This is a genomic window from Bradyrhizobium sp. WSM1253 (assembly GCF_000244935.1).
Taxonomy (GTDB): Bacteria; Pseudomonadota; Alphaproteobacteria; order Rhizobiales; family Xanthobacteraceae; genus Bradyrhizobium; species Bradyrhizobium canariense.
The window spans coordinates 6,968,987-7,026,657 of the sequence record NZ_JH600073.1 but is presented as its reverse complement, the minus strand read 5'-3'; the positions used below and the strand labels follow the sequence as shown (position 1 = coordinate 7,026,657).

Here is a 57,671-nt window from a genome sequence, read left to right as displayed (position 1 = left end):
AAGCTGGCAAAGTCGGGCCTGAAAGAAGCACTCTTTCGTTTCGTCAACGATCTTCAATGCTTCCCCGACCGCCTTCAGACCTTCGAGCGGCTGCTCGTTGATCCGGTAGGCATCGGCCAAGGTCGCGAGCCATCGTGGGCGATCCATGCGCGCTCCTGTCTCCAAGAAATCCGCCATCCCCTCGCGCAGGACGACGAGTCCCTCCTTGCCTTCATCCTGCATAGCCATGGCCCATCCCACCATCATGCTTGCTTCCGCCCGCCAGAACGGAAATCCGTGCTCGACGGCGAGTGACCTGGCCTCTTCAGCCAGCTTCCTGATGACATGCACTTCCCCGCTGCATTGATGGATGAAAGTGGAATAGACGAGCGCCTGGACGAGACTGAACGGATGACCCAGGTGACGTGCCAGCGTTACTGCACCGCGGCTTGTGGCGAGCGCCCGGTCTGAATACCCCAACACCCAGAGCGCGAATGCCTCATGAACCATGCAAGCGACACCGGGATCGTTTCCATACCGGACTGCGTGGATCCGGTGCTGTTCCGGATCGTAGAGGCGGCGGCCGTCCTCCAAGTGTTCGCGCGCCGGGCCAAACTTTCCGCACCACAGCAAGGTCATTCCAAGCGCCCGGTGCGATTCCAGCTCATATCCGACGTCGTGCTGGCTGAGGGCGAGCGCGAGCATTTCCTTGGCGAGATCCCCGGCGGCCTGCCAATCGGCGCGCACGAGGTCGTACACCCATAAACCGCGCATGACTGAGAAGCGCTGCCCGGGAGCTTGCGATCCCTGGCTCAGGACTCGGGCGCGCTCATATGCGGCTGCGACCTCTGGAGCTGCGAAGCCCTTGATGGTCGTCAACGTCGCTCCAAGCCTCGTTTGCAGCTCCAGCTCCCGTTCGTCGCGCGCCTGGCGCGGCGGCAGGCCATCGAGGACGGACAGCGCCCTTACGAAGTGGTTGGCTGCCTCGACGTTGGCGGATCGTGCAAGCGCTTTTTCTGCAGCTGTCTGCCAACATCGGCTTGCGGGCTCGGCGAGTCCGGCTCCCGCGTAGTGCAGTGCCAGCAACTCCGGTTCGGCTTCGGCCGTTTCGGGAAATCTCTTCTCCAGCGTTTGGGCAATGCGCCGGTGAATGGTGCGCCTATCCGCGTGAAGCAAACATGCGACCGCCGCTTCCTGAAGCAAGGCATGCGTAAAGGTGTATGAGGCTTCCGGCGGCTTGCCGTCCTCGATAATCAAATTTGCCTTTATCAGTCCCTGCAATGCCTGCTCGAGCCCCACCTTGTCTTGAGGCAACAGCGCGGAAAGCAGCTTGAATGTGAAGCTCCGACCGATGACGGCGCCCACCTGCGCGACCTGCTTCTGCGCTCCGAGCCGGTCCAGGCGCGCCAAAAGAGAATCATGCAGCGTCCGCGGGACACGTATGTTGGATACCGGTGCCGTCGTCGGAATATCCCTGCGCTGATCCTCCTCGTGTCTGGCCTCCAGCGCCGCCTTGGTCAACTCCTCCAGGAACAACGGCAAACCATCGGAATATTCCAGGATCTGATCTAGAGTCTTTGGAGGCAGGCTAGAGGTGGGATCCAGCGCCTTCACGATCTGCTCACTCTCGCGTCGAGGCAGGCGATCCAGGACCCGCGTCGTCACCCTGACGTAACTTTCCCACGTCGGCTTGAATTCCGGCCGGCAAGTGATCACGAGAAGAATCGGAAGTTCCAGAGCCCGCTTCATCAGGCGATCGAGAAATTCCCGGGTACTCGGATCGACCCAGTGCACGTCCTCGAACGTGACCAGCAACGGCGCTTGTTCTGTCAGCTTGGTGAGCCTCGTCTCCAGCGCATTCAAAATGAGCCGCTTCTGCTGCCGCGGACTGAAGCTCAACGGCAGGTAACTTGATTTGGTCGGGATCGAGAGTAACGAGGCGAACAGCGGCACTGCGTAGGAGGTGTCGAACCCGGCTTCAGCTAGCAATTTCTCAAGCTTGTCGAGCCTTGCTTCCGGGGTTTCGCCGCAGGAAAATTGCGCATCGTGTTCAATTTGTTTGATGACCGGATACAGCGCGCTGTTCTGGTGATAAGGTGAGCAATGGTGATGCATGCTGCCGAATGAGTCCACGGCCAGCATTCGCCGCAGCGCTGTGATGAGGCGCGATTTCCCGACGCCGGCTTCACCGGTCAACAGGATAGTCTGTCCCGCACCAGCCTTTGCTTGGAGCCAGTGATTGCGCAGCAGCGCCAGCTCTTCGTTGCGGCCCATCAGCGGCGTGAGGCTCAACTCGGTACGTACCGCCTCAAAATGACTAGCATTTCCTTCGGTCAGCACGCACCAGGCCTGCACAGGCTCCGCAAAACCCTTCAGCGCGTTGCGGCCCAGATCCCCATACTCGAATAGGCGTCCAATCAGACGTTTCGTGGTGTCAGCGATGACGACACAGTCGGGTTCTCCCAGCTGCTGAAGGCGCGCCGCCAGGTTCGGCGTTTCGCCCGCCACGGTGCGCTCCTGCGCCTCACCCACCCCGATGACGTCGCCGACAACGACATCCCCGGTGGCAACGCCGACACGCGTCGACAGCACGAGACTCGACGGAAGCTCCAGGCACTTGGCAGCTGATACGATGGCCAACCCGGCACGTACCGCACGTTCTGGATCGTACTCGCTCGCTTGGGGATAACCGAAATAGGCCTTCAGGCCGTCCCCCGTAAAGCGCGCCACATAGCCCTCGTACTGCCGCACCACGCCTTCACAACAGGATTGATAATCGGCGATAATTTCGGCGAGATCTTCCGGATCAAAGCGCGCCGAAAGCGAGACAGAGTTCACCAGGTCACACGTCAGTACCGTGATCTGACGACGCTCGCCGCGCACCTGGGGTACAAAAGCCTCCGGTCCAATCCCGGAAGATGCGCCGAGCACATCCTGGCGCAGCACCTTGATCGCTCTCAGCAGCTGTTTGCGATGACCGAGGGCTGACACGCCCAGCTCACGCAAGTCCTGATCCGTGAGCTCCGACACCAGCTTCCACGTGATCGCGTTTTGCGCGAATGCCGGCTTGTATTGCGGTAAGCCATGGCCGTCCAGCCACTCGCTGACTTCGTTGCCAGTATCAGCAATCTCTGTCATCGACCCACCATCGGCTGAATCGGCGAATTGTGAAAAACGGCCAGTAATCGTTAGATTCCTGCCTCGGCTTTCCGCCGAATCGACGCTAGTAGGGCGATCAAATCCAATGAACGATCGTCACTAGTCAGGAACCGTCAGGACGGGAAGAATATCAACCTTACGGCAGACGACCTGTGAAGCAGTTCACAGGTGTTACAGTCTGTGATGTGAAACGATCTCATTCACTTGACTGCGCGAATCCTTCGCCGATCCGCTCAGCGGACTTAGGGGAAGCCGTGATCCACTCAGGTCCCACGATCCAGGCCATCTACCGCTATCCCGTGAAAGGGCTTTCGCCTGAAAGCCGGGCGAGGACTGTGCTCTCCGCTGGAGAACCCCTTCCGGGCGATCGCTCTTACGCGATCGAGAACGGGCCATCGGGTTTCGATTCGGCCGCCCCGGCGCATTTGCCGAAGTCGCGGTTTCTCATGTTGATGCAGAGCGATCGCCTCGGTGCGCTGCAGACGCGCTTCGACGAGACAACGCATGTCCTGACGGTTTACGTCGAGGGCAGCAAGGCGGTCAGCGAGAGCCTGAGGACGGCGGAGGGTCGCGCCGCGATCGAAAACTTCATTGCAGGCCACTGCGGTGACGAGCTCCGCGGGCAGCCAAAGCTGCTGCATGCGCGCGGCCACAGCTTTTCCGATACAGCCGACAAAGTTATCTCATTCATCAACGTGGCCTCGGTCGCGGCCCTCGAGCAGGCAGTTGGGGCAAGGGTCAATCCACTTCGGTTTCGCGGTAATATTCATGTCGCAGGCTGGCCCGCCTGGCTTGAGTTCGACCTCCTTGGCCAAGAGATTGCCATCGGTGACTCGGCGCGGGTGAAGATCACCCGGCGAATAACACGGTGCGCCGCAACTGAGGTCGATCCCGACAGCGGAGTTCGCAACCTCGACATTCCAAGAGCTCTAATGCGCGCTTACGGAAACATCGACTTCGGCGCGTACGGCACCGTGATCGAAGGTGGTGAAATTACGGTTGGCGATTCGATAAAAGCGCTGGCGATGTCGTCACACCTTTAAATTGCCAGTAACGCGTCATCCTGCCCTGGCAAGCAGAGCATCGACCGCCTTTTCCGCGGATTCCAGGGCTCCCTCCATCCAACTGTGACTATGGGAGCAATGTTCCCCCGCAAAATAAACCCGGCCCTCCGGCCGGATGACGTGCTGGTGCATACGAGTGAACTGCCCCGGTTGGTAAAAGGCAAATGCACCGCCGCACCAAAGATAGGTATCCCAGGCCCAACTTGCTCGCTGAATGATCGTATCGCGGTACGCCAGCTCAGGATGAATTTGCGAGACTTGCTGGATCACCAGTTCCTCCCGTTCCGTCGCTGGCATCGCGCCGAGGCGGCGAGCGTTTTGTCCCCAGCAATAGGAGGCTATGAGGACGCCCGGCCGATCGGAAACGGCTGGATCGCGCGGCCTAGTTCCTTCTTTATTGCCCGCGTTATCCGAGGGATAGATCACCGACCCGCTGACGAGGTCCGTGGTCGTAGCGCCGCCGTAGATGCCGTTGTTCTTTTCCCAAAAGCGGTCTTTCGTCAGAAGCGCAACCTTGGTGCCGGAATCGTAACCCATCTCAAGGATCGCACGCCGTTTCTCATGCGAGAACGGTGGATCAGCTTCGACCCTTGCCAGGACGGGGAACGGGATAGTGCAGAGCAAGAAGTCTCCGTCTTCCTGATGGTCGCGACCGCCAAGTCGATAGACCGCACGCACCCGTCCCCGTGCTGCGTCCTGCTCAATGCGAACGACCTCGCAACCCATCTGCGGCTTGCTGCTGAGGCGGCTTAGAAATGCGTTCGGAAAGCGAGACGTGCCCCCCACGATCTCCGAGAATCCCGGATCCCACACGCCGATGTTTTCCTCACGCAGAAATTCGGTCGAGGCAAAGTGCTGGATGTCCAGGTTGCCATACGCAAACAAAAAGAATTCAATCGCTTCATCAGAGAGATGGACTTCCCCCACCTGCTTTGGCCTGGCGTCGTGAATGAGCTGCCGCAGCGACTGGCGATCCAATCTGATCAGATTCTCGGACGTGAACGTATTCGCGGTCCTCAGTTGTTCGAGTTCGTCACGGGAGAGGCCGTGCTTGCCCTGAGCGACATCTTTGACGGTAAGATTCCAGAGCTCGTCCGCTGTCAGTTTTTCTTCAGCTGCCTTTAATCTGAACTTTTTCTTGATTTCTGCTTCGTCAGTCGACTTTGTTCCACGCGCATACTTGAACGTCTTCGCGCTGTACATCACAAACGGTCGCAGCTCGAGTTCGCTGAACATGTCGATATATTTGCGTACAACCTTGTGCTCTACGGGAATGCGCATGGCGCCTGCTTCCCAGTGCAAGCCATCACCGATCGGCATGGTCCGGACGCGCCCCCCGACGTGATGTCGTTCGGCTTCCAGGATCGTGTACGTCCAATCCTTCCGCTGGAACAAGAAAGCTGCACACAGTCCGGCGAGGCCGGCGCCGACGATAATCACGTGCGGCGTCTTGCCAGGCTGCGCTTCGCTTGCGCCAACCAGGATGTCGATCCCGGCGATGGCTGCGGTGGCGCCAGCGGTTTTGATCACCTGCCTGCGCGTCACGTTCGCGCGGTCGTTCTGAGTACTCATTACTACTTTCCTCGCCTTTTTGCGCGAGGCGCGCCTTCGCGCCTATCCGAACTGACTCACCAGCGCTCGTGGGCGCTCTCGGGCACTCGATACGAGGTGGTGGATTCGTTTATTGCCTGATCTCTTGTATGTCGTAATCGGTCAAATTGCAGTCTAGTGCACGGAGCCCATTCCGATCATCGGTCGCTCGCGTGCAAAGTCCTGCCCTAACTTGAGCGCGGCTGCCTCCGATGGCGACAAGTCCTCAGTTTTCCTGGCCATGAGGCGACCCAGATCGCGCGGCATTTCAGCACCGGCCTGTATCCATTCCTCAACTGTTGCGATCTCATCAGCCGTGAGAACTCCATCCATTGGACCATCGTTTTGCAAAATTCGAGTCAGGAAAAAGCTGCGCGTCGGCTCCCGCGGGCAAACCCAGCCCGACACCACCAGCGCGCCCATCAGTTCGGCCGGTTGATCGAATAGCTCAGCAAGAGCCTTTTGTTCTCCGCTTTGTGTCGTCAGCGTGATTCCGGCGTGAGCAGTCTTCGCTTGACTGGCACGGTTGACGATCATTTCGGCCATTTTAGCGGCAGGATCATCTCTTGGCTCGTCAGGCAAGGGATCTGCACACTCATACGAGTTACACTTCAGGGATTCGATCCAATCCATAATCACCGATTGCTCATCTTCTGAGAAGACTCGATACATGGGCCCCTCAAATTGCATGAGCGCGAATAGTTTGCTATCGCGCGGGTGCTTGGGGTCAACCAACTTCTCTTCGATCAGAACTTCGAGCAGTTTCTCCGGCTTGTCGAATAGACCATTCAGAGCCGCCCCGCCAATCGCCACTCCGCCGTGCACTTGCCGGGCTACTGGCGCCTTTCTCTTCACCAGAGCAAGCATCTGTTCCTTGTAGTAAGCAGTAAGGTCTGGAATGCAATTTGGCGTCGCGGGAGTACCGATGTTGATCCTCTTCTTGTCGATGATCAGCCGGCGCATAAGAGCATCGACTCCAAAAAATCCAATGGTTTTCCAACCCACATAGCCGTTCCAGATTCGATTCCAATTCTCTTGCACCTCTTCTTCCCCACCCTGCTGTCGCTGCTGATTTAGGAACGTCTTGACAGCTTCGAGCACAATGGCTCCGTGGCCCTTGCTGATGTTATCGATGGCAACGTGCAGTTGATAGAAAAGCGGATCGATTCGACGTCCCCTCAGCATCCTAACGATTGGCGTCAATGTCGGCGTGGCTTCGTATTCGAGGTACAAAGTCATTCCGAGTAGCTCGGGAAAAAATTCTTGCGGGAAGAGTCCAACACAAAGTTGGAAAACCGCTGTACGCCAACAGCCCGGAGTAAATGGATATTCGATAAACTTCCGCGAACTGATTGGAGGCAGGTAAACGCCCTTGCTCCTTAGAAGACTATCGTAAACGTTGGGGTGGTTCTGGGCGGTTTCGCCATTTCCCGCTTCATCAGCCCAGATGTCAAACAGCTTGTTCACGACCTCATCGGAAGGTCTTGCTGTCATGATTCCTTGGAGCCAAACGCCGTCAATGAAATTGAAGGGCGCTTTCTGAATCAGATTATCAATGACGGCCTTGTCTGACGCCTTTCCAACACGAAATTTCTTGCCGCTATACTCAATAATCGGATTATCATACGGATGCACCTTGTACATGTCATTTTTGACATACGCATCGTAAATTGCTTTCATGCGCTCATCGAGGCGATCCTCCGAATAATCAAACTTACTGTGGTATGGCTGTGTGTAGTCGGCGTTCGCCAGATAAACACGCGCTAGTTGTCTAGCCGTCTCACGGAATTCGGGGAAGCTCTCTATACTGTTTAGCTTGTAATAGGCTTCACGTTCCTCATCAGTGGTCGGCATTCGGGGTGCGCCACCTGCGTCACCGGAATCTTTCCGATCAGCAGGAGGGAGCGGACACGCCGCGGCGATCCAGTCCCGGATAGTAATCGCATCCGAAGCCAGCGTGTTGCCCATAGGGCGCGATGGTTGAAGAAATTGCGTGACTAACGCACTCTGATCTGGCGCTCCCGGGACGACGAGGAGTTGATCGCCAGCCAAGGCCTGCATGAACTCTCGCGTCGAGGCGTTCTGGGTGTTAAACCACCAAGCAACCGGGTGAGCAGCTACTCGCCGATGTGAATGACTGGCAACGTTAATCGCGGCGGCGCGCCACCGATTGATCACATCAGCCATTTTATTGGCAATTGACTGGTCCGGCATCTTTCCCTCCTGCCCCAAGGGCTTCGTTCGTAAACCCACAAGCTGAAATCGAAAAAATACGCTCTCAATCGCAAGTAGGGCCTCAGGCTCCTGGCGATGTCACTGCAACGCACAGGGCAGTCAAGCCTGAACATACCTCGCGAATTACGTTTTCGGCTTCGGCCCAAGGCGGCTGGAAGGAGCGGCCGCACTCGATAGTAAAGCTCAGAATTTTGCTGTTGGATGCTTGAACAAAGTGCCGGCTGTAAGCGTAGTCGTCGCTCGCCCCCGATGTGGGGTAAAGAGTGAACGATTGCTCGAGGTCGTAAGCGCGTCCGCTCGCGGCTTCCACTGCACTATTCACCTTGCTCCCGAGGTCCTGGAGCCTCCGCAGGTCATCGGCCGGAATGAATTCGCCGTAGGCGTCACCGCCGCGTCCTCGCCGACCATCGAAGGTCGGATCCCGAAAGTTCATCGTCGGATCTGACGTCTGGTTCGTGTCGAAGCCCCAATTATAGAAGACCGCGGGGACGTAGCTGTGCACGTCGACAAACCAGCGGGCGCGTGGGTAACGGTCGAGCAGCCACACAACGTTGCGCGTCTCCGATTCCGATGTCGCGGCAGGCCCGACATACACTTGCAGGTCGCAAGGGTCGGCAGAGGCGCTAACGTGTGAATCCGGAGCGAAGTGGCGGCGGAAGTCCCACAAGGCATCGAAATTGCGGTTAATGTCGACGCCTACACAGTCCGGGTCGGAACCTGGCACCACACGCCGCCGATTCTTCCGCCACATCGCCTCAGCGGTCTGACTATGATGCCGTCCGTCCGGATTGACGCAGGGGAACAGCACGACTTGCAATCCCTCGATCACGCTGCGGATATCGTCTGCTGAGAAACGCTGCTGACCATAGCGCAGGCCCGTGCCGCGGGCATGCGCCTCAAGCAAGTCGGCGGCGAGATTAACGAGTGCATCGGGCGGAACCCACTCGCGTGCATGCAACCCACCAGTAAAGACGATGGTGTTGACCCCCTGCGTATCGAGCGGGCCGACCCGTAGCGCGTGAGACAGCCGGCCCTCCGAAGTTTGGTTGGGCAGAAGGATCAATTCGGTCACGCCAGGATGCGACGTCGCGAGCGCCTCGAGTGCGGGCTCGAATTCCTCGATATTCAAGTAGGCCATGTTGCTACTCCTTGATCCCGAGGCCACGCGGCGTAATCCGAGCGGCAAAGCGGTTGCCCGAGCCGACTTCTGCCTGTCTGGCACGGCCAACCTCCGACGCGTTCTCGACGACTTTTATTGTGATACCGGCAGCGCTTCGCGTACTGCGAAGCCGCTCGACCGTGGGCAGCGGCGCATAAATTTCCGCGACGTATTCTCCGCCGACCTTGCGGGCGACGGGACGGCAGCCGAGGTCCACATCGGCGCCATCGAGAAACGACCGGAGTTGCTCGATGCTCTTCGCCCGCAGCTCAATGCGATGCACATCATCAACCATAGCGTCCTCCTCTGGACTAGCCTTCGGGGATTGCGGCAGAGGCGTTGGTGGCTGCGCACCTGCGAGAGAAGGCGCGCCACTTCGCCGTCTCCGTTCAGCCTGGACAACCACGATATCTTCGAAGACTACTACGCTACACCGATATCGCAATCGGAGGGTGTGAACCAGCTCACACAGCCGTGACGCCGAATCTTTGCCGCGGCGAAGGCTCCAGCTTGTCCCGATCTGACTTTGATCGAGCCTTACGGCACGCCAGAAATAGTCGGCCCGCTCGTTGCCACCGCTGCATTGATCTCCCTCCTGTCGCAACTGCCGACGCGCACTATTGTGTCGCGGCAGAGTTCGCCAACGAAAGTGAACGTCATTAAAGGAGGGATTCCCTAACCCATCGCAGCAATTGGTAAGTCCGCTCAAATTGTCGCGGCCTGATAAGGGCTTGCGCGGCATGTCGAGACCAAATGGGACGATGACGAGAAGGGGTTCGGCGCGCATAATCCTGGCTGCGACCCTCCAAATGTACGCGAATTGGGACCCCGGATCGCGGATACGGAGAAGATCACAATCAACCTTGGCTATGTGGACCTCGGCCAGGTCGATCTCATGGTGCAGGAAGGGTTCTACTCGAACCGCACGGATTTCATCCGGACGGCGATCCGCAACCAGCTTGAGCGGCACGCAGAGGTCGTCAAGCAGTCGACGGCCCGCAACAGTTTGGACCTGGGGCTGCGCAACTATGCCCGCGTCGATCTCGAACGAGCGCAGCGCGCGGAAGAGATGCTGCACATCAAAGTTCTCGGCCTGGCGACCATCGATCAAGACGTCACGCCCGAGCTGGCCCGCGCCACAATCGCCTCGGTTTCGGTGCTCGGCGCCCTTCATGCCAGTCCCGCGGTCAAGGCCGCTCTCGCCGACCGAACGAGGTGAAACGATGCTGAATCCAGACATGGTCAGCGAAGCGACTCGCCTCACACGTGCCGGCCAACTGGTCGAAGCCACTGCACTGCTGCAGCGAATGCTGCGCGGCGGTGGTGCCCCCGCAGCGACAAGGGGGAATGCTGTGCCTGTCTAGCGTGCGAGGCTCGAGCCGCCGACACTCGACCTGAAGGCCGACGCGGTCGAGGAGAGCGAGAGCGGGCTGTCCACGCAAGCCACCCCTGCCAAACGACATAAAGGCCTCGTGCCCCTTGGCGGCATGAAAGATCTTTCCGGCTTCAGCCTGCCAGGTCCGGTCGGGCGCGCTCCACTGTCCAAGGCGGATATTGCACCGGACGGCACAAGGTTCGTCGCTGCCACCTTCAGCAACGCGGCGGGAAGTCGGACCTACAAGCTGTTCATCCCCAGCCGCACTGATGGAGGACCCCGTCCCCTCATCGTCATGCTTCATGGCTGCACCGGACGATTTCGCCGCCGGCACCCGGATGAATTTTCTGGCGGACGAGCGGAATTGCTTCGTTGTCTATCCGGAGCAGCCACGCGGAGCCAACCATGCGAAATGCTGGAACTGGTTTCGCACGGGGGACCAGCGGCGGGATGGCGGGGAGCCTTCGCTGATCGCCGGCATTACCCGCCAGATCATGCGGGAGCATCCTATCGATCCCAAGCGTGTCTACGTCGCAGGCCTGTCGGCCGGCGGGGCCGCCGCGGCCTTCATGGGTGCGACGTATCCCGACCTATACGCCGCCGTCGGCGTTCACTCCGGGTTGGCCTGCGGGGCTGCCAGCGACCTTCCGTCCGCACTGGCCGCTATGCGGCAGGGCAGCGCTGGACCGATCGGGACGGCTGGCGCGTCGGTGCCCACCATCGTCTTCCATGACGATCACGATACCACGGTGCATCCGAGCAATGCTGACCGGATCCTCCGTGGGCCGGGCGAGACGAAGATTCTTCGCGGGCGAGTACCTGATGGGCACGCGTATACCCGCACCATCCTCGCCGATGCAGATGGCTTGGACATGTCCGAGCACGGGAGCGTCCACGGGGCCGCCCATGCCTGGTCGGGAGGCAGTCCTGCCGGGTCCTACACGGATCCGCGCGGGCCGGACGCGACCAGGGAGATGCTGCGTTTCTTCCTCGAGCATTCGCTGGCAAGCTTCACGCGGAGATAGGGCGCGGCCTGAATTCACAATCGCCGGAGTCCGGTTTGACCTAACGCGACGGAGCGACCTGCCGGTGGGAGGTCTAGTCAGGCCTCGCCCGGTCCGGAAAAAATGGAAGCCGGCGGCGTGGTGCGCGGAACCGGCAGTGGTCGTTCAGTTGCTCCGGCTCGCCCAAGGCCGCCCTTGGCATCGTACCGCTTGGCGAGATCCAGCAGACGACGTTGGGTGAACGGATCGGCCCTTCGGCGATGACACGGACCCGCTGCGCGAGGCTTTGGTAGAACACCTGCTCCATCACGCACATCACTGCCTCGAGTTGAGTGACCCGCGGTCTTGGAGTCAAGAAGCGTCGGCAAGCGCATGCAACTTTCCGCAACCGTCTTGAGATCGCGGTGGCGGCGGACGTAGACTGCCATCGCGAGGGAAAACCAGATGCCAGTGTCCGATCCGGTCCGGAAGGCGTGCCCGGCTTGCGGCAGGCCGATGAAGGGTGTGCCCGACGAACTCGCCGACCGGAAGCTGCGGTACGTCTGCACCAGTTGCGCCGACGACCCGCTGCAGGACCCGACGGCCCGCAAGTGGCGGATAGCCCGCTGCGCCCGCCGGTAAAATAGGAATTTCCCGCGACGCCGGCGCTCTGGTTATGATGCCATCGATCGCGCCACAGCCGGGATTTGCTCCTCATGCGAATACCGACAGCTGCTGTTCTCGTCGCCTTCCTGTTCACCTCGCCGGCCTCCGCAGCGACGTGCTCAGAAGCGATCGCGCATTGCAAACAGGACGGATACAGGCATCCAGACGCGGATTCGCAGTGTGCGCAGACATCCGTTCGCCGAAGCGCTCCTTTAGCGGAACAAGCTCAGTGTCACAGCTTGATAGGCGCCTCTCACACCTCTTGGAATCGCCTCAGCGCTTCGGCCTTTTTCGATAGAAAAGCCTATCGATTGCCGTTGTCCGTGAACGAATCCGCGCTGATGATAGTTTAGCCCATTGCGCTTGCCCTGCCTCGGCTCATACTAGGGAGTGGACGACGGATGACCTACGTGACAGACCGATCGAGCCCCTTGGACGAGACGATCACCATCGCGGACCTCGTTCGCGATCCCTATCCAATCTACAAGCGCTTGAGGCGCCAAGCGCCCGTGTTGCGGGTCAAATCAGTGGGCCGCACGTTTCTCACCAAGGCCGCTGACACTAAGTACGTCAAAGACAATCCAATCTTGTTCAGCTCCAATGATCCGAACACGCCCATGAGGCGCGCCTTTCTTGCGCATACGCTGATGCGGAAGGACCACGAGGAGCACCGGAGCGAACGCATGGCTATGATGCCCGCCTTGATGCCGAAGACAATTGAATCTGTCTGGGCGGCGCTATATGCGGACCTCGCGGAGGGGTATCTCGACCGTTTGCCGTGCGGCGAGGTTGTTGATCTGTTTCCAGAGATCGCGGGGCCCCTTGCTGCACGGATTCTGGCGCATGCTATGGGCGTTCCGGATGCGAGCGATGACGACATGCAGCGGTGGTCGCAGATGCTGATTGACGGTGCCGGCAATTTCGGCTGGACGCCCGGGCCTTTCCAAGCAACCGACATCGCCAACGCGGAGATGGATAGATGCATCCGGGCCAATGCTGAACGGGTGCGAGCCGAGCCGGACTCCTCCGCCCTTTCCTTCATGGTGAATGCAAAGAAACCGATTCCGGAAAGCCAGATGATCGCCAACGTGAAAATCGCGATTGGCGGCGGCATCAACGAGCCGCGCGACGCTCTGCTGACGGTCCTCTACGGCCTTTTGACCAACCCCGATCAGCTTGAGGCCGTGCGCGCAGAGGGCAAATGGCGCGCAGCCTTCGAGGAAGGAATCCGATGGGTGGCGCCGATCCAGGCCAGTTCACGGCTTGTAATGGAGGACACGGAGATTCGGGACTACTTCATCCCGAAGGGCGAAACCGTCATGACAATCCAGGCCTCCGCCAACCGGGACGAGGAGGTCTTCCAAGACGGTGAAAACTATAACGCCCTTCGCGAACCCAACCCTCACCAGGCGTTTGGGAATGGCCCGCATCATTGCGCGGGCGCGCACCTCTCGCGGCGAACTGTGGGGGACATCCTCCTACCGCTGCTGTTCGATCGCTTCCCTAAAATGACCTTGCCTGATCCAGTGAGTGTGCGTTGGCACGGATTCGGTTTCCGCGGTCCGCTCAATCTGCCGGTTCTGCTGCAGTAGCCTCCTAGCCGGCCTGCAGCCGCATTCGACACAGATAAAGCGGACAAAGCTCTTGGTGGGACACTTCGCCGGTTTTGTCCGAAGAGAGATAGAAGGCTCCCGGGCAGGCTCCCGAGCTAACTCGCGGGACCGCTAGGTACCAATTGGGGCCCCCGCAGCTCGAAGCTCGAGATCAGCGGACTCCAATTACGTCGCCGCCCGCAATAGCTGAACGTTCGGTATACGTAGCAATCGATCCAGGAAAATCGCGGTCTCCTGAAGCGCGACGGCAGCGCCGGGGCAAGGGCTGGGGGCCATCACCAAAGCTCAGGAGGCTGTCTGGAGCTTTACTCGCTTATAGATCGCCCCCCCGGACTCTGAACGGAAAGCTCGCCGACAGACTGCACTAGCCGTGGAATATCAGCCGGGATCTCCCGTGCGAGTAGTCCCAGTTGTCCGTTACGCTTCACCCACCTGCGTCCGGCTTTGCCGTGAAGCAAGACGGCCCACGCGTCCGCCACTAAGGGCGGGGCGCCGCGGGCAGCCAAGCCAGCGATGATTCCAGCCAAAACGTCTCCCGATCCGGACGTGCCGAGAGCAATGGGACCTTGCTCGAGGCAGAGTTCTTCTCCTTCGGGCGAAACGACGTGTGTGCGTCCTCCCTTCATGGCGACGACGGCATCGAGCATGCGCGCCGCGGATAACGCCGCAGCGACGGGATCGGCCTCGATTTCCTTCTTGTCCATCCGCAGAAACTTCGCCATCTCTCCCGAATGAGGAGTAGCGATCGTGTTCCGTGGGACGTGAAGGCGGAAGCATCGAGAACGAAAGCCGGCCTGGTGGCACCACCGATGAGTTCGGCTCGCAATTCCGCTATGGGTGCCTCGTCGATGAGGCCGGGACCCATCAGGACCGCATCGGCTTCCTTTGCGAGATCGACCAGGCGAACCGAATTCGACGGGTCATCTCGCCGCTGCCATCGGGTTGACTATCCCTTCACTCGGCCAGTTCGCATGCCCCGCGTTAACCCTGTCTTTGATCTTCTCCCATAGCAGCGCTTCCCGGTTCACCTCTGCCGCTAAGCGGCCTTATTGGACCTTTGCAATCGTTCTTGATTTCTGAAAGCTCATTTCTAAGAGGATTTGAGTGAGGTTTCTCGTTCGGAGAGCGTGAAATCAGATGAGGGTGGCTCTCTTCCTAGTTGGCCTCGGTACACTCGCCGTGATGGAGCTCGAGGCGCCGCCGCGCATCACAGAGCCTGCGAACGAGCCGCCGGCTCTGGCAACCGTCGGATTACGTCCCTCACACGATACACTGACCAAGGCAGACCGGCTCGAAATTCCGCGATTCGAAGCGCCACCGCAGCCACTTTCCTCGAGCGAACTAAAGAATCCGTCGGACCACATTCCGATCGTTGCACGAGCACATTCGAAGATCATCGAGCAGAAGGGCAACGCAAGCGGAAAATCCGCGATCATGCTGCCCAGACCTCGGCCCCGGCACGGAATTTCCAAGGCAAGCGCAGGCGCCAGTCGCACCAAACCGGTCGCGGAGGCGAAGCCGTGCCTGTCAGGTGCCTTCGATGGCGTCTTGAAAGCATTGAACCTGCAGACGCGATGCCAGACCTAGCGCACGGATACCTCTGCGTTGGAGCGACAGCCGACCCGCGGCTCCCGCCGCATGTGTCAGGGCAAATACGCCGTGCCGGGGAAATCCGACCGCCTCGCCCCGACGAGCGTGGATCCGTTGTCGCCGCGCGGAAGTGGTTGTCCGCGGAATCCATCACGCTCGTTGTTGGACTGGCAATCGGCCTGGCGTTCGTCGCAAGTTTCGTCCTGGTTCGCGATGCTCAGTTGAAGGGGAAATCGATCGACAGGGCGGCTGCGAAGGCATTGGCCGAGCGAATTATCATAGCCGAGTCCAACGGTGACCCGAATGCAAGGAACAAGCGGTCGAGCGCCACTGGCGCCGCCCAGTTTCTCGATGATACGTGGATCGAAGCCGTTCGAAGGCACCGACGCGATCTGATCAAGGGCCGCTGCGACAAGGAAGTCTTGGACTTGCGCGGAGATGCCGAGCTTACGCGCGACGTTGCCGCACGGCTGGTCGAGCAACATGCCGCGATCCTGACCAAGCGCGGTCTGCCGGTCACGCCCGGTTCTCTCTACCTCGCCCATTTCGCGGGACCGGCGGGAGCCGTGGCGCTATTTTCCGGTGCAGAAACTGCCGATGCTGCTTTAGTTATGGCCGCCGCTGACATGACGGGTCGAACCACGCGCGAAAAGCTGGTCAACGCGAACGCGTTCCTCAAGGCGGTGACCGTCGGCGATATCAAGAGCTGGGCCGATCGCAAAATGGCAGTAGGCACTCGGCCTGGCCGTTAGCGGCTCAGATAACTACGCGATTTTGCGGTCGCGAAGCTCTCGGCTGGAAGCCAGCTCGCTAGCCGATCCATCGCGTTCAGGACGGCGCTCCTCCTGGCGTCGGACCTTGCGCGCAACAGAGCGGGAGCGCCTCCGCCGCCGGCGCGGCTGCGCCCTACCGGCGCCGCGCCAACACGCCGGCATGTCGGATTGCAGCTGGTCGACGCCAAACAGGGGAACCCATCGGGCAGCCCCCCCGCTGAGCTCCGTTGCTACGGCGACCGAAGAACCCTTCCCGCATCCCAGTGTAAACGAGTCCGAAAGTCATGTAGCTATCCGCTCTGGCATTTGAGCGACAGAAAATATTGCGTCAGCTTCTGCGGCTTGAATCAAATCACTCGCGCGCTGAAAGGTGGCACACAAAACCGCGCGCCCACTTCCGCCGGGGCCATCGGACAGTCGCTGATCGCCAGGAAGCATATCCTTGCCTCGCCTCCGGGCCGGGCGACCCGCATCAGATAGAATGCCGCGACCACAAAGACGGCGGCAGCGAACACCAGCTTGGCGGCTAGGAAACCCACGGCAGCCAACGTCGCGAGGTCGGGGCGCATCCCGAGCAAAGCGAGCGCAATGCAGACGGCGAAAGCTCCGCCGATGAGCAAGGCAGCAGTGAACCCGCGCCCAATCATCGTCCGGTCGACTGGTCGGGCATTGCGTGCGAGAGCGTCATCAGATCTTCGGTCCTGCGCGTCTCTCTGCCGATGAGCGCCGCCAGCGCCTTCAATCCGCGATGGATGGTGATCTTCACGTTTGATTCCGACATGCAGTACCGAACTGCCGTTTCGGCGACGCTCCTACCTTCGAGTTTCACAGCCGCGATCGTCAGGCGGGTCACTTCCCGCAAAAGGGAGGAAGACACCAGTTGGTTCCTCTCGGACGTTGGTGGACGCGATGTGAAATTTGGAGGCCGCGCAGAATATCGGGACCTCAGATGGACAGCCGGGCCGGTTCCTTTCGACAAGGCGCTGCGCCGTCGATAAGGGCGGGATGGTCTAACTTCAGACAATCGCCACAAATTTCACCGACAATCAGTCTTCACGAAGGCCGCTATGTCCCAGTATTCACTCGATATTGCGTCAGTGGTCAAGATGCTCGGCGAGCTCCATGGCATCCACGGCGAGCTCGACATCCATGTTGCCCTTGACCGCCATTCCAGCCCGCGACCCTGACGCATTAATTAATAGAACGCGACAGCAACTCTTTTCTCTTTACGCCAGACAACCGCGCAGCGGCGCCGGTCACCGTCGGGAATAACAGTCAGAGCAAATTCGTCGGGAATTTTTTCGTCTGCAGCAAGATCGAGGGCTGCACCGAACGCAGATATGCTGCGAATAGTGCAATCTGTTTTCGAACGGCCGAAGCTGATCAAGCCTAGTCTGGTAACTTGTTTCGAATGAGGGTTCTTCTCATCCATAGTGTCCTCCAAGGTCCGAGGAGCGCAAATCCATGGGCAATGATTCGGCGGCGATAGTGCGTACCCATCAATCTCACCGAAGAGTTGGTTCACAATTTGATTAGCCAATTCGCTTTCAACGCCCTGTCGGCAGCGGCAGGGGCTTGCTTTCCTCAAAGAAAATCTCGCAGCCGAGCGATTTCGGCTATCTGTTCTGCGGACAGCACGGCCGTAACAAGTTGCGTTTGCGGAGCAGTATGTATCTCGTAGAGATGACCTTGGCTGGCAGGCTTCGCTAGGAAAGCTCGGATGCATGCGTCCAAAGTGCCCTCGAATACAAGGTAAGAACTAACCGATGCCGCTGCGCGTTGGTTTCCAAGTGAAGGCCATTTTTTTAGTGCTGCTGCGGCAGTGAAGTCGATGCGCACGCGCTGCTTCGAGCCGACCAGTGCCCCTGACGCGCCTCTCCGGCGATCCGCCGATTCCGTTCTTTTCGAAGCTCTAATCATTCGGCCAATCAAAGCCTGATGGGCCAAGGTCCCGACCGCAATGATTGCGCTCTAACTTTTCCGGCTCGGTCAATAATAATTTTAGGAACTCCACCCTCGGTGCTGCGGAACTTGGACCAAACTGAGCAGCAATATCTGCGCTGGGGGCTTTCATGGCCAAGGTTTCAAGTTTGCCTATGTCGTGTTCGTTCGGAGGGCGGATGTTGCGTTGGGTCATTGTCCTCTCCTCCCGATCCACATGGTCCCCTGCAGGATTTTCCAAAAGATTGGAGTGCCGGAGCCGACAATGGCGCGAAACATTAAATGTCACAATTAAATTTGAGACTTATTATCACATTATAATCCAATAATAAAGTTAATAATCCGTCTGTGATGCTCGAAAAATCACAGGCTTCCGAAAAATCTCGCCTGCGCGTCTTGTCCAGCGAGTACAGGGCATGCCCTCCGCTCAAGCACTCGAAGAAACGGCTCCCGCATTCGGGGGGCGAAGCAGGAATGCTGGAGTCGCTTCTCCGCGATCCTTGTGCGTTCATCCGGCGCAATTGCTCAATTATAATCCAACATTAAATAGATCGCTAGATTTAATACGGCTTGTATCCTTATTTAATTGTTATGGTCGCCGCGCCACCGTGGACCATTTCACGTCAAGATGCCCGACAATCTGTGGTAGGCTCCCAGTCACACCACGCTCACCGCGTACAGAAGACCGTTTCTATGTCCGAACCTGCTGCACTCGCCGGGGCGATCTCGAGCACGCCGCCAAATAGGCCATTGAACCCCGCGGCGGAGATCGTCGGGAGGGTCAAGGCGTTGTTGGTCGCCATGGATTTTCTCGACGCCGCGGCCCACGAGCTGCGTGCGGCGGCCTCGAAAGGATATTCACCTGGGCAGCACCTTGGTTGGTGTGACCGACGAGAGCGACTGATTTAAGGATATGACCGACATAACAGTTCGAGGCCTTTTCGGTTTGCCGCGACCGCGATACGGTCATCGAAGAACTCGAGCGGCAGAGTCCGCGGCAGCGGGATCCGAACGCAGGGAGTGACCGCGATGGCCATCGCCTATCCCGTGGCGTTCCGTTCGTCATGGCCGACGACGGCGTCGCGCCGGCGAAGCTTTGGAGGGCCTAAGCGCCAACGCCGCGGTCATGCGCGCCGAAGCGCTCTCCCGGAAGAGCCAGGCTGCGACGGCGCGGTCGCCTTTTTCGCGGACCGGAGACCCGTCGAGCGGCGATTTTGGCGACGCCAAGGTGATCGGGAAGTTCGGCGAGGTGCCGGACGATCTCAGTACGCTGTGATCGACACGAGCCACGATCATTCCTCGCTCAGGGCGGCGGCATCTCCCGGAACGAGCGGGCTCAGCACGGTCTCGATCTGCGCGAGCAGCCTCTCGATTTCCTCGCGGGCCCGATCTGGGCCTTGCTGGTCAGAGGCGGCACTATCAGGCGCCGGCTACAATGCTGAAATCCTAATCTCAAGAGCTCTCCGGCGGAAGAAGAAAGCTGCCGAGGAGGCAAGGTGCAAATCTGGATGACCTCCGAATGACGTCATTCCCGGTAGCAATCAGACCGCCTGACCCAGTGCGCTTCGAGCGCGAGAAATTGATTGGGCGATTGCTTCCGCGGATATCATCGTGGCCAGCGGCCAGGCGCCGCGTTCACAGGCCGAACATATGACCGCACCGTCATCCCTTGTTCAACCAGAAAAAGATCTTGCAGCCCGGGCCGTTCCACATATGGGTCAGAGCCAAATTTCAAGCCGAGTGACAGTCTTGCTCTTCATGAAGACACGCTCCAGGAATTGGACCGAGAGCGTACCCGGGGTCTCGTCGACATAAATGGCGCTCTCTGTCCGGAAGCAGGACAGGCGATCTTATGATCGCGCACTTACAAACCTTAGACCGAAGGGCTTGAGATCACCGTACTCGCGAGTGCTCGGCATGGACGTCCAAAATGCTCGCTCCATTCAGGTTTCGCGGAACGCGCGGGAGAAGCTGTCGAGGATAGGCTTCATGATGTACTCGAAAAACGTACGCTCTCCGGTCTTGATGTAAACGTCCGCGGGCATCCCGGGCGTCGGGATGAATTCAGGCATTCGTCTGAGAACATCATCCTGGTCCAGGCGCACCCGAACGACGTAGAATTCGCGACGCGTGTCAGCGTCGGTACGGGTTTCGGTCTTCGCCTGCACTTGCTCCGCCAAGGCGTCCGCTGACACGTAGATGACGCTCGCACCGACCATCGGCGTGATGCGCTGGTTGAGTGCCGACAGCCGCACCAGCGCCTCCTGGCCAACGCTCACATGCGAAATGTCCTTGGGATTCAGATGCGCCTCGATGATGCGCTCGTCGCCAATCGGGAGGAGCTCTAGGATCACGGCACCAGGAGAGACGACGCCGCCCGGTGTATGGAAGTTGTTCTTCACCACAATACCTCGGACTGGCGAACGAACATCGATCCGGTCAACCACGTCCTGCGCAGCACGTATTTGCTCGTCAACGTCGTCCAGCTCCGCCTCGGTTTCGCGCAGCTCCTTGGTCCCGTCGCGGAGCGCCGTCGCGTGCAGCTGGGCTATTCTTTCGTTCGCCTGAGCGATCCGCTCCTTCGAATCGGCGATGCGGCCAAGATACTCGCCGAGCTCACCCCCGAGACTCGCCTCTGAGCGTCGCAACGCCAGCACATCCGACTTGCGGACCAGCTGCTGGCCAAGAAGCGAATTCTTGTCCTTCAGTTCTTCGGCGAACAAGGCAATACGCTCTTTGGTCGACTGAACTTGCGCCTGATATCCGCGGATGCTTTCCTCCAGCCCAGCGATTTGCTTCAAGAGTACGCTTTCCTCGCTCACCCGACTAGCCCGGCGCGCCTGAAGCTCGGCACGTTGCCGCTCAAGAATCGCTTTGATTTCTGGATCACGAGCGTTCTCGCTGAATTCGGCCGGAGTTTCGATTGCATCCGAAGAGCTCAGTTCAGCTTCAAGACGCGCCTTCATGGCGAGCAGTCGACACTTCTTCAAAACCAGCCGTTTCAGCTTGGCGTTGGCAGGGGTATCATCCATGCGAACGAGGACCTGGTTGGCCTCGACGAGATCTCCGTCCTTGACCGCAATCTCGCGGATGATGCCGCCCTCGAAGTGCTGGACTAACTTGTTCTGCCCGGTAGCCACGAACGTGCCCGAAGCCACGACCGCACTGTTGAGTGGGGCGACTGCAGCCCAAACGCCGAAACAGCCGAGCCAAACAACTAGGATGGCGAGGCCGGTGAAGATGGGCCATTTGGCGCTCAGCGGAACACCGCGGTACCACTCGCCGATGTCGTCCTTTACCGCTCTCATGCTGTCCTCCCGCGCTGGTCACCCGCCCGAGGATTCGATGCGTTGCGGCTGCACCGGCTCATCAACGCCGGCCCTGCCGGGGGACCGAACCAGGCGATGCAACACCTCGCTCGGAGAGCCGAATGCTTCCGCGCGTCCGGCCCGCAGTATGAGCACTTTGTCAACACTGTTCAGCAGCGCCGGGCGCAGGGTTACGACCACCGCCGTGACCCCCCGCCTTTTGGCGCGCTGCAGGGTCTCGGTCAGAGCCTGCTCCCCCGCCGCGTCGAGATTCGAGTTCGGCTCGTCGAGCACGACAAGGGACGGATTACCGAAGAAAGCCCGGGCGAGCGCGATGCGCTGCTTCTGTCCTCCCGAGAGCGGCCCGCCACTGCGGTCGAGCACGGTCTCGTATCCTTGCTTCAACTGGCAGACCATGTCGTGAATTCCCGACAACATCGCCGCCTCATAGATGCGCTCGTCGGGCAAGTCGTCGCGCATGCGGCAGATGTTCTGCTTGATGGTCCCGGGAAATAGCTCGACCTCCTGGGGCAGGTAACCGCTATATTCCCCGAACTGGCGGCGATCCCAGTTGCGCAGCTCCGTTCCGTCCAGCCTGACCTTGCCGGCTGTCGGCACCAGACAACCCACCAGAATGCGCGCGAGGGTCGACTTGCCCGATCCGGACGGTCCGACAATGGCCAAAGACTCTCCGGGCGCGAGGTCGAGCGACACACCATTGAGCACCGGCTCCTTCGAGCCGGGCGGCAAATACAAGACCCGATCAACGCTCAGGCGCCCTTGCGGTCTGGGCAAGCGCAGCTTAGGCCCCTCGCGCTGGAATGACTCAACCGCCTGCTTGACGTGGGCATAGGCCGATCGCGCCTGAACGCAGCTGCGCCATCCCTCAATCAAGCCCTCGAGCGGCTGCAGGGCGCGGCCGGCAATGATCGAAGCCGCGATCATCATGCCCCCCGTGATCTCGGCGTGGAGGGCCAGATAGGCCCCGGTGCCGAGGATCGTGATCTGGGCGACGAGCCGGACGAATTTCGACGCACCGCTGATCCAGAAATTCCGGTCAAGGGCCTGGCTCTGCACCGTCAGTGCTGGCGCCTGCCGGCGCCCCCAGTGGAGAATGCTTTCGCTCAGCATTCCCATCGCATTGATCACCTGCGAATTTCGCGCCAGCGACTCGGCCGCCGCATCGGCCTCGGCGGCATACAGGCCTGCCTCGCTCAGACGCTCCGAGGTCGCTTTCTGGTTGATCAGCGCAATCAGTGCGAGGACCAAGCCCGATACGACTGCGATCCAGCCAAGATGTCGATGAACGAGGAATATGACTGCGAAGTAGAGGGGCGAGAGTGGCGCGTCCATCAGTAGAAGCATGATAGGGCTCGAGATGAAGCCCCGCACCTGGTGAAGGCTGCGGATCGCCTGGATGGTTCCTCCCTCGCCGGCCCTGGCGTTATTGATGCTGCTCGCCAGCACTGCGCCGCCAAGCACCGCTTCCATCTTGGTCGCAAGACGCCCCAGCACCTGTCGACGTAGAATGTCCACGATGGAGAGGATACCGATGAACGTCAGCGCGAGAGCCGAGAGCATCAGCAGTGTCTCGAGACTACGGCTCGTCAGCACGCGATCGGATATTTGAAAGAGATAGATCGGCAACGTGAGCATCAGCAGATTCACAACGACCGAAAATGCTGCGACCGCTATGAGGTTGATGCGCGCGACCGAACGCCAGGCGGCCAGCGCGTTGACAGGTCCGACGTAGTCGCGGGCCTCGCCGCCGGGTGCGACCCGAAGTTGAGCCCCGGAGTTGGTGCGCGGCGGACAGTCCAGTGTCTCGACAGCTGCCATGTTTGCCTCCCACTAGAGGATGGCATCATGAGTCCCGACATGATCAATCGAAGTATTATCCAAGATGTCGGGAGGCGGCGGCGCGGGTTTTTGGACGTCGGCAGCCACCGGCGCTGAAACGTCTTGAGCCGATGCGGCGTCCCCCTGAGACGCGGCAGTCTGGGAGGGCGCGATGTCGCTGCTGAGCGTGACGCCGTAATCTGTATACTGGGTTCCGTTGAACAGCGAATCTGCCGGAGGCGGTGGCGCATCGTTCAACGCGATCACATCGTTCGCGACGGCGGTCGTCGCCGCGGCATTTGATTTGTCCGTCATGACGTTCTCCGGGGCAGTGGTGGCGGATCCCGAACTCTCGATCGGTGCGTCAGCGGTGGTGGCGAGCGCAAGAAGCGTTTCGGCCGATCCAGGAGTTTGAGCGCTGCTGGTGTCCGGCACGGCCGGCTCTCCCGGTTCGGTCGCGGGGTTGCTGAGCGTGTCTCCGGCGCTGGTGAGCACCGGCTCGGCCGTGTTAGCGGCCGGTGCCGCAACCGCCAAAGCATTGCCAGCCACGCTGGCGGTGTCGGCCGGTTGCGACACCTCGCTGGTCGGATCGGTCAGCGCGGCAGCTGTTGTGGTGAGCACCGGCTCGCTCGTGTCCGCGACCGGCGCCGCACTCGCCAGAGCATCGCCAGCCACACTGCCCGTATCGGCCGGATGCGAGACGTCGCTCGTCGGGTCGGTCAGCGCGGCAGCCGTTGTGGTGAGCACCGGCTCGCTCGTGTCCGCGACCGGCGCCGCACTCGCCAAAGCATCGTCAGCCACACTGCCCGCATCGGCCGGATGCGAGACGTCGCTCGTCGGGTCGGTCAGCGCGACACCTGTTGTGGTGAGCACCGGCTCGCTCGTGTCCGCGACCGGCGCCGCACTCGCCAGAGCATCGCCAGCCACACTGCCCGTATCGGCCGGATGCGAGACGTCGCTGGTCGGGTCTGTCAGCGCGGCAGCCGTTGTGGTGAGCACCGGCTCGCTCGTGTCCGCGACCGGCGCCGTACTCGCCAGAGCATCGCCAGCCACACTGCCCGTATCGGCGGGTTTCGACACGTCGCTGGTCGGATCGGTCAGCGCGTCAGCTGTTGTGGTGAGCACCGGCTCGTTCGTGTCCGCGACCGGCGCCACACTTGCCAAAGCATCGCCAGCCACGCTGCCCGTGTCGGCCGGTTGCTGCGACACGTCGCTCGGCGCATCGGTCGGAGCCGCTGCTGTTGTGGTGAGCACCGGCTCAATCATGGCAGCCAGTGGTGCGGGACTCGCCAAAGCCTCGCCAGCCACACTCGCCGTGTCGGCCGGATCCGACAGTTCGCTCGATGGATCGGTCGGAGCCGCAGCTGTCGCAGTGAGCACCGGCTCGGTCATGTCAGCCACCGGCGCCGCACCCGCCAAAGCGTCGCCAGTCACACTCGCCGTATTGGCCGGATGCGACAGCTGGCTCGGCGGATCGGTCGAAGCGGCAGCTGTTGTGGTGAGCACATGCTCGCTCGTCTCAAGGACCGGCGCGCCACTCGCAAGAGCATTGCCAGCCACATCGGTGGGCTGGGATACATCACCAGGCGCACCGTTACCCGTGGTCAGTGCCGACTCCGCGATCTCAAGGGGGGGTGCTGAACTATCAAAGGTGTGAGTTCCCGTGCTGTCCGATGCAACCGTTTGCGACAACGCGCTCGACTGAGCGTCTGGACCCCTCGTCTGGCCAACCACCTCGTTGCTCACCGTGCTCACGGTGTCGATAGCCGTCGCGAGCGCAGGCGGCACCGTCGCCTCGACCGGCGCGATCGCGCCAACCATGTCGTCGGGCAGCGTACCCGCAGTGTCGGCCAGCGTCGATAGCGTCGGCTGCGTCGCCGCCTCGAGCGGCGTGATCGCGCCGGCCACGTCGTTGGGCAGCACACTGACGGCGTCGGTCGCCGTCGCGAGTGCTGGCGGCACCGTCGCCGCGACCGGCGCAATTGCGCCGACCACGTCGTTGGGTAGCGTGCCTGCAGTGTCGGCCAGAGTCGATAACGTCGGCTGCGCCGCCGCCTCAACCGGCGCGATCGCGCCGGCCACATCGTTGGGCAGCGCGCTGACGGTGTCGCTCGCCGCGGCGAGTGCCGGCATCACAGCCGCCTCGACCGGCGCAATTGCGCCAACCACGTTGTTCGGCGGCGCGCTGACAGTTTCGGCTGCCGTCGCGAGTGCCGGCGGCACCGCCGCCTCGGCCGGCGCAATTGCGCCAACTACGTCGTTCGGCAGTGCGCTGAGGGGCGCCGAGGCGAGTGCCGGCATTACAGCCGCCTCAACCGGCGCAATGGCGCCGGCGACTTCGTTGGGTAGCGTGCCCGCAGTGTCAGCCAGAGTCGCTAGCATCGGCTGCGCCGCCGCCTCAAGCGGCGCGATCGCGCCGGCCACGTCGTTGGGCAGCGCGCTGACGGTGTCGCTCGCCGTGGCGAGTGCCGGCATCACAGCCGCCTTGACCGGCGCAATTGCGCCAACCACGTCGTTCGGCAGCGCGCTGACAGTTTCGGCTGCCGTCGCGGGTGCCGGCGGCACCGCCGCCTCGGCCGGCGCAATGGCGCCAACCACGTCCTTAGGTAGCGTGCTGACTTTGTCGGTCGCCGTGGCGAGTGCCGGCATCACAGCCGCCTCGACTGAAGTAATCGTACCAACCACATCGTTGGGCAGCGTGCCAACGGTGTCGGCCAGAGTTGATAGCGTCGGCTGCACCGCCGCCTCAAGCGGCGCGATCGCGCCGGCCTCGTCATCGGATAGCGTGCTGACGGTGTCGCTCGTCCCGAGCGCCGGCGGCACCATCGCCGCAACCGGCGCAATCCCTACCACCACGTCATTGCTCACATCGCCGATCATTCCAAGCAGGGGAAAGGAGCTGATGATCGACGGGCTAAACGAGTCGCTAAGCAAGTTAGACCGAACGGATTCGATGCTTCCGAGGTCGGAATCCGCTGACAGCGAGTTGACGCAACTAAGGTCGGCTGAGATGTGACCATGGTGCTTGCAAGAATCGACATCGTCGCCACCCCCACCCCCAGAGCTCGCAGTAGCAACTGCTTCGCCACGAGCGGTGCTCGGTCTGGGCGCGTCTTCATGCGGCTCCGCCAAGCGCCCGGTCGGATCGAGCTGAGCCACATGCGTGTCCGACGAGGCGGCCGGCCCCTTGGGCCTCTCATCCTCCCAGCCCGGTTGCGCGGGGTCGCTCGCAGGCAGCTCGTCGTTTGTTCCTTGCGGCCCCGCACCTGCCTGAGCGGCTGTCGCGTCTTCTTGCCTGGCCAGCGCAGATTTGAACGGGGCGGCAAGAAACTCCTCGCAGGCAACTAGCTGGGCAATAAAGAATGACCGGGTCAAGAAACTGAAAGAGCCGGATCGCTTGTCGGCACGCTGCACTCCGGCTTCGAAAATCTTCCGCTCTTGTTCGAACAAGTCGCGCTTTTCTATCTGGTGCATGACCGCCGCCTTTCTTGTTCAAAAACCACCCTCGCCCGGCAGCATCCACCGCCAGACGAGCCTCTTCGGCATGTCAGGCGCCCGTGTCGTGCGACGTATCCGTCGCCGTGTCGAAATGCCCTACGTCGAAGTGATCCATTGGGCCCATCAAACCGATGGCGTATTCGAGCGCATCGTCGGAAGACATCGAAGCGAGCGCGCCGTGTATGTCACCCGAATGATCTGGACCGTGCGAGCTGAAATCACCCCCGAACTCACCGTGGGAGAAGTCGAACTTGGCCAGCGCGTCACCAGGACTGCGATCGGTGTCGCCCCTGCTGCCATCGTCAGCCGGCTGGAGATCGCAATGGTCCTTGGGCTGGTATTCACCGTCCTTGGCATCCTTCCAGCCCCCATCGTGCTCTGGGTAGGTGCCGTCTTTCGGGTAAGCGCCCATGCCGCTAAGCTTGGAGTAATTTTCTTTGCCGTCGCCGGTCGAATACTCGTCGTTACCGCTGTGATCGTCATTCCACTTTGACTGCTTGCCGTCGCCACAGTCGTCCGGCTTGGTTGACGTGCATTCCTCGGCTGGGACGCCGGTTCCCGTGAGCTTTATCAGTCCGAGAATGGTCATCACACTGCTCAGGATAGACATGGCTTCGTTCCTCGCTTCAGCTTTGCGACGGTCACAGGCACCTGCGCCACGCGCGCGTGCCCTGCCCGGATCACCACGCCGTCACTCCTACTGTCGCCGAAGCACACCTATGGATGCAGCGGCGAGAAAAATAGTTTCACGCTTCATTCGAGCTGCCGGCGCATGGCCACGAGCTCTCTCCGGATCCACGCTTTGACGGTTCCGACGGGAACCTGGAGGTATTCGGAAATCTCCTCGTGCGTGCGCCCGTCGACGATCGCCAAGAGAAGGCTCGCGCGGCGCTGTGGCTCGAGTTGATCGAGCATGCTTCGCAACGTCATGCTGTCTGGGATACAGCACGCAGGGTTCGGAACCGTCTGTTCCCGCGCACAGATGGCATTCAATGCTTCGTCCTCCAGCGCGAGTTCGCGCCTGGCGTTCTGGCGCATCTTGAGCGCCGTGTTGCGGACGATCGCGTAGATCCAGCCCCGGGCGGATCCGCGTGCAGGATCGAAGTTTTTCGCATATCGGAGAATCTGCGCGAATGCGTCGTGGATGACGTCCTCGGAACGCGATCTGTCGTGCACGATACGGTGCGCCATCGCGCGCAACTGCTCCTTCTCGCGCGCGTAGATCCTGCCGACGGCGGACTGCGATCCGGAGGCGCACTCAAGCAGAGCTGTTTCGTAATTAAGAGCCGTCTCGCCAGTGAGACAGCTGTCATGGCGCGCTGCGCCGGAGCGAGACCTTGCCTTCGTTAAATCGAGGCACTGATGGGGCATGCTCGAAGTCACCCCTCGTAAGGCACTGCGGCATTTTATGCCGCGCATTTACAATTTATTTAAATGACCGCTTTTAAATAAAAACGAAATCGGCTGTCGGCGAACTCAAGTCAGCAACCAGCGACTTCGTTCCCGGAAGTTTTCAAAATTTTTTTCCCCGATCACCAAAGGGCGAACGTGGTCGTCAGGGGTGCAGGCGGACCATGGCGGGTCGTGCTCCCGGCCAGGTGAGCCGCTGCGAGCAGCAACGTAAGTCTTCGAGACAACCTCGAAAATGGGCAACGTCAACATCGTCGCTAGTCGCGTTTATAACTTCAGAGCACGCATCGGGTCCGACTCCCGCGTAATGCCACCGAAGGACATTCAACGCACCTTCTCAACACACCATGTCAAAACACGCGTCGACTTGCGCACCTTTCGCGATGAGCCATCGAAACAAGCTAAGGCGCTTCCCGGACCGAGCTCGCCACATGGCACGTCGACGCGCTTTCCTTCGGAAGGCGCAATGTCGCATCTCGGCCGCGCAGAACATCCAGCAGACCAGAACATCCAACTCACTCTGACGAAGCCGCCACTGAGTCCCACTTAAAGCGCCCTGCATACGACTTGCAACAATCACGATACGACAAGCGTGAAACACTTGCCGCTCACAAAATTTGCGCGACCGTGCATCCAGATTGGCGTCTTGCACCTAGTGATGACGTGGCAACAGTTACATCAATGTTCCGCCACCTAACCCGAAAGGAGACCAACATGCTAGAGATGACCAATCTTGCTCACCCTATCGAACTGTCTGATGAGGAGCTCGACCTCGTGGCCGCCGGCACCGGCGGTTGTGGCGGTGGCTGCCATGATGGCGGATCACTGATCCGAACTGGCGACATCAATGTGCTCAGCGGAAACCAAGTTCAGGTTGGCCTGCTGTCCAAGCAGTCCCAAGTCTTTATTGGGTAAAGGCGGGATGCATCGGCGCGAACCGCTTCTCCATCAGGGGAAGCGGTTCTCCGGTATCCATCCGCAGTCTTGCTTTGGCGGAAAGATACTCCGCGCAGCGCTTCAGCAAGGTGCGTCCATGGCGAACCGACCAACTCTGTTTCGCAAGGAAGCCGTCGACTTTTTGCATCAGCGCCACACCTGGGGTGAGGTCGTATTGCTGCAGCCGCTGTCGAGCACACTGCTTAGCTGGAGCCTTGCGGCGCTCGTTGTATTCATTTTGTGTTTTCTCTCCATCGCGCAATACGCCCGCAAGGAGACCGTCTCCGGGTATCTGACGCCGACCTCCGGCACAGCTAAGATTTTCGTATCACAACAGGGCTTCATCAAGGCGATACACGTGAAGGAGGGGCAAGAGGTTGCGGAGGGTGACCTGCTCCTGACCATAGTTACTTCCCAAATCACGGCTAATGGCGATGACGTCAATGCGACCGTACTGGCGGTGCTGACGCAGCAACGCAATGTGGTCGAGCGACAGATCGATGCCGAAGATCGCCGAACCGCCTCAGAACGGGATCGCCTCGGTTCGACGATCAAGGGGATTGAAGGAGAGATTCTCCAACTCGAGGACCAGCGGAACATCCAAAACGAGCGACTGAAACTTTCCGAGAGCTTCGTATCAACGGGCGCTAAGCTAACCGCGAGCGGCGCACTGCCAACGATTGAGCTCAAGCGCCGCGAGCAGGCCGCACTTGAGCAAAAGCAGAGTGTGGTGTCGCTCGATCAACAGATCACCGCGCGACACACCCAGTTGACGGACGCTCGGCATACACTCGAGCAACTCCCAACCATCGCCGCAGAGAGGATCCGAGGACTGCGTAATGAACTCTCCTCGATCGAACAGCGCCTGGCCGAGGTGAATGGGCGGCAGGCTTACGTTATCAAGGCGCCAACGAGTGGGCGCGTATCCACGCTGCAGGCGACAATAGGCCAAATCGCTGATCCTCGGCATATGCAGCTCGAAATCATTCCCGTTGATGCGCACTTGCAGGCGGAGCTGTTCTTTCCGACACGCGCGTTTGGTTTTGTGCGCCCCGGCCAGCAGGTTAGGATACTTTACGAAGCATTTCCTTATCAGAAATTCGGCACCTACCGCGGCAGCGTGACCAACGTCTCTCACACCATTCTGACCGGCAACGAAACGACCGGGCCGATCGCCCTCAAGGAACCGGCTTACCGTGTGACTGCGGCTCTCGAGCGGCCCGACATCGACGCCTATGGCCGTAAGATGCCGCTTCAGCCGGACATGCTGCTCAGGGCCGACGTTATCCTTGAGCAGCGGTCCCTGATGAGGTGGCTGCTTGATCCGGTGGTAAGCGCAAGGATGTAGCCAAGGATGTAGCCCATGCAGGGACTATTGAATTTCAGCGGCCGCAGATTCCTCCCGGTCATCCGGCAGACGGAGGCGACGGAGTGCGGGCTCGCTTGCCTTGCTATGGTAGCATCCTATCATGGTCATCGAACTGACTTGAACAGCCTGCGGCGCCGGCATCCAGTGTCCCTAAAAGGGGTCACTCTCCGCGACCTCATGGAAATAGCAGCTCGCCTCGGGCTGGCGTGTCGGCCACTGCGTATCGAGATCGGCCATCTCAGCCAATTGCGTCTGCCGGCTATTCTGCACTGGGACATGGCTCATTTCGTTGTTCTGAAAGCATATAGGAACAGGGGAATCGTGGTGCACGATCCGGCAGCCGGCGAGAAATGGTTTCCCCTCGCTGAAGCATCTAGACATCTCACCGGAGTCGCGCTCGAGCTCTCGCCCACTGAAGAGTTCTGCCGCACAGACGAGAGAGTGAGATTGCCGTTCTCGGTATTCTGGAGCGGAATGAACGGGAACACTTGTGCCCTCGCCCAAATATTAGTTCTGTCAGTGGTCATCGAAATTCTTCTCCTCGCCGCCCCTTTCTATATGCAGCTCACCGTTGACGAGGTCATCGCCAGAGGCGATGTCGATCTCCTGGTCGTCCTCGGGCTCGGATTCGCTCTGCTTCTCCTGATACGGGTCGCGTCGACCGCGACCCGCTCGTTCATTATTCTTGTTCTGCAGAACACGTTGAGTTTTCAGATCGGCGCGCGGCTGTTTCATCATCTGGTGCGCTTGCCACTCTCATTCTTCGAAAAGCGGCACATCGGCGACATCCTGTCTCGTTTCAACTCGATCGAGCCCATCCGCAACGTGCTCGCGGAGGGATTGATCACGGGGTTGATTGACGGTCTCATGTCGGTGTTGATGCTGGCGTTGATGTTCACCTACAACGTCCAGCTCGGAGTTGTTGTCCTGCTGGCGTCCGCGTTGTATGCCACCCTGCGGCTCGCTCTTTTCAGCATGTTCCGGCAACGGAGCGAAGCGGCCATTCACGGCAAGGCAGATGAGAACTCCACTTTCATCGAAACCGTGCGAGCAGTGCAAAGCCTAAAGTTGCTCAACCGAGAAAACGAACGGGAGAGCCAGTGGCTGAACCGCTATGCTGCGTATATAACAGCCAACGTGCGGCTAGGTCGGGCGAGGATCAGCTTCAAAGCGATGAACGACACGATATTCGGCTTGGAGAACGTGATCACAATCTACCTCGCCGCTCGCCTCGCACTGGACAACCTCATCACGGTTGGCATGATATTCGCGTTCGTCAGCTACAAGTTGCAGTTCGCTGAGCGGACAGCGCTGCTGATCGAGAAGCTGGTGGATGTCCGCATTCTCGGGCTGCACCTGGAACGTCTCGCCGACATTGCGCTCACCCCGCTCGAGCGCGGGCACGACCGAGACCTGTCATATATCCGACAGATTCGCGGCGAGATCGAACTGCGCAACGTGTGCTTCCGGTATGCAGAAGGAGAGTCTCTGATTCTTAACAACGTCAATCTGTGCGTTGCTCCCGGACAATTCGTGACGATCATGGGACCATCGGGCTGCGGCAAGTCAACTCTTGTCAAGATTATGCTTGGGCTGCTCGAGCCAACAAGCGGTGAGGTTCTGATCGACGGCCTTCCGCTGGGCCAGATCGGACCGCGCGCTTATCGCGAGCAAATCGGCGCGGTGATGCAGGAGGATCAATTGCTGTCGGGATCGATTGCCGACAATATCTGCTTTTTTGACACAGCGTTCGATCTACAAGCCATGATCGATTGCGCGCGAATTGCCGGCATCCACGAGGACATCGTGGCAATGCCGATGAGCTACAACAGCCTCATCGGCGACATGGGAAGCTCGTTATCCAGTGGCCAGAAACAGCGAGTACTGCTTGCGCGCGCGCTCTATCGCCGACCAAAGATCCTGTTTCTGGACGAGGGCACGGCGCATCTCGACACACAGAAGGAGAAGGAAATCAATGCGAATCTCCGGCACCTTAGTATGACGCGCGTGAGCGTAGCGCACCGACCCGAAATTACCCAGGGAGCAGATATGATCATCCATCTTGCCGCGACGGCCAGACCGTTTCGGGTCGGAATGACGAGCCTCAGACGAGAAGCTGGGGCTGCGCAAGATGTCGGTGTGACCGGGTTTGCTGCCGAAGGTGCGAAATCGGCCGAGACCGATGACTGCCCCGGCGACGCCACGGGGGATGGCTCGAAGCGCGATGGTGACTGGAAAGACGCCAAGGACGACGACTGCCATTCAAAGGACTGCTGCCAGCTGCGGAAGGACTGCACCCCCAAGCCGTCCGACGACGGCGGCAAAGGCGACAACCCGGGTGAAGCGCTAGCCAGGATCGACTTCTCACGATGCTGATTCGGCTCGCGCAGTCTGATCATTCGCGTGACATGGAAGGCGCATTCGCTTCGAAGACGTCCGATGACGCGCGCGGATACGCCATCGGCGGCCAAACGCCTGCTGCAGTCGCGCGAGCGACGTACTGGCCGGATAGAGACCAAGCCGTTTCCTCGCGCTTTTATTGTTGCGTCGATTCCGACGTACGGCCGGGCTCAACTTTTCCCCAGCCTTGAGCCTGGGTCGCTCCGAACCTCATGGGACTAGTGTCGGTGCTCACGCGCCGGTTGGCTGCTGCCGCCATCAAGGCGTTCGGAGAACGCCTGGACCAAACCAGTCGCGGTCCCGCCTGTTCACGCTGGCGGTGCGCCATCAATATGCGAAACACCGACGTTTTCGCAGATTGAGACGAACGCCCTCTTCGCCTCAGCGTCCTCAAAGCAAAATCGTGTGCCTTGGACTGCGCGCTCAATCCACCAATCGATTTTGTTTGCCCGCGAAATGCGGGATGCCTCGCCGCGCAACTGATCCAATTGCCGTCCATAGGCCCGCACGATCACACAATTTGTCATTCGTTAATCCCCCAGAAACGCGCCGTTCTAACTAGCGCTGAACGCAAGTATCCGTCCGACTGTTCATCGCCCACGCGCGGTGAGCTATCCCCTCGAAACGCCAGAAAGTCACAGAGTCAGTCGCTGCGCAGCGATCGCACGTCAATCGCTCCTCGCCGAGTATGTAGCGCCCGCGGATCGCGGAAGCGGAATTTTTGCCTGATGGATAAATCAACAAACAATTGCGCATACGCCAGCGCATCACCGCCCAACACCTTCGACGCCCCTCCGTGAGCCCGGTACCTCGCTGAGGAGGAGCTTAGCGAAACTTTGCACGCCCGAATGTTCGATCGCTAACACAGGAACCGCGACCACTTGCCCAGGCGTGGTGGGCATCCTTTCCGAATGTTGCTAGGCTACGCTCAACTGCGAGAGAGCGATGAGCAATGACTCGAAAGATCCGGGCCTTATGGCGCTGATCAGCGGCATTTTTGCTCCGCCCGCGCCGCCCACCCCCGCGCCTCCGGCGCCGGAGATGCCGCCAACGCTCGAAGAGGAGCCCGTGACCGCGGCAGCGTCGCCTGCAAAACCGGTCGCACCCTTGTCCGCCGGCGGCCCCGATGGAAAACGAGCGCGACTGCCCGCTGTGGCGATCGCCGACCTCGTTCTTGGTGAGCTTCGCAAAGTTGAAGGCTTTTCGAGATCCGGAGTCTCGATCACCGTCTACGGAAGTCGACCTTGGAATGCGATGGTCACGTTCGCACCGTTCTCGACCACGTCCCAAGACGCTGCACGCCTGCGACACGCTTTGCCGGATATCGTCTTCAGGCTTCGTCAGTGCGTCGAGCTCGAACAGTAGGTTCGGCCGATCACCTTCCACTCGGCGGCCCGACCCTCGCGCTCGGGTAGAGCGCGGACTCATTTAGCGCGCAGCCAAATGCGGATTGATGCGAGCTTGATGAAACGCCAGATAGTTGACTGAGAATTTGTGGTATCGGGTCGCGACCCGCCGACATTGCTTGATCTTGTTGAAGAACCTTTCGACGAGATTTCGCGCACGATAGAGATACGGACTGAAGCAGATCGGGTCTTTGCGATTTCGTTCCGGCGGAATATCGCGGTCCATTCACAATCGCTGAGTTCGTAGCGCGTGATTCGAGGCCGATTTGAGAGCTTGAATCACGCCCAAAGCGATACCATCAAGCCGCAGTTGGCCGCAAAACCGCTAACGCTCCAGATTTACTTCCGCTTTCGGCGAGCAATGGACATGGCCGGGTTGGCCATTGCTTGGCGCAGAACGCGAGTGACCCATGACGGACTTACGGGTACTATTGTTTGCTTAGCGAGGATCACCCCTTCGGTCCCGGGCGGTATCGCCAATTGTTGCACGGCAGCAAAGTATGAGCCGGTCGAGGTAGATTGGCGGAGTGGCCTTGGTAACATCATGCTTCTTGGATGAAGCCGATTAGCACGGGCCCTTCATCACGATGGCGCCCGGCCCCCCCAGCTACGTCGATATCCGTTCGTGGTCTCCCGAGGAAGAAGCGCAACTTCTTGCGTTATTCGACAGTGGCATGAGTGCAAGCGAGATCGGCCAGCGGTTAGACCGCACTCGCCTCGCGGTCTACGGTCGATTGCAAGGCTTCCATAAGCAGCAAGGTCGAGTAAGCCGCACTAGCGGACGCGTCTTCGCGCAGCGGGCCGGGTTTGAAAACGTGGAAAGCGGGGCCAAGAATCGGCTGTTCCGCTGGACACTTACCTCGGCTTTTGGACCATCTTGCATGCACGAAAATGCGGGGGTGGACGGGACGTCGGAGTAGGTTCGTTACGCTTTCGAGGAGAGCGAACGACGTCATAGGGGAGCCGGCGCCGCTCGAGGCATCGCCAATCACCGTTCCTGCCGCAAGGCGAACGCTGATCCCCACCCGTCGTGAAGGTTAGATTGGCGTATTGCGCCGTATCGAAGCCGCCGTTTCCATCGATAAGCTCACCGATCTGGCCGGCAATACCGCCACCAGCCCATGTCAGTCATCCGTCAACGATTGGATCGCTAAAATCGGTTGGACAGCGGACATCACGGTGACTGAGGCGCTCTTCGGCTTGGGGCCGTACCGCACGTTCTAGATTGTCTCGCGAACACTCTCGAACCCCGCCTCGATGACGGTGGACCCGCGAGCGGGCTACTCGTCTTGGCGTTGGTCAACGTAGCTCGGGTAAAAGACTTCTGCTATTGCGGTGAAGTTTTTAGATTTGCAACGGGGGCAGTGAGACGGCAAGTGAGCCCGCTCGATCCGTAGGACACAGTAACCGCCCCTCGGAAATCCTCTTCCAGTGTTCTCGAAATGAGGCGTGAGCCAAAGCCTTTCACGGTCGGCTCCGACACAGATGGGCCTCCGAATTCTTGGCAGACGAAGACAAACTTTTGATCACCCGCTTGATCTTCGGATGACCACACAACCGACACGCGGCCGCTTGTCACGCTCAGAGCGCCGTACTTCAACGCGTTAGTAGCAAGCTCGTGGACCGCCAAGGACAGGGCGAGCGACTGTCGTGATTTCAGAACAAGTGGAGGACCGGAAATCGTAATCCGGTCTTGGCCTGTTCTGTACGGGCTCAGGGCAGTATTGATCACATCTCGCAGTGGGGCGCAGCCCAATTTGCCGCAGTAAGCAAGTCGTGCGCTCGTCCGGTGATTGTCCGGCGCCCTAACCCGACGGACGATCGCGGCGCTGGGCGTCGATGCACCCCTTTGACTACCCCGCCAGCTTCTGGGCGGCGACGCTCGTCGAATTCTGCGAACGTAGCGATACCGCTGCGCGCGCCGCGGCAGCTCGTCATAGGTCTCTGGGAACGTGGAGGAGCTTGTCGCTTGTCCTGGATACCAAACTGGTTGAGGCTCCTGAAGCATAACTCCGTCGGCTTAATTGATCGCGGGCCGGCGACTTCCAGCCCGGGAGGGGCATTGCAAAGTCCCCATACCCTATTCACACGGCGTGCCAGGGTTCATGTGCGATGACGGAACAGCCTTTGGAACCATCGGTTCCGGACTGACTTGGTTTGATCCACCGGACCCTTACCGCCGAATACGTCCGGTGCGGAATGGCGGCCCCAGCCCTTGGCCCCCCATCCCCGCTGGGGCCGCTCTGTTTGCGCCCCCTGAGCGATGGCCGCAGGTTGTTGTGCCAAAGCTTCGAACCTGACGCCCTTCCGCATGCGCGCGGATTGACCAAAGGAAAGAGGGCCGAAAAGGAGAGGGCCGACTGAGGCGGCCTTCCGTTACGAGGGCGAGCACCACCGCCCGATGAGTTAGCGAGGACTTGGCGTAGCCTCGTGGTCGTAATCTGGGCAAATCAAACAGGTGGACCATCATAGGTCCCGACTCCTGCCTGACCAGTTCAGACCTGAATCGCACAATGCGCGCCCCGGAATTCGATCGACTTGGATGCTGATTCATGCCCACTCTCCGAAGAAGAAGAAGAAGAAGAAGAAGACGAAGAAAGAGAGTAGCTTCCCGTTAGTGCGACCGACTATCAAAGATAGAAAGTAGGACACCCAAAAATTCGTAAGACGTGAGGGTCAAAACGGGCCCGTTTTGAGGTCAACGGCGACATCGGCTGACGCCAAGTTGCGTCGAACTCAAGCGAACGTGCAGCCGAGCCGTTGCGAGGTGCGCTGTTGGGCAAAACGCGAAGAGCAGAAGCGCGAGCAGGTCTAGTCGGCTATTCTTCCTTAACAGGCAGTCAGCGAAAGACGTAGCTACATCGCCTACGGGCCAGGTGCATCGCCGCCCACGACGACGTGTCGGCGTTGCCGTGCACGAGCAACCACACGGGGCGAATCCGTGAAGACGGCGGCGGCCGCTTGCCGCTCGATTCCGCCCCCAAATCAACAACATCCGAAACACATCGTGACTGAAGTAATTGCATACGCAGCAATTTGACGGCGGCCGGGGCTTCCTTCAGTTCGTTCCGTATCCAGAACGAACCGAAGGAAAGTCGCTGGCGTTGCAGATTTACAACCCGCACAGCGGACTGAAATACTAAGCTCGGCCATTGAGACAACCGAAACATATTCCATTCTTAGTTCGATATGGTCGGCGGGGGCGAACGATGTTTGATGTCTATCGCAATGACAAGCACGGCTTGCTCGTTCTAAGTACAGGCTCGGCCGTACCTGCGCTTTACTCTGCACATACCTGGCGAAAGAGCAGAAAACGAGTTCTCAAGGTTAGCAACGAAATCAAGTCAGCCGTTCAGGCACAAGGCTATTACATCCGCAGCCTGCGGGCCACTAAGGAACGAATGATCTACGTCAAGTAGGTCGGCAGCCGGTGTTCCCCATTTGCAAATCTCTATGACACGGCAGAAGCCAATCCGCCACTATCGCGCTTCGTCAACTGTCGACGCCCGCGCTTCGGTGGTAGCCCGAACCTCGGTGAAGCCCTAGGTCAGGATCCGTCGCCTGCACATGCTAGATCCTCGCCGTCGACTCCGTGCTCAGGCTGTAGCTGGGCAGGCGGGCGCGGCCGCTTCGAAGGCCCGTATTGCGTGGAGCGGCTTTAGCAGCACCTCGCTACCGTATATGCCTCGGTCGCTTCACGTCCCAGCTCAATGTTCGTCATGCTTATTCGCTGTAGGACCGTTGTGGACCTGTTTCGGCGGTCTCGTTTGAGGCCAAGCAACGCCGAGCCCGCTCGATCTGGCTGTTGGTGGCTCCCTGATTGCGGGCATACATCTCGGCCACAGCCGCCGAATACCTCGCAACGTAGTATCGGACTTCCGAACAGGAAATCCGCTCTCCCGGTCTGTGCTGGCGCGCGGCATAAGCTTCAGAGCTCACCGCGATCAGGAACAGGGCGGCGGCGCCGATCCAACGCGTAACAGTCATTGTGTCCCCCACAGCTACAAGGTTCGTTGCGGGAGCTGGCCTGAATCGTTCTGACTGTGCAAATTAACATTCACGCACTCGCGCAAGGTGTTGTGGAGTGTTGCTTTCCTGCTGCACATGCCAGAGCCGTAGAATCTAAGCAGACTTGTGGGCGCAATATGTGGGATCACGCCTTGCTCCCGGCGCCCGGTCATATGGATCCCCCCGTACTGACTTTGCGCCAGCCTCGATCTTCGTCGTGCGCCCTTGAGCGACGATCGCACGGACACGCCCAGGCTCCTGCCGAGCCGGCGGCTCTCCTAGCGCCGACGAGCCACCCACAATCCAAGTAGAAACGCGGCGAAGAGCGACTGCAATGAGGAAGTCGGGGTTGCGGCGGGCTATTTGCTTCAACCTCGGGAAGTCATCAGGCGGTTCCGGCATCTGAATTCTGCATGAACTCTTCGAATGCTTTCCGCTCTCCGCAGCTCAAATGCAGGGCGTGCTTCGTGCGTCGCTCCAGGATATCTGCAGGCCTGCTCGCCCATTCTGCCTCCTGCAGATAGTGGACCTCGCGTTCATAGAGCAGCCCGCCGAAGTGCCGCCCGAGCTCCGGGATGCTCCGCACGGTGCCTAGGAGGTCCCACGCACGGGTACCGTAGAGGCGTGCATAGTGCTGGATCAACTTGCGCGGTAGATTGGGATATTCGGCCGCGATCGCCGCCACGAACTCCTGGAACGTACCGCCGATCTGACCGCCTGGCAGTGGCCGGCCGGCGGTCCATGCCGATGACATACTCGGAAACCACGGCTGCAGCCGCTCCAGCGCCTGCTCCGCCAGCCTACGGTAGGTCGTGATCTTGCCGCCGAAGATCGACAACAGAGGCGGCTCTTCGGGCGCGCCGTGCACCTCGAACACATAGTCCCGAGTCACCGCCGACGGATTTTTCGCATTGTCGTCGTAAAGCGGCCGCACGCCGGAAAACGCATAGACGATGTCGCTCTCTGCTGGAGGCGTCTTGAAGTAGCGCGCCAGCACGCGCAGCAGATAAGCGATCTCGTCGCCGTCGATCGCGACATTCTCGGCGCTTCCCTCATAGGGAATGTCCGTGGTGCCGATCAGCGCAAGGTCATCCTCATAGGGATTGACGAAGATGACGCGGCGATCCTCGTTTTGCAGCAGATAGGCTTGCGGCCCGCTCCAAAATTTCGGCACCACGATATGGCTGCCCTTCACCAGACGCACATTGTGTGACGAATTGAGTTTTGCCACTCCCTGGACGACATCCTGCACCCACGGCCCCGCTGCATTGACCAGTGCACGCGCCCGCACGCGTTGTGAGCGTCCGTCCTCGCTTAGCATCTCAAGCAGCCAGGTCTCGCCCTCCCGCCTGGCACTCACGGCGCGCGTGCGCGGCAGGATCATCGCCTCCTTCTCCCTGGCAGCGATCAGATTCAAGACCACCAGCCGCGCATCATCTACCCAGCAGTCGGAATATTCAAAGCCGCGCCGGAACTCCGCCTTGAGCGGCGCGCCTTCGGGCGCCTTGGCGAAATCCAGTCCGCGGCTTGCCGGCAGCTGCTTGCGGCCACCGAGGTGATCGTAGAACAACAGCCCGGCGCGGACCAGCCAGGCGGGCCGCTGCTCAGGCGAGTGCGGGAGCACGAAGCGCATCGGCCAGATAATATGCGGCGCCGAGGCGAGCAGCACCTCGCGCTCGATCAGCGCCTTGCGTACCAGGCGTAACTCGTAGTATTCGAGATAGCGCAGGCCACCATGGACGAGCTTGCCGGAGCGCGACGAGGTGCCCTCGGCGAAATCGCCCTTCTCGCACAGCAGAACCTTCAGGCCGCGCCCTGCCGCATCACGCGCGATCCCGGCGCCGTTGATGCCCCCGCCGATGATGGCGAGATCGACCAGCCCGTGATCCCTCCCCGGCGCCGTCGCTGACATCACGTCCGGCTGCGCTTGATCTCAATCGCCAGGCGCGCGGCGGCCTTCTTTGCCTTGCCAGGTTTGGCCTTGGCAGGTTTTTTGGGCGTCTGCAGGCCGTAGGTCGAGAAGCCTTTGGCGGTGTCGGCAATCTCGGCTTCGCTCAGAATGTGCGGCTGACCGAGCGCCAGCGACAGATAATATTGCCGCGCGATGGTCTCGAGCTCGACTGCGAGCCACATCGCCTTGTCGAGGTTGGCGCCAACCGCGATCATGCCGTGATTGGCAAGCAGGCAACCGTTGCGTCCTTCGAGCGCGGCGAGCGCGAGTTCCGACAATTCGGCGGTGCCGTAGCGCGCATAGCCGGCGCAGCGGATGTCGTGGCCGCCAAACGCCGCCATCATGTAGTGGCAGGCGGGGATCGGCTTGCGCGCGATCGCCAGCACCGTGGCGTAGGTCGAATGGGTGTGTACGACGCCGCCGACATCCGGCCGGCCGCGCATGATGTCGAGATGGAAGCGCCATTCGGTGGAGGGCTGGAGCGGTCCCGACCATGAGCCGTGCTTGCCTTCGAGCGGCATCGCCGCGATCATCTCCGGCTTCATCGCATCATAGGGCGTCGCCGACGGCGTGATCAGCATGACGTCCTTGTAGCGCGCCGAGATATTGCCCGAGGTGCCCTGGTTGAGGCCGGAGGCGTTCATCCATCGGCACTTGGCAATGATCGCTTCGCGTAACTGGCGCTCCTCACGGGTCATCTCAACATACCTCTCGTCGTCAACATGGATTGAGCGGCGGCTCGCCAGCGAGATAGCGGCGAACCTCCTCGGCCGCTTGGTCGGCGGCGACGGTTACTGTGCGCACTGAGGCGCCGGCGATATGCGGCGTCAACGTGACATTGCGCAATTGCAGTAACGGCCAATCCGGCGGCACCGGCTCGACCGCGAACGTATCAAGCGTGGCGCCGGCCAGCCGCCCTGCGGATAATGCCTCATGTAGCGCCTTGTAATCGACCAGCGGGCCCCGCGCGGTGTTGATCAGGAATGCGTCCTTCTTCATCGCGGCCAGTGCGTCGTGGCCGATGAATCCCGTAGTCTCCGGCGTCACCCGCGCATGCAGCGTCACCACATCGGCCCGCGTCAGGAGGTCGGCAAGCGCGACATGCTCGACACCGTCATTGCGGTCCTGCGCGCTGATTTGCACATAGGGGTCTGCGACAAGGATCTTGCAGCCGAACGCTTTCAACAGCTTCACCACGCGGCTGCCGATCGCGCCATAGCCGACGATGCCGATCGTCATCTCGCCGAGTTCGCGCCCGGTGCGATCGGCACGATAGAGATCGCCGCGCCATTCGCCGCCGCGTAGCGATTCATGCCCGCTGCGGATCAGCCGGGTCTCCGCGAGGATCGCGCCAATGGTGAACTCAGCGACGGCGCTGGCGTTGCGGCCGGGCGTGTTGACGACCAGCACCTTGTGATCGCTCGCCGCCTGCATGTCGATATTGACCGGCCCGCCGCGCGACACCGCGATGAACTTCAGGTTCGGCAGCCGCTCCAGCATCGCCCGCGAGACCGGCGCCAGATGCGTGACCAACAGCGACGCATCGCCGATGAAGGACACGACTTCGTCGGGATCGCCCATGAACTCCTTCAGGCCGTCGAGCTTGGAGCCGGCATAGCCGTGCTCCATCGGCTCGTCGGGCCATGGCTGCTCGAGGGTGCGGATATCGATGCCGTTGCCGCAGGCCGCCGTGATCTTCTCGACGAAGATCGAGGGAAGCATGAATCGATCCCCAATGACGGCAATGGATTTAGACATGACCAGCTCCCGCGCGCAGCGCCGCGAGCTGCTTCCAGACCGGATGTGACGCCAGCCGGGCATCGAGATAGGCCGGGAACATCTTTGCATAGCGCGCGGCCAATGCCGCGTCAGGCGCCTGCGGTTCGTTCAAATAAGGTCTCACCCAATCCTCGGCACAATCAGTCATGTTGGAATAGAGTCCGGTCGCGACGGCTGCGATCATCGCAGCTCCCGCAGCACCGGCTTCGCCGCGGCTACAGACGCGAACGTTGCAATCGAGCGCAGCGCTCAAGATCACCCCCAGCGCGCGGCTCCTCGCCGCGCCACCCGTGATCCGCACGTCGCGCGGCAGACTTCCCATCGCGGCGTAGCAATCGCGGGCGGCAAAGGCGAGCCCTTCTATCACCGCGCGCATCAGGTCCCAATAGCCATGGCGCGAGCGCAGGCCGAGGAACTGCGCGCAGGCCTCATGCGCGACGAACGGACCGCGCTCGCCGGCATCGGAGATGAAGGGGTGAAACAGCAGCTCGCCGGGCTTCGCCTCCAGCACCCGATCGTCCAGCCGCCGGATCATGTCGGCGCGCGTCCGCGCCACGCCCTCGGCCGCGAGCAGATCGCGCGCGAGATCGAGCAGCCAGTCGATGTTCAGCGTCGCTGCCATGTTGGATTGCATCTGGGCGTAGTGGCACGGCACCGGGAACGGCATGGTGTAGCCGGTCGCTTCCGCGTTCAGCGTCACTGCGCCCGCGCTCGACGCCAGCCGCATATGCATGCCGGTCGAGCCGATGATGGTGCAGCCGACATCGGGTGCCGGATCGTAAAGCCCCGCGCCGAGCGCATTGCAGATCACATCGACATAGCCGAGCGTAACAGGCACATCGACGGGCAGACCGGCTTCTTCCGCCGCGGTCGCGCTGAGCGGATGGGTCGTCGTCACGCCGTCGACGACCTCGGGAAACAGCCGCATGCAATCGGAGATGCCGATCAGCCGCGCCGTTTCGGCATCGAAGCGGCGCTTGTGGAATTCGCCGCAGGAGAATGTGGCCTCCGACGGATCAGTGGCGCGCTCGCCGGTGAGGTTGAAGTAGAGCCAGTCCTTGCAATGGAACGCCGTCGCCGCGCGCGACAGGGTTTGCGGCGCATGCGTCTGCAGCCAGGCCAGTTGCGGACCCTGCTGACAGGCATTCAACCCCGAGCCGGTGCGCCGATGGAGCGCGATGTTGCGCTCGCTGGCCCTGATATCGTCAACGATCTCGGCAGAGCGTGAATCCAGCCACAACAACGCTGGCGCCACCGGGCCGCCGCCATCGTCGATCAGCCAAGTGCCGTCGCCCTGCCCCGTCACCGCAATCGCCGTCACGCGCGTGGCAAGCTCGGGCACTAGCGCCGCCAGCCCGCGCAGCGCTGCGACCGTATCTGTCCAGGTCCGCGCCATGTCCTGCTCGACACGCCCGCCGGGCAGCGTGACGTAGGTATTCGGCAGCGAGGACTCAGCCAACTGCTTGCCGTCCCGCGTGAACGCCACGGTCTTGATCAGGGAGGTACCGGCATCGATGCCGACGATCACGTCACGGCGCTGCGGATTGAGCATCGTCAGCGCACCTCCGCATGACGGATGCAGGTGCCCTCAGTGCCAAAAATGTGCAGATGGCGCGGCTCCAGCCCGAAGGAAATGACGTCGCCCGGTCGCGCCGCCACCCTGCCCGCCGTCACGGCGATCAGGAAATTTCCGGCACATTCGCCGGCGACGTGCGACTGGTCGCCGAGCCATTGATTAGAGACGATGCGGACGCGCACGTCTCCGCTGCCGACCGCGACCTTCTGCGGCCGGATGCCGACGCGCACGCGCGGCGTCTGCTGCAGCGCCTGTTGAGCGGTGGAATCTAGCCTGTCGCCCGGAATCAGAAACGCCATGGCGCTGCCGACCGACAGGCGGAAACCACCATCGGCGCGCGCCACCTCGGTCTCCAGAAGATTCATCGGTGGTTCGCCGATGAAGCTGGCGACGAACAGGTTGGCGGGCCGGTTCTTCAGCTCCTTTTCGCTGGCGAATTGCTGCAGAATACCGTCTTCCATCACCGCGATCCGGTCGGCGAGCGCGCTCGCCTCGGTCTGGTCATGGGTGACGAAGATCGCGGTCATGCCGCGCTCGGCCAGTAGGCCCTTGATCCGTCCGCGCAACACTGCGCGCAGCTGCGGCTCGAGCTGGCCCATCGGCTCGTCGAGTAGATAAAGATCTGCATCGCGCACCAGCGCCCGCGCCAGCGACACCCGCTGCTGCTGTCCACCGGAGATCGCCCGCGGATAGGCGTCCAAGATGTCCTCGATTTCGACCAGCCCCGCGATCGCATCGACCCGCCGCGTCACCTCGCCGCGCGACAGCTGCTGGGCCTTCAGGGCGAAGCCGATGTTCTCGCGCACTGTCAGCGGCGGGTAAAGCGAATAGCCCTCGAAAGCCATCGCCACCTTGCGCCGCGCCGGGGGCAGCGCCTCGATCCGCCGCTTGTCGAGCGCGATCGAGCCTGAAGTGACGTCCTCGAAGCCCGCGATCATGCGCAAGGTCGAGGTCTTGCCGCAACCGGACGAGCCGAGTAGCGCGACGATCTCACCCTTGCCCACCTCCATGTCGAGCGCGCGCACGGCGTGCACCGGCGGCTTGCCGCGACTGCGGTAGACCTTGTCGACATTCTCTAGCTCGAGCATGCCCCTCGTCGCTCCTATGCCGCCTGGCGCCGGTGCGGCAGCCCGATCCGAACACCGGTCGCACGATCGAACAGCAATGATGCTTCCGGCGCGAAGCGGACGAAAACGTCATCGTCGGCCACGGTCGCGCTTGGCGGCAACGCCGCCAGCCATTCAGTACCATCCGTGAAGCGCAACAGCAGCACCGCCTTCTCATGCATCGGGGTGACCGCGACGACGCGCGCCGGGATGGCATCGCCGCTGGCTACTTGCGAGATCACGAGATCATCGGGCCGCACCCCGACCCAGCACGCCCCCAGATCCATCGGCTGGTGGTCTGCCGTATCGAGCCGCACGCGCGTTCCTGAGATATCTGCGAACAAGACGCCACGCTCCGCGACGGGCACGACCTCGGCGAGATTGATGCTGGGATCGCCGAACAGCCGCGCCACCGCAACTGTGGCCGGCCGGGCATAGATCTCCTCGGGACGCGCGACCTGCACCAGGCGCCCCTCGATCAGCACCGCGATGCGATCGGCAATCGCCATCGCCTCGCGATAATCCTGAGTCACATAGAGCACGGACGCCGAGCCGCGCCGCAGCAAGGTCGGCAGTTCGAGCCGCATCTCATAGCGCAACTTGGCGTCGACATTGCGCAGGGGATCATCGAGCAGCAGCACCTCGGGATTGCCGATCAGCGCGCGGGCCAGTGCCGTGCGCTGCTTCTGTCCGTTCGACAGTTCGCGCGGACTATGATCAAGGACATGTTCGATCTTCAACAAGTGGCTGATCGACTGGACTTTTGCGGACACGTCGGCGCCCGCGCCCCGCGCCCGCAAGCCGCTCGCGATATTGGCGCGGGCAGTCATGTGCGGAAACAGCGCAAAGTTCTGGAACGCCATGCCGATGCCGCGCCGCTCGGGCGGCGCGCCGACGATCGAGTGGCCGCCAACCAGGATGTCGCCCTCGTCCGGCTCGAACATCCCAGCGATCATCCGCAGCAGCACGGTCTTGCCGCTCCCGGACGGACCGAACACGGCCACGATCTCGCCCGGCTCGACGGCCAGCGAGAGATCGGCGGCGCAGCTCACAGCGCCGAATGCCTTACCCACGGAAGAGAGTTCGAGACGCGCCATGCCCTAGCCTTTCACCGCGCCGAGCGACAGGCCCTCGACCAGATAGCGCTGCGCATAGAGCGCAAGCAGCAAGGTCGGTGTCACCGAGAGCACGATCGCCGCGGCGATCTGGCCGTACTGGATGCCCGAAGCAGTGACGAAGGCCAGTGCACCGACCGTCACCGGCTGCTTGTCCGCCGAGGCCAGGATCAGTGCAAAGACGAAATTGTTCCAGCAGAAGATGAAGGACAACAGCCCCGCCGCAGCAATGCCCGGACCCGCGAGGGGTACCGCGATCCGCGTAAAGGCCTCGCGCCAGGAGTGGCCGGCTAGCCGATAGGCATGCTCGATATCCGGGCTGATATCCTCGAAATAGCCGCGCACGATCCACAGGATCAGCGGCAGCGCGATCAGCTGATAGACCCAGACGATCCCGAAATAGGTGTCGTTGAGCCCGAGCTGCTGGTAGTAGAGCGACAGCGGCAGCAGCACCAGCAGAGGCGGCGCAAAGCGAAACGACAAGAGCGTGAAGGCGATGGTCTCGCCGAGACGAAATTTGAACCGGGCGAAGGCATAGGCGGCGGGCACGCCGAGCAACAGCGCGAGCAGCACCGCCGCGCTCGACAGCACAAAGCTGTTCATCAGGTTGCGCATGAAGGAGATCTCGAGATTGCCGGCTGTGGTACGCAGCTGGCCGGAGATCAGCGCCTGGTAGTTGAAAAGCGTCGGCTCAAACAAGATGCGCGGCGGTATCCGCAGGATCTGCTCGTTGCTCTGGAACGACATCAGGAATATCCAGACGATCGGAAACATGAAGAACACCAGCACCAGCGCCAGCGCCACGCCTCGAAAAACTCGACCTGCCAGACTGCTGTGCTCCATCGCGGTCCCCTGATCGCCTAGGCGTGGCCGTGCGCGCGCTCGCGCAACCGCAGCCAATTCTTGATGAAGATGTTGGAGAGGATGTTGGTGATCAGCCAGAGGATCATCAATAGCGCCGCCGAGCGGCCGACATTGGTGTACTGGAAAAATTCGAGATAGGCCTGCACCTGGAACACCATCAGCCGGTCGCCGGGTCCTCCTTGCGTCATTGCATAGATGATGTCGAACTGCTGGATCGAGTCCAGAAGGCGAAACAGCGAGGCCGTGATGATATAGGGGGTCAGCATTGGCAGCGTGATGCGGAAGAACACGAAGCTCGCTGGCACGCCGTCGAGCGCGGCGGCCTCGAACGGCTGGCGCGGCAGCGAGCGCAGACCTGCCAGCAGAAGGATCATCATGAAGGGCGTGTAGACCCAGACATCGACCAGAACCACGGTGAACAGCGCCGTCGAGGGATCAGAGGCCCATTTGAAATCATGGATGCCGAGCAGGCTCACAGCATAGGACAGGATGCCGAAGCTCGGATTGGTCATCAGCTTCCACATCAGGGCGGCGATCGCCGGTGCCGTCATCAGCGGCAGCAACAGCATGATCGACACTGCGTTGTGGAAGCGGGTCGGCCGCCTCAGCAACAGCGCGATCCCTAGACCAAACAGCAACTCCGCGACAACGGTCACTGCGGTATAGACCAATGATATCTTGAGCGTATTCCAGAAGGCGGGGTCGGACAGAAAGTCGATGTAATTGTCGACGCCGATGAAGCCGCGCAGATAGGGCAGGTTCAGCCGGTAGCGCTGCAGCGAGTACACCGCCGCGGTGACGAAGGGCACCAGGATGGCGATACAGACCAGCAAGGCCGGCAGGCTCAGCAAGTAAGGCAGCCAGCGGCCGCGCGGCCTCGGCTTGATGCGCGCCGTCGCGCTGGTCTGGAGGAGTTGGGCCATGCTCATGATGATAACGGATCAGCTGTGGGCGTGAACACCGCCGGTTCGGAAAGGGCCTCGATCCCAACCGGCGGGTTGGCGTGGTGCGGAGGAAGCTCCACCACGCGATGCGTCAACCTAAACCCGCCTGCTTGAGCTGGCGGTTGATATTGTCAGCGAGCTTGTCGAGCCCCTCATCGACGCTGACCTCCTTGGCGACCATCTTCTGCAGCGACGCCGCCCACTCCGTGGTCAGGTCGAAGAACAGGGGCTGCGCGGTGAAGTAGATCTTTGCGCCGGGCGCCGAGACATCGTGCTGCTCCAGATAGCCCGGATAGGATTTGCCGATCCGGTCGCGGAATTCGGAGTCTTTCCACACGGACGCGCGCACCGGGTTGACGAAATCCATCTTCCGCGCGCCGAACAGGTCATGCTCGGTCGAGGCCGCCCATTGCATGAACAGCCAGGCCGCGTCCTTCTGCTTGGAGAAGCTCGACATCGCCAGCGACCAGATCCAGACGTTCGGCGTCGGCGCCTTGGCCGCCGGGTTCGCCGCGAACGGCGCATAGCCGAGATGGCCCCGCTCCTTGTTCTCGCCGCCGTTCATGAAGTAGCCGAGGATGTCCGCATCGAAGATCATGCCGGAGGCGCCAGCGCCAAGGTCGGTGCCGACCTGGTACCAGGTGTAGGTCGACCAGTTCTTCGGACCCGAGGTCTGGATCATCTTGACCCACTTCTCGTGGAAGTCCTTCGAGGCCTTGGTGTTCATGGCGGCCTTCAGCTTGCCGCCTTCCATGACGAAATCCTTCTGGCCGAAGTTCGAATAGGCCGACAGGAAGCCCGGATGGATCGTCGCCCAGGAGCGCGAGCCGCGGACGCCGATACCGTAGGGACCGCCGGCATCCTTGGTGATCTTGGCCGCGACCTCGAGCATCTCGTCAAGATTCTTCGGCGGTTTGACGCCAACCTTGTCGAAGATGTTGCGGTTGTAGGTGATGTTGTTGAGCTCATAACCCCAGGGGATGCACCACTGCTTCGCCTTGCCGGAGCCGAGTTCGGAGCCGGCGACGCCATCCCATGCGGTCGAGGCGCGCAGGCCCGGCAGGACGTCGTCCCAAGCAAAGGATGGGTTCGTCTTGGCGGGATCGTTGATGTAGGTGTTGAGGTCTTCGATCCAGCCGGCCGGACCATAGGTCCACGTCATGTAGGCGCCGGTCATGAAGGCGTCGTACTGGTCCGACTTCGACGAAAGCGCCGCCGTCACCTTGTCGAAATAGACGTCCTCAGGAAAGATGTCGTAGGCCAGGTTCATGCCCGTCAGGGACTTGAAGGCTTCAATGTCCCCGATCATCGCGTCAACGTAGGGGTGCTTGTTGAGCAGCAGCTTGATCGTCTTGCCGCTCTGGGACTTCCAATTGAAGTCGGCTGCCATCGCCCGCGATACCGAAGATGCGAAGGCGGCATTGGCGGCGGCCCCGGCGATCCCGAGCTTGGCGGCGCCATCCAGCAGGTCACGCCGGCTGATGCGTTTGGCAGCGTAGGACTCGAATAGATTCTTCTCTCGATCGTACACTTAAACCTCCCTGTTCTAGCGTTTACTTCCCTTCCGACCTTCTTTTTTTCCTTTGCCGGATGTGACCTCCGGCTTGTCAGCAGTGAGCGCAGACGCGGTCGCTTCGTCGATAATGAGCCCGTGCAAAAGGCCGCTCTTCAACACCGCGCGCAAAGCCGTCAACTTGGCGAGGCCGCCGGCGACGGCGACGATGCGATGCTTTTTCAGATCCGCCCGGGTCATCGAGGTGGCGCGCGCCGACAGGTCGGTATCGAGCAGTGCCCCGTCGTCGTTGAAGAAATGACCGAGCAGGTCGGCACAGGCCCCTGCGCGCTTCAGTTCCGTGACCTCATCAGGTCTGATCATGCCACTCGACACCAAAAACCCATCGCTGTGGATCTGGCCGATGCCGACGAACAGGAGCGAAGCCTTGCGTGCCAGCGCGAACACATCGGCGATGCCGAATTGCTGCATCAGAACGGCGCGATCGGCCACGGAGTTCGCAAACACCGGCACCGGCAGCAGGTAGGCTTCCGCGCCGGTGCGTTCAGCCAGCCGGTGGATCACGTCAAACGGATTGGCGGCGAATTTCCGCGTCAGGCCGCCGAGCAGCGAGACGAACTGCACCTCGCGCGCCGGCGTCTGCGGCAGCTGCTCGACCACGGCGGCGAGCGTACGGCCGTGGCCGACGCCGATGACTTTGTGCTCGCCGCGTTCAAGCGCCTGGCGCAGGAAGCTTGCGCCTTCCAGCGCCAGAGCCTTCAGCGGAAAAGCGCCTTCGCCGAGGTCGGGCGCCACGCGGCAGTAGGACAGGCCGTAGCGCTCGGCCAGGACGTTTTCCAGCGCCACGCACTCGGCGATGGGTCCCTCGACGAACACGCGGATCATGCCTTCGCGACTGGCCCGCGCGATCAGCCGGTGAGCTTTCGTGCTCTGGATGTTGAGTCGGTCCGCCACTTCCGACTGAGTCAGTCCCCCAGCAAAATGCAGCCAGGCGGCACGCGTCGCGAGCGAGGCCTCGCCATCCATCATCGGCAGTCTGTCGCTGGATGCGGTCACGCGCGGAAAAGCCTCTTGCAATTTTCTTCACGGCTTGCAAAAAATTGCAGAGGTCGGGCGGGGCGTCAATCCCCCAAACGTGCTGCAGCGCAATCGTTAGCCCGCCCGAGCCCCGAAAGATCAGGCGCATCAGCGATAAAGCGGGCCGCAAAAGCTTCGGTAAGGTCGAATGGCAGGCTTGTTCCTTGGCATTGACGTCGGCACCAGCGGGGTCCGCGCCTGCGCGATCGACGCGCAGGCCGCCATCCGGGGCCAGGCGTCGGCCGGACTGCCGCCGCCGCGCGTCAATGGCAACGCCGTCGATCAGCAGCCGGAGCTATGGTGGCAGGCAACGCTTGCCGCGCTCCGTAAGCTCGGCGAGCACGTCGATCTCGGCGCGGTCGAGCAGATCGTCGTTGACGGAACGTCTGGAACTTTGCTGCTCGTCGATGACGCCGGCCGGCCGTTGACGCCGGGCCTGATGTACAACGACGCCCGCGCAAAGGACGAGGCCGCGCGCATTTCCGATGTGGCTCCAACAGACAGCGGCGCGCATGGCGCCAGCAGCGCACTCGCAAAGCTCTTGCATCTCCTCGCTCGTGATGACGTCAGCCGTGCGCGCTACGCGGTGCACCAGGCCGACTGGATCGCCGGCCGCCTCGCCGACCGTCACGGCATCAGCGACGAGAACAATGCGCTGAAGCTCGGCTACGATCCTGTAACGCGGACATGGCCCGGCTGGCTCGATGAGCTCGGCGTGCCCCGCCATCTTCTGCCCGAGACCACGATTCCGGGGACGGCCTTCGCCGACATCGATCGCAATATCGCGCGCATGCTCGGTCTTTCTCCGCGAGCGAAGATCGCTGCAGGCACCACCGACGGCGTGGCCGCGTTCATCGCCACGCGGGCCGACGCAGTCGGCGATGCCGTCACTTCGCTCGGCACCACGCTGGTGGTGAAGCTGCTCGCCTCGCAGCCGATTTTCGCGGCCGGCCAGGGCGTTTATGCACACCGGCTCGGCGATCGCTGGCTGACCGGTGGTGCCTCCAATTCCGGCGGTGCGGCGCTGTTGATGCACTTCTCGCCCGACGACATGGAGCGCTTGACGCCTCAGCTTGAGCCGGAGGCACCGACCGGACTCGATTACTATCCCCTGCCAAAGCCCGGTGAGCGTTTTCCAATCGCAGATCCGACGCTGACGGCGCGGATCACGCCACGGCCGGCGGAAGACCATCGGTTCTTCCAGGGCTTGCTCGAAGGCATCGCGTCGGTAGAGGCGCTCGCCTACCGGCAGCTCGCAAAACTGGGTGCGCCAGCGTTGCGGCGGGTCGTCAGCATCGGCGGCGGCGCGCGGAACAACAACTGGACCGCAATCAGGCAGCGCACGCTGGGCGTGCCCGTGACGGTCGCCGAGCAAACCGAAGCGAGCTTTGGCGCGGCGCTGCTTGCGCTGAACGGTGGTCCGCCATGACCATTGCCAGGACCATCACCGGCCTTCGCACTATCGCCGATCACTTTGATCACGTGCTGCTCGATCAATGGGGCACGCTGCATGAAGGCATGACGGTGTTTCCCGCCGCCCATGACTGCGTGAGGCGCCTGCACGAGGCTGGCAAACGGATCCTGATCCTCTCCAATTCCGGCAAGCGCGCCAGCAGCAATCAGCGGCGCCTCGCCGCCCTGGGCTTATCGCCGGACATTTACGATGGTGTGTTATCATCAGGCGAAGTGACCTGGCAGAGCCTGAAGGCACGCGCGCAGACGCCCTTCACGGACCTCGGCCAAGCCTGCTTCCTGATCTCGCGCGATGGCGACCGCTCCATCGTCGATGAGCTCGACCTGGCCCTGGTTCCAGATATCACATCCGCCGACTTCATCCTGCTCGCGGGCCTCGACGACAGCGTTGCGGAACCGGAGCCATGGCGCGAACGCCTCACGGTGGCGGCCGTCCGCAAACTGCCGATGCTGTGCGCCAATCCCGACCTCGTGATGTTTGGGGTGACCGGGCTAATCCCGGCTCCGGGCGCGCTGGCGGCCTTTTATCAGCGGCTCGGCGGCAGGGTTTCGTTTATCGGCAAACCACACGCGCCGATGTTTGCCGCGGCACTGGAACGATTGGGCCATCCCTCGCCCGACCGCATCCTCGTCATTGGGGATTCCATCGATCACGACATCGCCGGTGGGCGTGCGGCGGGCATGCTGACCTTGCTAGTCGGCGCGGGCGCGCATCGGGAAACACTTGCAGGATCGCACAATGTCGCACACGCGATCCGGCAGGTTGCCGGCGCGGATGCGCGGATGCCGCACTGGACTGTGCAGCATCTCAGTTGGTGAGGATCGCTTCATGAAACAGCCTCGCGCCTTGTCCGAACTTCGCCGTATGTCCGCCCGCGTCGGCAAAAACATCCTGCTGGTGCAGGGCGCCGGGGGCAATTCTTCCGTCAAAGAAGGCGACGTGCTCTGGGTCAAAGCCTCAGGCACTTGGCTCGCCGACGCCGAAGACAAGGACATCTTCGTGCCGGTCGCGCTGTCAGACGCTCGCACCGCTCTGGCGCGCGGCGATGATCGGGTGCCGTTGGCCCCAAATACTATAACTCAACTACGCGGTTCGATTGAGACTGCGCTGCACGCGTTGATGCCGCATCCTGTCGTACTGCACGTCCATTCCGTTAACACCATCGCATGGGCGGTGCGCACCGACGCTCACCAAGAGTTCGAACATCGCTTGCGCGGATTATCTTGGCTTCGGCTCGGCTACTTCCATCCGGGCCTGCCGTTGGCCCAAGCGGTCAGCGAAGCGATCGCGCATGTCCACGTCAACGTGCTGATCCTCGGTAATCACGGCTTGGTCGTGGGGGCCGAAACTTGCGCGGGCGCGGAAGCCCTGGTGATGGAAGTCGAAGCGCGTCTGGCGCTGCCGCCACGCAGTGCCGCGTCAGGCGATCAGAACGCGCTCTGCATTACCTGTGCAGGTACTGATTATCGCTTACCCAAAGATCCGATCTGTCACGGCATCGCGACCGATCGCTATTGCCGCGTTATTGCCACCAGCGGATCCCTGTATCCCGATCACGTCGTCTTTCTCGGGCCGGGCTTGCCGATCTTGGAGCAAGGCGAAAGCCTGCAAAATATGAGCTTGCGCGCCGAGGCTGCAGGGCAATCACCGCCCGTTGCTCTGCTCGTCCCTGGACTTGGCAGTCTCATCCGCACTGACGCCAGCGCTGGCGCCGAAGCCCTGCTGAGCTGCCTCGCCCTCGTGACCAGCCGCCTCCCCCTCGACGCCGAGATTGTGTATCTCTCCTCCGAGAGCGAGCATGATTTGCTGAACTGGGACGCGGAGCGCTACCGCCAGCAGCTCACAGCAAGCCGCTGACGAAGCCTGAGTAGCCGCCGGTCTTCCCGGCTACATCTGAAAGACCGATAGCCCGGCAATTCCGTGGTTCATAATCTAGGAACCTCAAACGCGCCGGGCTGAATCCATCGCGCCATCAGAAGCGTCTGTAAGGCTAGGTACTAAATTTTTACAGAGACCTCGGGATGACGTTCGTATTCGCGCCGTCGAAACACTCAAGCTGATGGTCCACGCGATGTTGCCGTCAGTGACGATGAGAATTACTGCCGTTGGGGATCAGCAGAGGTGAGCCCTACCTAGTTAGCCTGCTCAGTCCCTTCAACCTGACCAGGAGCCGACTAGTTGGTAAGGTTATTACAGCGAGATGGGAGGCGTAGGGTTCGCGTTTGAACTCTCCCGCGCCGTCATTACTGTGATTGAATTGCCAATTGCCTTTCCCGCCGCGCGGACGGTGTCGATGAACAGCTTCGCGGCCGGGTTGAAACCAATCGGACCACCATGTCCTCTAGCTCCATCGCCAGTATCGCCAAGAAAGCGCCCACGGAGGCTGAGGCGGATTTTGCCACCTGGCTCATGATGGCCAAGCTCGGTGGTTTCGATGACCTGCCGTCCAGCGCCCAAAGCTTTCTGACTAACTATCGAACTCGGCCGCTGTAGACCTCGCGAACGGCTAGGGGCGTGGACTCGGCCCTCGCTCATTGTCTCGAGGGCGCAGCGCCGGAACCAAAGGCTCGGACGCCAGCGACAGAAAATCCCTCCCGGCACTGCTGATTTTCGCAAGCATAGTGGCACTATCGCATTCGGATTGTTAGCGCAATAAGACCGCCCGCGGATTGTGTGCGACGTCCGCTTTTCCCCCGATAGCGACCCAAATAGCGGACATCGTGCACTTCGCTTGGCCAAGAACAGACATCAAGGGGAAACCCGTGGCGTATATTGGTCGGCAAAACGGAGCCGCCGTATCCAGTACCTTTAGTGTTGAGTATCGGAGGTAAGAAATGATCGTAGCTCGTCGAGAAAGCGTGCCAAAGCCGGCTCGCCCTCCAGCATGATGTGATTCCGGCCTTCGAGCGGGACAAAGCGGGCACCGGGAATCCCCGCGGCCAGCCGACGGCCCGACTCGAACGGCACCCTCGCGTCGTTGCGGCAATGCATGACAAGGGTCGGCACCTTGACCTGCGGCAGTAGTGAACTGATTTCCACTTCGCCATTTGCCAGTAAATTGCGCGCTGCGTCTTCGGCCGAGCTCGAGATACGCTGTAGCTCGTTAAACCAGTCGGCCTGCTCCTTGTTAGCGTCCGGAATAAACTGGGACGTGAACATCTGCCTGAAGGCCGGGTTTTCCTGACCCCATCCCAGCCGCATCAGCGTCAGCATCGCATCCCCGGCCGCCTTCTCCGCCTCGGTCCTGGCGCGCTTCTTCCACCCGACGACATAGCCTCCGTAGAGAATCAGATGCGACACTCGCTCCGGATGGCGGACCGCGTAGGCAATCGAGACGGCGCACCCCTGGGATATGCCGAGCAGCGCGAACCGTTCGATGCCCGCGGCGTCGACCACCGCATCGAGGTCGTCGACGAACCGCTCGAATGTTACGTCCGGGACGTCACGATCCGAAAGCCCATTTCCCCTTGCGTCATATCGGATGAAAAGGTGCTCGCGGGAAAATTCCTGGTAGAGATGCCGCCAGATCGGACTTTCGAAGTCGAATTCGATGTGAGTCATCCAGTGCCCTGTCTTCACCAGCGGATGCCCTTGGCCCATCCGGGCGTAGGCCAGCTGCACGCCGTCCCCGGTCTGGCAGAAGTGAATTTCCTGCTTGTGTTGGACGGTTGACTCCGCCACCGTGTCTTCCGCAGACGAGGGAATCGCGGCGTCTGGAATTGCCTCGATGTCCTTGGCAGTGAGCCCGAACACGCCGACCGCGCGCGAGATGTTCTTCACAGCCTGCTCGCCCAGATCAGCAAACGCCATCGACAGCTTGTCCCGGATCTGGTCGTTCGCCGCCCTGGATATGCATACGCCGCCGGGCTCGCAGAGCGTTTCCAAGCGTGCCGCGATGTTGACGCCGTCGCCGAAGATATCGTCGCCGTCGATGATAATATCGCCGACGTTGATCCCGATCCGGAACACGACCTGCCGTTCCGCAGCGATCCCTGCGTTGCGCCCCACCATGCTGCGCTGAATCTTGACAGCACAGGCGACCGCATCCACGACGCTGGCGAATTCCACCAGCATCCCATCGCCGGTGGTTTTGACGATGCGGCCGTGGTGCTCGGAAATGCCGCAGTCGACCAGTTCCCGCCGGTGCGACTTGAGGGAATTGAGGGTCCCCACCTCGTCGGCGCCCATGAGTCGGCTGTAGCCGACCACATCCGCCGCTAGAATGGCCGCAAGCCGACGTTGCATGGCTCTTGCCCTCTCATGCCACTGCTAGTCTGCCCGCAATCAGTGGCCGCGACAAGGCTGAAGCGGGCCGGTGGAATCCGCCTCGGATCAAAAGCGCCGTTTTGGTTTTGCCGCGCACTTCCGGTCTGTCCCGATGATCGGACGTAGTCGGTGTCGGCGGCCACTTCGCAAAAGGGCCGATTGCGTTGAAAACGGCCGGAGGTAGTTCGTTGTAATGGCGCGATCGCAGATGCGGCCGAAGGGCCAGACTCTGGATGCGCTCATTGATCCGTTCCATGCATTTTCTTTGTCGCGAACTCGGATGAGGTTTGGCTCAGATCGCCATCACCTCATGATGCGGCTCCGGACCTGCCTCTGCACAGGCGGAGGATATCATCCGTGGCAAGCGCGGCGGCGGTAAGTGCACCGGGAAGCATTGACCTAGGTCATGGGCCGGGCGGTGCCATGGCCGGTGCTGGGCTATGATGGACACGATCACGTTCGTTGCCCGACAAGCGGCGAGTACGTTCAGCACCAGTTCGACGCTGAGTCGAATGCGGCACGCGCCTCCTTCATCCTCGTGCGTGCAATGCCCAGCCTGCGGCAATAACCATTTCATCAATCGCGTGACGCACAAGCTGTTGGGCCATGAAGACGACCGCTGATAGTGCCTCCACGCAAAAGCCGCCAAGGTTTCCCTCAGCGGCTTGTGTCGTTGCGTTGCGTTTGCGTAGAGGTTTGCCGCGCCGAGCGGTGCTCGAACGTAGCCCAAGCCTGCCACCCACAGGACGCACAACCTTCATGAATGAGGCAGTCGATGCGTTGCCTGTATGTCGGGGCCAACGTATCCCCGATGGACTACCACGTGTCACTGGCGACGATGCTAATCAAGCCAGTGCTGCTGTCCTATCAGATGAAATAGATAGCCCCGCGGCCCCCGTGTGCCTCAGTATCACGACCCATGGTAGCAGCTCCACGAGAGAGCCCCCTCCATGAAGCGGCGTAAGTATCATGCCGGCAACTTGATCCCGATGTTCCGGCTGGCTTCGAAGCTGTGCAAGCAAATGCGCGCGGCGGGCTTCACTGATAAGGGAGTCGCTGGAGTTAAAACCTGAACCGCCCCGGGTTTGCCGGAGGCCATTCGGTTTAAGTTATGCCGCCATGGCCGGCTGTTCCAGAATGGCGTAGCAGCGTTGCTCGGCTTCGGCCGGCGGTATGTTGCCAATGGGCCAGGAGCCGCCGCTTGTTGAACCAGTCCACCCATTCCAGCGTCGCGAACTCGACGGGCTGGAAGCTGCGCCATGGTCTGCGCCGATGGATCACCTCGGCCTTGTAGAGACCGTTGATGGTTTCGGCGAGAGCGTTGTCATAGGAATCTCCGACGCTGCCGACAGAAGGCTCGACGCCAGCTTCAGCCAGGCGTTCGGTGTATTTGATAGAGACGTATTGGGCGGATTGGCTGCCCCTACGCTATGATGCACGAGGCCGCCGCGATGGACCGGCGATCGTGCAGGGCCTGCTCCAGCTCATCAAGCTACGAAGCCTGCGTGCGCCGTGCGGGAGGCCCGCCAGCTGAGGATCCTGCGGGCATACGCGTCGATCACAAAGGCGACGTAGACGAAGCCGGTCCAGGTCGCGACATAGGTGATGCCGGAGATCCGCCAGGCGGGTGAATAGTTCTCGCTTCTTGGGATCGGTCGCCAGGTCTCGGATCAGCGCGCACTCTGTCGCATCCTTGCGGAGCTTT

40 protein-coding genes and 6 pseudogenes (1 of these 46 cut by a window edge) are annotated in these 57,671 nt (G+C 61.1%); 15 read left to right on the top strand and 31 right to left on the bottom strand.

What is annotated here, in order from left to right; all coding sequences use genetic code 11:
• Nucleotides 1–3,117, bottom strand: partial view of an AAA family ATPase gene (locus BRA1253DRAFT_RS34040; protein WP_007601805.1) — the 5' portion only. 267 nt of this gene lie to the left of the window's left edge; only the first 3,117 of its 3,384 coding nucleotides appear in the window; its start codon is at nucleotides 3,115–3,117; its stop codon lies off the left edge, out of view.
• 275 nt (nucleotides 3,118–3,392) lie between these two features.
• On the opposite strand from BRA1253DRAFT_RS34040, the gene BRA1253DRAFT_RS34035 reads away from it, so the two are divergent.
• Complete coding sequence (locus BRA1253DRAFT_RS34035; protein WP_007601804.1) at nucleotides 3,393–4,181, top strand: MOSC domain-containing protein; 789 nt, start codon at nucleotides 3,393–3,395, stop codon at nucleotides 4,179–4,181.
• 15 nt (nucleotides 4,182–4,196) lie between these two features.
• Here BRA1253DRAFT_RS34035 and BRA1253DRAFT_RS34030 read toward each other — a convergent pair whose 3' ends face one another.
• The 4 genes from BRA1253DRAFT_RS34030 to BRA1253DRAFT_RS43985 form a co-directional block, all read right to left on the bottom strand.
• Complete coding sequence (locus BRA1253DRAFT_RS34030) at nucleotides 4,197–5,774, bottom strand: FAD-dependent oxidoreductase (protein ID WP_007601803.1); 1,578 nt, start codon at nucleotides 5,772–5,774, stop codon at nucleotides 4,197–4,199.
• Between the two features lie 153 nt (nucleotides 5,775–5,927).
• Entirely contained in the window at nucleotides 5,928–8,006 is a 2,079-nt protein-coding gene (locus BRA1253DRAFT_RS34025) for an iron-containing redox enzyme family protein (protein WP_157158669.1), read from the bottom strand.
• A gap of 82 nt (nucleotides 8,007–8,088) precedes the next feature.
• Nucleotides 8,089–9,165, bottom strand: a complete 1,077-nt coding sequence (locus BRA1253DRAFT_RS34020) for a M14 family metallopeptidase (protein WP_035994484.1) — start codon at nucleotides 9,163–9,165, stop codon at nucleotides 8,089–8,091.
• Nucleotides 9,166–9,169: 4 nt separating this feature from the next.
• Nucleotides 9,170–9,481 carry a hypothetical protein gene (locus tag BRA1253DRAFT_RS43985; protein WP_157158668.1) on the bottom strand — a complete coding sequence of 104 codons (312 nt, stop codon included), beginning with the start codon at nucleotides 9,479–9,481 and terminating at the stop codon, nucleotides 9,170–9,172.
• A gap of 525 nt (nucleotides 9,482–10,006) precedes the next feature.
• Here BRA1253DRAFT_RS43985 and BRA1253DRAFT_RS34010 point away from each other — a divergent pair.
• Both BRA1253DRAFT_RS34010 and BRA1253DRAFT_RS34005 read left to right on the top strand, forming a co-directional pair.
• Complete coding sequence (locus BRA1253DRAFT_RS34010; protein ID WP_007601801.1) at nucleotides 10,007–10,405, top strand: hypothetical protein; 399 nt, start codon at nucleotides 10,007–10,009, stop codon at nucleotides 10,403–10,405.
• Nucleotides 10,406–10,409: 4 nt separating this feature from the next.
• Nucleotides 10,410–11,586, top strand: a pseudogene (locus tag BRA1253DRAFT_RS34005) (PHB depolymerase family esterase).
• 77 nt (nucleotides 11,587–11,663) lie between these two features.
• On the opposite strand, the pseudogene BRA1253DRAFT_RS45680 reads toward BRA1253DRAFT_RS34005, so the two are convergent.
• Nucleotides 11,664–11,872 (bottom strand): annotated as a pseudogene (locus BRA1253DRAFT_RS45680) (hypothetical protein).
• A 739-nt stretch (nucleotides 11,873–12,611) separates the two neighbouring features.
• On the opposite strand from BRA1253DRAFT_RS45680, the gene BRA1253DRAFT_RS33995 reads away from it, so the two are divergent.
• Nucleotides 12,612–13,802 (top strand): cytochrome P450, encoded by a 1,191-nt coding sequence (locus BRA1253DRAFT_RS33995; RefSeq protein ID WP_007601798.1) that lies wholly within the window; start codon nucleotides 12,612–12,614, stop codon nucleotides 13,800–13,802.
• A 326-nt stretch (nucleotides 13,803–14,128) separates the two neighbouring features.
• Here the strand turns inward: BRA1253DRAFT_RS33995 and BRA1253DRAFT_RS33990 are convergent, their stop codons facing one another.
• Nucleotides 14,129–14,569 (bottom strand): ADP/ATP-dependent (S)-NAD(P)H-hydrate dehydratase, encoded by a 441-nt coding sequence (locus tag BRA1253DRAFT_RS33990; protein ID WP_256375824.1) that lies wholly within the window; start codon nucleotides 14,567–14,569, stop codon nucleotides 14,129–14,131.
• Nucleotides 14,570–15,634: 1,065 nt separating this feature from the next.
• On the opposite strand from BRA1253DRAFT_RS33990, the gene BRA1253DRAFT_RS33980 reads away from it, so the two are divergent.
• On the top strand, nucleotides 15,635–16,165 hold the full coding sequence (locus tag BRA1253DRAFT_RS33980) for a lytic transglycosylase domain-containing protein (RefSeq protein ID WP_245286029.1): 531 nt from the start codon (nucleotides 15,635–15,637) through the stop codon (nucleotides 16,163–16,165).
• A gap of 368 nt (nucleotides 16,166–16,533) precedes the next feature.
• On the opposite strand, the gene BRA1253DRAFT_RS33975 is transcribed toward BRA1253DRAFT_RS33980, so the two are convergent.
• The 6 genes and pseudogenes from BRA1253DRAFT_RS33975 to BRA1253DRAFT_RS45940 form a co-directional block, all read right to left on the bottom strand.
• Entirely contained in the window at nucleotides 16,534–16,833 is a 300-nt protein-coding gene (locus BRA1253DRAFT_RS33975; protein WP_007601793.1) for an NrsF family protein, read from the bottom strand.
• A pseudogene (locus BRA1253DRAFT_RS42330) lies at nucleotides 16,830–17,048 on the bottom strand (hypothetical protein); the annotation flags it as partial. The pseudogene BRA1253DRAFT_RS42330 and the gene BRA1253DRAFT_RS33975, both read right to left, overlap by 4 nt.
• Nucleotides 17,049–17,286: 238 nt before the next feature.
• Nucleotides 17,287–17,382 (bottom strand): annotated as a pseudogene (locus tag BRA1253DRAFT_RS43980) (NYN domain-containing protein); the annotation flags it as partial.
• On the bottom strand, nucleotides 17,382–17,618 hold the full coding sequence (locus tag BRA1253DRAFT_RS43975) for a hypothetical protein (protein WP_007601788.1): 237 nt from the start codon (nucleotides 17,616–17,618) through the stop codon (nucleotides 17,382–17,384). The pseudogene BRA1253DRAFT_RS43980 and the gene BRA1253DRAFT_RS43975, both read right to left, overlap by 1 nt.
• 480 nt (nucleotides 17,619–18,098) lie before the next feature.
• Nucleotides 18,099–18,323: a hypothetical protein gene (locus tag BRA1253DRAFT_RS43970; RefSeq protein ID WP_157158667.1), complete on the bottom strand. Its 225-nt coding sequence runs from the start codon at nucleotides 18,321–18,323 to the stop codon at nucleotides 18,099–18,101.
• 472 nt (nucleotides 18,324–18,795) lie between these two features.
• Entirely contained in the window at nucleotides 18,796–18,930 is a 135-nt protein-coding gene (locus BRA1253DRAFT_RS45940) for a hypothetical protein (protein ID WP_007601784.1), read from the bottom strand.
• A 323-nt stretch (nucleotides 18,931–19,253) separates the two neighbouring features.
• On the opposite strand from BRA1253DRAFT_RS45940, the gene BRA1253DRAFT_RS33970 reads away from it, so the two are divergent.
• A complete protein-coding gene (locus BRA1253DRAFT_RS33970) occupies nucleotides 19,254–19,403 on the top strand; it encodes a hypothetical protein (protein ID WP_371261353.1) in 150 nt (49 codons plus the stop codon).
• Between the two features lie 667 nt (nucleotides 19,404–20,070).
• Here BRA1253DRAFT_RS33970 and BRA1253DRAFT_RS33965 read toward each other — a convergent pair.
• The 5 genes from BRA1253DRAFT_RS33965 to BRA1253DRAFT_RS33945 form a co-directional block, all read right to left on the bottom strand.
• A complete protein-coding gene (locus BRA1253DRAFT_RS33965; RefSeq protein ID WP_007601781.1) occupies nucleotides 20,071–21,435 on the bottom strand; it encodes an HlyD family type I secretion periplasmic adaptor subunit in 1,365 nt (454 codons plus the stop codon).
• A gap of 18 nt (nucleotides 21,436–21,453) precedes the next feature.
• Entirely contained in the window at nucleotides 21,454–23,274 is a 1,821-nt protein-coding gene (locus tag BRA1253DRAFT_RS33960) for a type I secretion system permease/ATPase (protein WP_007601780.1), read from the bottom strand.
• A gap of 12 nt (nucleotides 23,275–23,286) precedes the next feature.
• Nucleotides 23,287–26,748, bottom strand: coding sequence for a hypothetical protein (locus BRA1253DRAFT_RS33955; protein WP_007601779.1), 3,462 nt, complete (start codon nucleotides 26,746–26,748; stop codon nucleotides 23,287–23,289).
• A 73-nt stretch (nucleotides 26,749–26,821) separates the two neighbouring features.
• The gene (locus BRA1253DRAFT_RS33950) at nucleotides 26,822–27,382 is read right to left on the bottom strand and encodes a hypothetical protein (protein ID WP_007601778.1); all 561 of its coding nucleotides are present in this window, start codon (nucleotides 27,380–27,382) and stop codon (nucleotides 26,822–26,824) included.
• Nucleotides 27,383–27,525: 143 nt separating this feature from the next.
• Complete coding sequence (locus BRA1253DRAFT_RS33945; protein ID WP_007601775.1) at nucleotides 27,526–28,143, bottom strand: sigma-70 family RNA polymerase sigma factor; 618 nt, start codon at nucleotides 28,141–28,143, stop codon at nucleotides 27,526–27,528.
• A 753-nt stretch (nucleotides 28,144–28,896) separates the two neighbouring features.
• On the opposite strand from BRA1253DRAFT_RS33945, the gene BRA1253DRAFT_RS33940 reads away from it, so the two are divergent.
• The 4 genes from BRA1253DRAFT_RS33940 (at nucleotide 28,897) to BRA1253DRAFT_RS33925 (ending at nucleotide 34,252) form a co-directional block, all read left to right on the top strand.
• Entirely contained in the window at nucleotides 28,897–29,097 is a 201-nt protein-coding gene (locus BRA1253DRAFT_RS33940) for a hypothetical protein (RefSeq protein WP_007601774.1), read from the top strand.
• Between the two features lie 118 nt (nucleotides 29,098–29,215).
• Complete coding sequence (locus BRA1253DRAFT_RS33935; RefSeq protein ID WP_007601773.1) at nucleotides 29,216–30,466, top strand: HlyD family efflux transporter periplasmic adaptor subunit; 1,251 nt, start codon at nucleotides 29,216–29,218, stop codon at nucleotides 30,464–30,466.
• Between the two features lie 15 nt (nucleotides 30,467–30,481).
• The gene (locus BRA1253DRAFT_RS33930) at nucleotides 30,482–32,863 is read left to right on the top strand and encodes a peptidase domain-containing ABC transporter (RefSeq protein ID WP_007601772.1); all 2,382 of its coding nucleotides are present in this window, start codon (nucleotides 30,482–30,484) and stop codon (nucleotides 32,861–32,863) included.
• Between the two features lie 969 nt (nucleotides 32,864–33,832).
• The gene (locus BRA1253DRAFT_RS33925; RefSeq protein WP_035994466.1) at nucleotides 33,833–34,252 is read left to right on the top strand and encodes a hypothetical protein; all 420 of its coding nucleotides are present in this window, start codon (nucleotides 33,833–33,835) and stop codon (nucleotides 34,250–34,252) included.
• Nucleotides 34,253–34,311: 59 nt separating this feature from the next.
• Here the strand turns inward: BRA1253DRAFT_RS33925 and BRA1253DRAFT_RS33920 are convergent.
• Nucleotides 34,312–34,510, bottom strand: a pseudogene (locus tag BRA1253DRAFT_RS33920) (transposase); the annotation flags it as partial.
• Nucleotides 34,511–35,343: 833 nt separating this feature from the next.
• Between BRA1253DRAFT_RS33920 and BRA1253DRAFT_RS43965 the strand changes: the two are divergent.
• Complete coding sequence (locus BRA1253DRAFT_RS43965) at nucleotides 35,344–35,517, top strand: hypothetical protein (protein WP_157158666.1); 174 nt, start codon at nucleotides 35,344–35,346, stop codon at nucleotides 35,515–35,517.
• 1,985 nt (nucleotides 35,518–37,502) lie between these two features.
• Nucleotides 37,503–37,712, top strand: a complete 210-nt coding sequence (locus BRA1253DRAFT_RS42310; protein ID WP_007601767.1) for a hypothetical protein — start codon at nucleotides 37,503–37,505, stop codon at nucleotides 37,710–37,712.
• Nucleotides 37,713–38,686: 974 nt separating this feature from the next.
• On the opposite strand, the gene BRA1253DRAFT_RS33910 is transcribed toward BRA1253DRAFT_RS42310, so the two are convergent.
• The 10 genes from BRA1253DRAFT_RS33910 to BRA1253DRAFT_RS33865 all read right to left on the bottom strand — a co-directional run bounded on the left by BRA1253DRAFT_RS33910 (nucleotide 38,687) and on the right by BRA1253DRAFT_RS33865 (nucleotide 50,178).
• Nucleotides 38,687–40,213 carry a glycerol-3-phosphate dehydrogenase gene (locus BRA1253DRAFT_RS33910; RefSeq protein WP_007601763.1) on the bottom strand — a complete coding sequence of 509 codons (1,527 nt, stop codon included), beginning with the start codon at nucleotides 40,211–40,213 and terminating at the stop codon, nucleotides 38,687–38,689.
• Nucleotides 40,213–40,950, bottom strand: a complete 738-nt coding sequence (locus BRA1253DRAFT_RS33905; protein ID WP_007601762.1) for a class II aldolase/adducin family protein — start codon at nucleotides 40,948–40,950, stop codon at nucleotides 40,213–40,215. The genes BRA1253DRAFT_RS33910 and BRA1253DRAFT_RS33905 overlap by 1 nt, the downstream gene beginning before the upstream one ends.
• A 19-nt stretch (nucleotides 40,951–40,969) precedes the next feature.
• On the bottom strand, nucleotides 40,970–42,010 hold the full coding sequence (locus tag BRA1253DRAFT_RS33900) for a 2-hydroxyacid dehydrogenase (protein ID WP_007601760.1): 1,041 nt from the start codon (nucleotides 42,008–42,010) through the stop codon (nucleotides 40,970–40,972).
• Nucleotides 42,003–43,583 (bottom strand): FGGY-family carbohydrate kinase, encoded by a 1,581-nt coding sequence (locus BRA1253DRAFT_RS33895; protein ID WP_007601759.1) that lies wholly within the window; start codon nucleotides 43,581–43,583, stop codon nucleotides 42,003–42,005. Before BRA1253DRAFT_RS33895 ends, BRA1253DRAFT_RS33900 begins: the two co-directional genes overlap by 8 nt.
• A 2-nt stretch (nucleotides 43,584–43,585) precedes the next feature.
• Nucleotides 43,586–44,695: an ABC transporter ATP-binding protein gene (locus tag BRA1253DRAFT_RS33890; protein WP_007601758.1), complete on the bottom strand. Its 1,110-nt coding sequence runs from the start codon at nucleotides 44,693–44,695 to the stop codon at nucleotides 43,586–43,588.
• A 14-nt stretch (nucleotides 44,696–44,709) separates the two neighbouring features.
• On the bottom strand, nucleotides 44,710–45,810 hold the full coding sequence (locus BRA1253DRAFT_RS33885; RefSeq protein ID WP_007601757.1) for an ABC transporter ATP-binding protein: 1,101 nt from the start codon (nucleotides 45,808–45,810) through the stop codon (nucleotides 44,710–44,712).
• 3 nt (nucleotides 45,811–45,813) lie between these two features.
• The gene (locus BRA1253DRAFT_RS33880; protein WP_007601756.1) at nucleotides 45,814–46,671 is read right to left on the bottom strand and encodes a carbohydrate ABC transporter permease; all 858 of its coding nucleotides are present in this window, start codon (nucleotides 46,669–46,671) and stop codon (nucleotides 45,814–45,816) included.
• A 17-nt stretch (nucleotides 46,672–46,688) separates the two neighbouring features.
• A complete protein-coding gene (locus tag BRA1253DRAFT_RS33875) occupies nucleotides 46,689–47,615 on the bottom strand; it encodes a carbohydrate ABC transporter permease (protein WP_088941204.1) in 927 nt (308 codons plus the stop codon).
• A 112-nt stretch (nucleotides 47,616–47,727) separates the two neighbouring features.
• Nucleotides 47,728–49,167, bottom strand: a complete 1,440-nt coding sequence (locus tag BRA1253DRAFT_RS33870; protein WP_007601754.1) for an extracellular solute-binding protein — start codon at nucleotides 49,165–49,167, stop codon at nucleotides 47,728–47,730.
• 15 nt (nucleotides 49,168–49,182) lie between these two features.
• On the bottom strand, nucleotides 49,183–50,178 hold the full coding sequence (locus tag BRA1253DRAFT_RS33865; protein ID WP_035995620.1) for a sugar-binding transcriptional regulator: 996 nt from the start codon (nucleotides 50,176–50,178) through the stop codon (nucleotides 49,183–49,185).
• A gap of 196 nt (nucleotides 50,179–50,374) precedes the next feature.
• On the opposite strand from BRA1253DRAFT_RS33865, the gene BRA1253DRAFT_RS33860 reads away from it, so the two are divergent.
• The 3 genes from BRA1253DRAFT_RS33860 to BRA1253DRAFT_RS33850 are packed head-to-tail and all read left to right on the top strand — an operon-like array spanning nucleotide 50,375 to nucleotide 53,557.
• A complete protein-coding gene (locus BRA1253DRAFT_RS33860) occupies nucleotides 50,375–51,655 on the top strand; it encodes an FGGY-family carbohydrate kinase (RefSeq protein ID WP_007601751.1) in 1,281 nt (426 codons plus the stop codon).
• On the top strand, nucleotides 51,652–52,518 hold the full coding sequence (locus tag BRA1253DRAFT_RS33855) for a TIGR01459 family HAD-type hydrolase (RefSeq protein WP_007601750.1): 867 nt from the start codon (nucleotides 51,652–51,654) through the stop codon (nucleotides 52,516–52,518). The genes BRA1253DRAFT_RS33860 and BRA1253DRAFT_RS33855 overlap by 4 nt, the downstream gene beginning before the upstream one ends.
• 10 nt (nucleotides 52,519–52,528) lie before the next feature.
• Complete coding sequence (locus tag BRA1253DRAFT_RS33850; protein ID WP_007601749.1) at nucleotides 52,529–53,557, top strand: class II aldolase/adducin family protein; 1,029 nt, start codon at nucleotides 52,529–52,531, stop codon at nucleotides 53,555–53,557.
• A gap of 951 nt (nucleotides 53,558–54,508) precedes the next feature.
• Here the strand turns inward: BRA1253DRAFT_RS33850 and BRA1253DRAFT_RS46360 are convergent.
• Together BRA1253DRAFT_RS46360 and BRA1253DRAFT_RS42300 are read right to left on the bottom strand one after the other, a co-directional pair.
• Entirely contained in the window at nucleotides 54,509–55,945 is a 1,437-nt protein-coding gene (locus BRA1253DRAFT_RS46360; RefSeq protein WP_007601747.1) for an alpha/beta fold hydrolase, read from the bottom strand.
• Nucleotides 55,946–57,075: 1,130 nt separating this feature from the next.
• Nucleotides 57,076–57,582 (bottom strand): annotated as a pseudogene (locus BRA1253DRAFT_RS42300) (DDE-type integrase/transposase/recombinase); the annotation flags it as partial.
• Between the last annotated feature and the right edge of the window lie 89 nt (nucleotides 57,583–57,671).

Excerpts from the sequence above, each read along its gene's own strand:
- BRA1253DRAFT_RS33855 (WP_007601750.1), top strand. The coding sequence starts at position 51,652 with ATGACCATTGCCAGGACCATCACCGGCCTTCGCACTATCGCCGATCAC.
- BRA1253DRAFT_RS33865 (WP_035995620.1), bottom strand. The coding sequence starts at position 50,178 with ATGATGGATGGCGAGGCCTCGCTCGCGACGCGTGCCGCCTGGCTGCAT.
- BRA1253DRAFT_RS43975 (WP_007601788.1), bottom strand. The coding sequence starts at position 17,618 with ATGGATGAGAAGAACCCTCATTCGAAACAAGTTACCAGACTAGGCTTG.
- BRA1253DRAFT_RS33905 (WP_007601762.1), bottom strand. The coding sequence starts at position 40,950 with ATGACCCGTGAGGAGCGCCAGTTACGCGAAGCGATCATTGCCAAGTGC.
- BRA1253DRAFT_RS33850 (WP_007601749.1), top strand. The coding sequence starts at position 52,529 with ATGAAACAGCCTCGCGCCTTGTCCGAACTTCGCCGTATGTCCGCCCGC.
- BRA1253DRAFT_RS33925 (WP_035994466.1), top strand. The coding sequence starts at position 33,833 with ATGAGCAATGACTCGAAAGATCCGGGCCTTATGGCGCTGATCAGCGGC.
- BRA1253DRAFT_RS34030 (WP_007601803.1), bottom strand. The coding sequence starts at position 5,774 with ATGAGTACTCAGAACGACCGCGCGAACGTGACGCGCAGGCAGGTGATC.
- BRA1253DRAFT_RS46360 (WP_007601747.1), bottom strand. The coding sequence starts at position 55,945 with ATGCAACGTCGGCTTGCGGCCATTCTAGCGGCGGATGTGGTCGGCTAC.
- BRA1253DRAFT_RS33960 (WP_007601780.1), bottom strand. The coding sequence starts at position 23,274 with ATGGCAGCTGTCGAGACACTGGACTGTCCGCCGCGCACCAACTCCGGG.
- BRA1253DRAFT_RS42310 (WP_007601767.1), top strand. The coding sequence starts at position 37,503 with ATGTTTGATGTCTATCGCAATGACAAGCACGGCTTGCTCGTTCTAAGT.
- BRA1253DRAFT_RS33890 (WP_007601758.1), bottom strand. The coding sequence starts at position 44,695 with ATGCTCGAGCTAGAGAATGTCGACAAGGTCTACCGCAGTCGCGGCAAG.
- BRA1253DRAFT_RS33955 (WP_007601779.1), bottom strand. The coding sequence starts at position 26,748 with ATGCACCAGATAGAAAAGCGCGACTTGTTCGAACAAGAGCGGAAGATT.
- BRA1253DRAFT_RS33945 (WP_007601775.1), bottom strand. The coding sequence starts at position 28,143 with ATGCCCCATCAGTGCCTCGATTTAACGAAGGCAAGGTCTCGCTCCGGC.
- BRA1253DRAFT_RS33940 (WP_007601774.1), top strand. The coding sequence starts at position 28,897 with ATGCTAGAGATGACCAATCTTGCTCACCCTATCGAACTGTCTGATGAG.
- BRA1253DRAFT_RS43970 (WP_157158667.1), bottom strand. The coding sequence starts at position 18,323 with ATGACCCAACGCAACATCCGCCCTCCGAACGAACACGACATAGGCAAA.
- BRA1253DRAFT_RS45940 (WP_007601784.1), bottom strand. The coding sequence starts at position 18,930 with ATGGCGACCAACAACGCCTTGACCCTCCCGACGATCTCCGCCGCGGGG.
- BRA1253DRAFT_RS43985 (WP_157158668.1), bottom strand. The coding sequence starts at position 9,481 with ATGGTTGATGATGTGCATCGCATTGAGCTGCGGGCGAAGAGCATCGAG.
- BRA1253DRAFT_RS33975 (WP_007601793.1), bottom strand. The coding sequence starts at position 16,833 with ATGATTGGGCGCGGGTTCACTGCTGCCTTGCTCATCGGCGGAGCTTTC.
- BRA1253DRAFT_RS33935 (WP_007601773.1), top strand. The coding sequence starts at position 29,216 with ATGGCGAACCGACCAACTCTGTTTCGCAAGGAAGCCGTCGACTTTTTG.
- BRA1253DRAFT_RS33910 (WP_007601763.1), bottom strand. The coding sequence starts at position 40,213 with ATGTCAGCGACGGCGCCGGGGAGGGATCACGGGCTGGTCGATCTCGCC.
- BRA1253DRAFT_RS33970 (WP_371261353.1), top strand. The coding sequence starts at position 19,254 with ATGCGCGCCGAAGCGCTCTCCCGGAAGAGCCAGGCTGCGACGGCGCGG.
- BRA1253DRAFT_RS33995 (WP_007601798.1), top strand. The coding sequence starts at position 12,612 with ATGACCTACGTGACAGACCGATCGAGCCCCTTGGACGAGACGATCACC.
- BRA1253DRAFT_RS33900 (WP_007601760.1), bottom strand. The coding sequence starts at position 42,010 with ATGTCTAAATCCATTGCCGTCATTGGGGATCGATTCATGCTTCCCTCG.
- BRA1253DRAFT_RS33860 (WP_007601751.1), top strand. The coding sequence starts at position 50,375 with ATGGCAGGCTTGTTCCTTGGCATTGACGTCGGCACCAGCGGGGTCCGC.
- BRA1253DRAFT_RS33965 (WP_007601781.1), bottom strand. The coding sequence starts at position 21,435 with ATGAGAGCGGTAAAGGACGACATCGGCGAGTGGTACCGCGGTGTTCCG.
- BRA1253DRAFT_RS33930 (WP_007601772.1), top strand. The coding sequence starts at position 30,482 with ATGCAGGGACTATTGAATTTCAGCGGCCGCAGATTCCTCCCGGTCATC.
- BRA1253DRAFT_RS33950 (WP_007601778.1), bottom strand. The coding sequence starts at position 27,382 with ATGTCTATCCTGAGCAGTGTGATGACCATTCTCGGACTGATAAAGCTC.
- BRA1253DRAFT_RS33880 (WP_007601756.1), bottom strand. The coding sequence starts at position 46,671 with ATGGAGCACAGCAGTCTGGCAGGTCGAGTTTTTCGAGGCGTGGCGCTG.
- BRA1253DRAFT_RS33885 (WP_007601757.1), bottom strand. The coding sequence starts at position 45,810 with ATGGCGCGTCTCGAACTCTCTTCCGTGGGTAAGGCATTCGGCGCTGTG.
- BRA1253DRAFT_RS34020 (WP_035994484.1), bottom strand. The coding sequence starts at position 9,165 with ATGGCCTACTTGAATATCGAGGAATTCGAGCCCGCACTCGAGGCGCTC.
- BRA1253DRAFT_RS33895 (WP_007601759.1), bottom strand. The coding sequence starts at position 43,583 with ATGCTCAATCCGCAGCGCCGTGACGTGATCGTCGGCATCGATGCCGGT.
- BRA1253DRAFT_RS33875 (WP_088941204.1), bottom strand. The coding sequence starts at position 47,615 with ATGGCCCAACTCCTCCAGACCAGCGCGACGGCGCGCATCAAGCCGAGG.
- BRA1253DRAFT_RS34025 (WP_157158669.1), bottom strand. The coding sequence starts at position 8,006 with ATGCCGGACCAGTCAATTGCCAATAAAATGGCTGATGTGATCAATCGG.